Annotated in this window: 55 protein-coding genes (2 of these 55 cut by a window edge); 26 read left to right on the top strand and 29 right to left on the bottom strand. The window is 70.1% G+C overall.

Features of this window, described 5'->3' with window-relative positions; translation table 11 throughout:
- Window positions 1-786 carry the 5' portion of an alpha-ketoacid dehydrogenase subunit beta gene (locus tag ACIBX3_RS52360; RefSeq protein WP_397128266.1) on the bottom strand. The gene continues 195 nt to the left of window position 1, outside the view, so 786 of the gene's 981 nt are visible here — the first part of the coding sequence; the start codon lies at window positions 784-786; the stop codon falls past the left edge of the window.
- Between the two features lie 60 nt (window positions 787-846).
- Window positions 847-1,938 carry a pyruvate dehydrogenase (acetyl-transferring) E1 component subunit alpha gene (pdhA, locus tag ACIBX3_RS52355; RefSeq protein ID WP_397128265.1) on the bottom strand — a complete coding sequence of 364 codons (1,092 nt, stop codon included), beginning with the start codon at window positions 1,936-1,938 and terminating at the stop codon, window positions 847-849.
- A gap of 226 nt (window positions 1,939-2,164) precedes the next feature.
- On the opposite strand from pdhA, the gene purS reads away from it, so the two are divergent.
- The 4 genes from purS (at window position 2,165) to purL (ending at window position 6,163) form a co-directional block, all read left to right on the top strand.
- On the top strand, window positions 2,165-2,410 hold the full coding sequence (gene purS / locus ACIBX3_RS52350) for a phosphoribosylformylglycinamidine synthase subunit PurS (RefSeq protein ID WP_397128264.1): 246 nt from the start codon (window positions 2,165-2,167) through the stop codon (window positions 2,408-2,410).
- 170 nt (window positions 2,411-2,580) lie between these two features.
- Window positions 2,581-3,018 (top strand): ATP-binding protein, encoded by a 438-nt coding sequence (locus tag ACIBX3_RS52345; RefSeq protein ID WP_397128263.1) that lies wholly within the window; start codon window positions 2,581-2,583, stop codon window positions 3,016-3,018.
- A gap of 140 nt (window positions 3,019-3,158) precedes the next feature.
- Window positions 3,159-3,839, top strand: coding sequence for a phosphoribosylformylglycinamidine synthase subunit PurQ (purQ, locus tag ACIBX3_RS52340; protein ID WP_397128262.1), 681 nt, complete (start codon window positions 3,159-3,161; stop codon window positions 3,837-3,839).
- Window positions 3,836-6,163, top strand: coding sequence for a phosphoribosylformylglycinamidine synthase subunit PurL (gene purL, locus ACIBX3_RS52335; protein WP_397128261.1), 2,328 nt, complete (start codon window positions 3,836-3,838; stop codon window positions 6,161-6,163). The genes purQ and purL overlap by 4 nt, the downstream gene beginning before the upstream one ends.
- Before the next feature lie 49 nt (window positions 6,164-6,212).
- On the opposite strand, the gene ACIBX3_RS52330 is transcribed toward purL, so the two are convergent.
- On the bottom strand, window positions 6,213-7,148 hold the full coding sequence (locus tag ACIBX3_RS52330) for a hypothetical protein (protein WP_397128260.1): 936 nt from the start codon (window positions 7,146-7,148) through the stop codon (window positions 6,213-6,215).
- A 300-nt stretch (window positions 7,149-7,448) separates the two neighbouring features.
- Here ACIBX3_RS52330 and ACIBX3_RS52325 point away from each other — a divergent pair, with 300 nt between their 5' ends.
- From ACIBX3_RS52325 to ACIBX3_RS52315, 3 genes are read left to right on the top strand one after another with little or no spacing between them, the layout of a single operon-like run.
- Entirely contained in the window at window positions 7,449-9,473 is a 2,025-nt protein-coding gene (locus tag ACIBX3_RS52325; RefSeq protein ID WP_397128259.1) for an adenylate/guanylate cyclase domain-containing protein, read from the top strand.
- 34 nt (window positions 9,474-9,507) lie between these two features.
- Window positions 9,508-10,170 (top strand): Crp/Fnr family transcriptional regulator, encoded by a 663-nt coding sequence (locus tag ACIBX3_RS52320; RefSeq protein WP_397128258.1) that lies wholly within the window; start codon window positions 9,508-9,510, stop codon window positions 10,168-10,170.
- A 45-nt stretch (window positions 10,171-10,215) separates the two neighbouring features.
- Entirely contained in the window at window positions 10,216-11,664 is a 1,449-nt protein-coding gene (locus ACIBX3_RS52315) for an MFS transporter (protein WP_397128257.1), read from the top strand.
- Here the strand turns inward: ACIBX3_RS52315 and purM are convergent.
- The 4 genes from purM to ACIBX3_RS52295 all read right to left on the bottom strand — a co-directional run bounded on the left by purM (window position 11,655) and on the right by ACIBX3_RS52295 (window position 15,415).
- Window positions 11,655-12,680 (bottom strand): phosphoribosylformylglycinamidine cyclo-ligase, encoded by a 1,026-nt coding sequence (purM, locus tag ACIBX3_RS52310; RefSeq protein ID WP_397128256.1) that lies wholly within the window; start codon window positions 12,678-12,680, stop codon window positions 11,655-11,657. The two genes, ACIBX3_RS52315 and purM, sit on opposite strands and share 10 nt — an antisense overlap.
- Window positions 12,677-14,113 carry an amidophosphoribosyltransferase gene (gene purF, locus ACIBX3_RS52305; protein ID WP_397128255.1) on the bottom strand — a complete coding sequence of 479 codons (1,437 nt, stop codon included), beginning with the start codon at window positions 14,111-14,113 and terminating at the stop codon, window positions 12,677-12,679. The genes purM and purF overlap by 4 nt, the downstream gene beginning before the upstream one ends.
- A gap of 51 nt (window positions 14,114-14,164) precedes the next feature.
- Window positions 14,165-14,911, bottom strand: a complete 747-nt coding sequence (locus ACIBX3_RS52300; protein ID WP_397128254.1) for an SDR family NAD(P)-dependent oxidoreductase — start codon at window positions 14,909-14,911, stop codon at window positions 14,165-14,167.
- Window positions 14,912-15,013: 102 nt separating this feature from the next.
- Window positions 15,014-15,415 carry a MarR family winged helix-turn-helix transcriptional regulator gene (locus ACIBX3_RS52295; RefSeq protein ID WP_397128252.1) on the bottom strand — a complete coding sequence of 134 codons (402 nt, stop codon included), beginning with the start codon at window positions 15,413-15,415 and terminating at the stop codon, window positions 15,014-15,016.
- Between the two features lie 142 nt (window positions 15,416-15,557).
- On the opposite strand from ACIBX3_RS52295, the gene ACIBX3_RS52290 reads away from it, so the two are divergent.
- Window positions 15,558-16,619 (top strand): hypothetical protein, encoded by a 1,062-nt coding sequence (locus tag ACIBX3_RS52290; RefSeq protein WP_397128251.1) that lies wholly within the window; start codon window positions 15,558-15,560, stop codon window positions 16,617-16,619.
- On the opposite strand, the gene ACIBX3_RS52285 is transcribed toward ACIBX3_RS52290, so the two are convergent.
- Window positions 16,616-17,056, bottom strand: a complete 441-nt coding sequence (locus ACIBX3_RS52285; protein WP_397128250.1) for a sterol carrier family protein — start codon at window positions 17,054-17,056, stop codon at window positions 16,616-16,618. The genes ACIBX3_RS52290 and ACIBX3_RS52285 overlap by 4 nt on opposite strands.
- A gap of 114 nt (window positions 17,057-17,170) precedes the next feature.
- On the opposite strand from ACIBX3_RS52285, the gene ACIBX3_RS52280 reads away from it, so the two are divergent.
- Window positions 17,171-19,240, top strand: a complete 2,070-nt coding sequence (locus ACIBX3_RS52280) for a PhoX family protein (RefSeq protein ID WP_397128249.1) — start codon at window positions 17,171-17,173, stop codon at window positions 19,238-19,240.
- Window positions 19,241-19,275: 35 nt separating this feature from the next.
- On the top strand, window positions 19,276-21,156 hold the full coding sequence (locus tag ACIBX3_RS52275) for an ABC transporter ATP-binding protein (protein WP_397128248.1): 1,881 nt from the start codon (window positions 19,276-19,278) through the stop codon (window positions 21,154-21,156).
- Here ACIBX3_RS52275 and ACIBX3_RS52270 read toward each other — a convergent pair.
- On the bottom strand, window positions 21,117-22,529 hold the full coding sequence (locus ACIBX3_RS52270) for an MFS transporter (RefSeq protein WP_397128247.1): 1,413 nt from the start codon (window positions 22,527-22,529) through the stop codon (window positions 21,117-21,119). The genes ACIBX3_RS52275 and ACIBX3_RS52270 overlap by 40 nt on opposite strands.
- A 73-nt stretch (window positions 22,530-22,602) precedes the next feature.
- Between ACIBX3_RS52270 and ACIBX3_RS52265 the strand changes: the two genes are divergently transcribed.
- Together ACIBX3_RS52265 and ACIBX3_RS52260 are read left to right on the top strand one after the other, a co-directional pair.
- Window positions 22,603-23,253 (top strand): TetR/AcrR family transcriptional regulator, encoded by a 651-nt coding sequence (locus ACIBX3_RS52265; RefSeq protein WP_397128285.1) that lies wholly within the window; start codon window positions 22,603-22,605, stop codon window positions 23,251-23,253.
- 10 nt (window positions 23,254-23,263) lie between these two features.
- Window positions 23,264-24,010: a methylenetetrahydrofolate reductase gene (locus ACIBX3_RS52260; protein ID WP_397128246.1), complete on the top strand. Its 747-nt coding sequence runs from the start codon at window positions 23,264-23,266 to the stop codon at window positions 24,008-24,010.
- 72 nt (window positions 24,011-24,082) lie between these two features.
- On the opposite strand, the gene ACIBX3_RS52255 is transcribed toward ACIBX3_RS52260, so the two are convergent.
- The 3 genes from ACIBX3_RS52255 to ACIBX3_RS52245 all read right to left on the bottom strand — a co-directional run bounded on the left by ACIBX3_RS52255 (window position 24,083) and on the right by ACIBX3_RS52245 (window position 26,450).
- Window positions 24,083-24,628 carry a CGNR zinc finger domain-containing protein gene (locus tag ACIBX3_RS52255; protein ID WP_397128245.1) on the bottom strand — a complete coding sequence of 182 codons (546 nt, stop codon included), beginning with the start codon at window positions 24,626-24,628 and terminating at the stop codon, window positions 24,083-24,085.
- 354 nt (window positions 24,629-24,982) lie between these two features.
- On the bottom strand, window positions 24,983-25,219 hold the full coding sequence (locus tag ACIBX3_RS52250) for a DUF3073 domain-containing protein (RefSeq protein ID WP_397128244.1): 237 nt from the start codon (window positions 25,217-25,219) through the stop codon (window positions 24,983-24,985).
- Window positions 25,220-25,370: 151 nt separating this feature from the next.
- On the bottom strand, window positions 25,371-26,450 hold the full coding sequence (locus ACIBX3_RS52245; protein ID WP_397128243.1) for a Glu/Leu/Phe/Val dehydrogenase: 1,080 nt from the start codon (window positions 26,448-26,450) through the stop codon (window positions 25,371-25,373).
- A gap of 107 nt (window positions 26,451-26,557) precedes the next feature.
- On the opposite strand from ACIBX3_RS52245, the gene ACIBX3_RS52240 reads away from it, so the two are divergent.
- Window positions 26,558-27,424 carry a hypothetical protein gene (locus ACIBX3_RS52240; protein ID WP_397128242.1) on the top strand — a complete coding sequence of 289 codons (867 nt, stop codon included), beginning with the start codon at window positions 26,558-26,560 and terminating at the stop codon, window positions 27,422-27,424.
- Window positions 27,425-27,747: 323 nt separating this feature from the next.
- A complete protein-coding gene (gene bldC / locus ACIBX3_RS52235; protein WP_013133571.1) occupies window positions 27,748-27,951 on the top strand; it encodes a developmental transcriptional regulator BldC in 204 nt (67 codons plus the stop codon).
- A gap of 111 nt (window positions 27,952-28,062) precedes the next feature.
- Here bldC and ACIBX3_RS52230 read toward each other — a convergent pair whose 3' ends face one another.
- Window positions 28,063-28,713 carry a TetR/AcrR family transcriptional regulator gene (locus ACIBX3_RS52230; RefSeq protein WP_397128241.1) on the bottom strand — a complete coding sequence of 217 codons (651 nt, stop codon included), beginning with the start codon at window positions 28,711-28,713 and terminating at the stop codon, window positions 28,063-28,065.
- Window positions 28,714-28,869: 156 nt separating this feature from the next.
- On the opposite strand from ACIBX3_RS52230, the gene ACIBX3_RS52225 reads away from it, so the two are divergent.
- The 4 genes from ACIBX3_RS52225 (at window position 28,870) to ACIBX3_RS52210 (ending at window position 32,836) form a co-directional block, all read left to right on the top strand.
- A complete protein-coding gene (locus ACIBX3_RS52225; RefSeq protein WP_397128240.1) occupies window positions 28,870-29,928 on the top strand; it encodes a LacI family DNA-binding transcriptional regulator in 1,059 nt (352 codons plus the stop codon).
- A 206-nt stretch (window positions 29,929-30,134) separates the two neighbouring features.
- Window positions 30,135-30,386: a hypothetical protein gene (locus ACIBX3_RS52220; protein WP_397128239.1), complete on the top strand. Its 252-nt coding sequence runs from the start codon at window positions 30,135-30,137 to the stop codon at window positions 30,384-30,386.
- Between the two features lie 39 nt (window positions 30,387-30,425).
- Window positions 30,426-31,247 (top strand): N-acetylmuramoyl-L-alanine amidase, encoded by an 822-nt coding sequence (locus tag ACIBX3_RS52215; RefSeq protein ID WP_397128238.1) that lies wholly within the window; start codon window positions 30,426-30,428, stop codon window positions 31,245-31,247.
- A complete protein-coding gene (locus tag ACIBX3_RS52210) occupies window positions 31,244-32,836 on the top strand; it encodes a beta-N-acetylhexosaminidase (protein WP_397128237.1) in 1,593 nt (530 codons plus the stop codon). Before ACIBX3_RS52215 ends, ACIBX3_RS52210 begins: the two co-directional genes overlap by 4 nt.
- A 1-nt stretch (window position 32,837) precedes the next feature.
- On the opposite strand, the gene ACIBX3_RS52205 is transcribed toward ACIBX3_RS52210, so the two are convergent.
- The 3 genes from ACIBX3_RS52205 to ACIBX3_RS52195 are packed head-to-tail and all read right to left on the bottom strand — an operon-like array spanning window position 32,838 to window position 35,111.
- Window positions 32,838-33,392 carry a GNAT family N-acetyltransferase gene (locus ACIBX3_RS52205; protein ID WP_397128235.1) on the bottom strand — a complete coding sequence of 185 codons (555 nt, stop codon included), beginning with the start codon at window positions 33,390-33,392 and terminating at the stop codon, window positions 32,838-32,840.
- 9 nt (window positions 33,393-33,401) lie between these two features.
- Complete coding sequence (locus ACIBX3_RS52200) at window positions 33,402-34,454, bottom strand: quinone-dependent dihydroorotate dehydrogenase (protein WP_397128234.1); 1,053 nt, start codon at window positions 34,452-34,454, stop codon at window positions 33,402-33,404.
- 6 nt (window positions 34,455-34,460) lie between these two features.
- A complete protein-coding gene (locus ACIBX3_RS52195) occupies window positions 34,461-35,111 on the bottom strand; it encodes a response regulator (protein ID WP_397128233.1) in 651 nt (216 codons plus the stop codon).
- Window positions 35,112-35,129: 18 nt separating this feature from the next.
- On the opposite strand from ACIBX3_RS52195, the gene ACIBX3_RS52190 reads away from it, so the two are divergent.
- From ACIBX3_RS52190 to ACIBX3_RS52180, 3 genes are all read left to right on the top strand, one after another.
- Complete coding sequence (locus tag ACIBX3_RS52190) at window positions 35,130-35,504, top strand: tautomerase family protein (RefSeq protein ID WP_397128232.1); 375 nt, start codon at window positions 35,130-35,132, stop codon at window positions 35,502-35,504.
- Window positions 35,505-35,542: 38 nt separating this feature from the next.
- Window positions 35,543-36,922 carry a dihydrolipoyl dehydrogenase gene (gene lpdA / locus ACIBX3_RS52185; protein WP_397128231.1) on the top strand — a complete coding sequence of 460 codons (1,380 nt, stop codon included), beginning with the start codon at window positions 35,543-35,545 and terminating at the stop codon, window positions 36,920-36,922.
- A gap of 159 nt (window positions 36,923-37,081) precedes the next feature.
- A complete protein-coding gene (locus tag ACIBX3_RS52180) occupies window positions 37,082-38,521 on the top strand; it encodes a hypothetical protein (protein ID WP_397128230.1) in 1,440 nt (479 codons plus the stop codon).
- Window positions 38,522-38,531: 10 nt separating this feature from the next.
- On the opposite strand, the gene ACIBX3_RS52175 is transcribed toward ACIBX3_RS52180, so the two are convergent.
- A complete protein-coding gene (locus tag ACIBX3_RS52175) occupies window positions 38,532-39,320 on the bottom strand; it encodes a hypothetical protein (protein ID WP_397128229.1) in 789 nt (262 codons plus the stop codon).
- Window positions 39,321-39,433: 113 nt separating this feature from the next.
- Between ACIBX3_RS52175 and ACIBX3_RS52170 the strand changes: the two genes are divergently transcribed.
- The 3 genes from ACIBX3_RS52170 to ACIBX3_RS52160 all read left to right on the top strand — a co-directional run bounded on the left by ACIBX3_RS52170 (window position 39,434) and on the right by ACIBX3_RS52160 (window position 41,448).
- A complete protein-coding gene (locus ACIBX3_RS52170; protein ID WP_397128228.1) occupies window positions 39,434-39,991 on the top strand; it encodes an exonuclease in 558 nt (185 codons plus the stop codon).
- Window positions 39,992-40,059: 68 nt separating this feature from the next.
- Window positions 40,060-40,551, top strand: coding sequence for a hypothetical protein (locus ACIBX3_RS52165; RefSeq protein WP_397128227.1), 492 nt, complete (start codon window positions 40,060-40,062; stop codon window positions 40,549-40,551).
- Between the two features lie 138 nt (window positions 40,552-40,689).
- Window positions 40,690-41,448 carry a hypothetical protein gene (locus ACIBX3_RS52160; protein WP_397128226.1) on the top strand — a complete coding sequence of 253 codons (759 nt, stop codon included), beginning with the start codon at window positions 40,690-40,692 and terminating at the stop codon, window positions 41,446-41,448.
- Here the strand turns inward: ACIBX3_RS52160 and ACIBX3_RS52155 are convergent.
- Window positions 41,445-42,317, bottom strand: a complete 873-nt coding sequence (locus ACIBX3_RS52155) for a fructosamine kinase family protein (protein WP_397128225.1) — start codon at window positions 42,315-42,317, stop codon at window positions 41,445-41,447. The genes ACIBX3_RS52160 and ACIBX3_RS52155 overlap by 4 nt on opposite strands.
- Window positions 42,317-42,910, bottom strand: coding sequence for a class I SAM-dependent methyltransferase (locus tag ACIBX3_RS52150; RefSeq protein WP_397128224.1), 594 nt, complete (start codon window positions 42,908-42,910; stop codon window positions 42,317-42,319). The genes ACIBX3_RS52155 and ACIBX3_RS52150 overlap by 1 nt, the downstream gene beginning before the upstream one ends.
- A gap of 207 nt (window positions 42,911-43,117) precedes the next feature.
- Here ACIBX3_RS52150 and ACIBX3_RS52145 point away from each other — a divergent pair, with 207 nt between their 5' ends.
- A complete protein-coding gene (locus tag ACIBX3_RS52145; RefSeq protein WP_397128223.1) occupies window positions 43,118-45,145 on the top strand; it encodes a cellulose binding domain-containing protein in 2,028 nt (675 codons plus the stop codon).
- A gap of 70 nt (window positions 45,146-45,215) precedes the next feature.
- On the opposite strand, the gene ACIBX3_RS52140 is transcribed toward ACIBX3_RS52145, so the two are convergent.
- From ACIBX3_RS52140 to ACIBX3_RS52095, 10 genes are all read right to left on the bottom strand, one after another.
- Entirely contained in the window at window positions 45,216-46,424 is a 1,209-nt protein-coding gene (locus ACIBX3_RS52140) for a serine hydrolase domain-containing protein (RefSeq protein WP_397128222.1), read from the bottom strand.
- Window positions 46,425-46,600: 176 nt separating this feature from the next.
- Complete coding sequence (locus tag ACIBX3_RS52135) at window positions 46,601-47,377, bottom strand: hypothetical protein (RefSeq protein ID WP_397128221.1); 777 nt, start codon at window positions 47,375-47,377, stop codon at window positions 46,601-46,603.
- Window positions 47,374-47,874, bottom strand: a complete 501-nt coding sequence (locus ACIBX3_RS52130) for a SigE family RNA polymerase sigma factor (RefSeq protein WP_397128220.1) — start codon at window positions 47,872-47,874, stop codon at window positions 47,374-47,376. Before ACIBX3_RS52130 ends, ACIBX3_RS52135 begins: the two co-directional genes overlap by 4 nt.
- A gap of 88 nt (window positions 47,875-47,962) precedes the next feature.
- On the bottom strand, window positions 47,963-48,271 hold the full coding sequence (locus tag ACIBX3_RS52125; RefSeq protein ID WP_397128219.1) for a zeta toxin family protein: 309 nt from the start codon (window positions 48,269-48,271) through the stop codon (window positions 47,963-47,965).
- A 162-nt stretch (window positions 48,272-48,433) separates the two neighbouring features.
- On the bottom strand, window positions 48,434-49,171 hold the full coding sequence (locus ACIBX3_RS52120) for a hypothetical protein (protein ID WP_397128218.1): 738 nt from the start codon (window positions 49,169-49,171) through the stop codon (window positions 48,434-48,436).
- Between the two features lie 109 nt (window positions 49,172-49,280).
- Window positions 49,281-50,405 (bottom strand): sensor histidine kinase, encoded by a 1,125-nt coding sequence (locus ACIBX3_RS52115; RefSeq protein WP_397128217.1) that lies wholly within the window; start codon window positions 50,403-50,405, stop codon window positions 49,281-49,283.
- A 71-nt stretch (window positions 50,406-50,476) separates the two neighbouring features.
- Complete coding sequence (locus ACIBX3_RS52110; RefSeq protein WP_397128216.1) at window positions 50,477-51,133, bottom strand: response regulator; 657 nt, start codon at window positions 51,131-51,133, stop codon at window positions 50,477-50,479.
- A gap of 227 nt (window positions 51,134-51,360) precedes the next feature.
- Window positions 51,361-52,167 (bottom strand): DUF5937 family protein, encoded by an 807-nt coding sequence (locus ACIBX3_RS52105; protein WP_397128284.1) that lies wholly within the window; start codon window positions 52,165-52,167, stop codon window positions 51,361-51,363.
- A gap of 8 nt (window positions 52,168-52,175) precedes the next feature.
- Entirely contained in the window at window positions 52,176-53,384 is a 1,209-nt protein-coding gene (locus ACIBX3_RS52100) for a DUF6298 domain-containing protein (protein WP_397128215.1), read from the bottom strand.
- 56 nt (window positions 53,385-53,440) lie between these two features.
- Window positions 53,441-54,025, bottom strand: a complete 585-nt coding sequence (locus ACIBX3_RS52095) for a dihydrofolate reductase family protein (RefSeq protein WP_397128214.1) — start codon at window positions 54,023-54,025, stop codon at window positions 53,441-53,443.
- Between the two features lie 140 nt (window positions 54,026-54,165).
- On the opposite strand from ACIBX3_RS52095, the gene ACIBX3_RS52090 reads away from it, so the two are divergent.
- Window positions 54,166-55,718: the 5' portion of a LuxR C-terminal-related transcriptional regulator gene (locus ACIBX3_RS52090; protein ID WP_397128213.1), read on the top strand. 1,156 nt of this gene lie beyond the right edge of the window; 1,553 of the gene's 2,709 nt are visible here — the first part of the coding sequence; it begins with the start codon at window positions 54,166-54,168; its stop codon lies off the right edge, out of view.

Here is a 55,718-nt window from a genome sequence, read left to right as displayed (position 1 = left end):
GTGGACGACCACCACCCGCCCGGTCCGGCGTACGGAGTCCATGATCACCGGCTCGTCCAGCGGGTTGAGCGAGCGCAGGTCGATGACCTCCAGCGAGCGCCCGTCCTCCTCGGCGGCCGTGGCCGCCTCCAGGCAGGTCTTGACCATGGGACCGTACGCCAGCAGCGTGGTGTCAGACCCCTCCCGCACCACCGTGGCCGCGTGCAGCGGCGTCCACCAGTCGGTGGAGGTGGTGTCGATGTCGGCCTTCTCCCAGTAGCGGCGCTTGGGTTCGAAGAACAGGACCGGGTCGTCGCTGCGGATGGCCTGCTGGATCATGGTGTACGCGTCGGCGGGGTTGGAGCAGGCGACGACGCGCAGGCCGGCGGTGTGGGTGAAGTACGCCTCGGGGGACTCGCTGTGGTGCTCGACCGCGCCGATGCCGCCGCCGCACGGGATGCGGATGACGACCGGCAACTTGATCGCGCCCAGCGACCGCATCGGCATCTTGGCCAGCTGCGTGATGATCTGGTCGGCCGCGGGGAAGACGAAGCCGTCGAACTGGATCTCGCACACCGGCCGGTATCCGCGCAGCGCCAGTCCGATCGCGGTGCCGATGATGCCGGACTCGGCCAGCGGCGTGTCGATGACCCGGTCCTCGCCGAAGTCCTTCTGCAGCCCGTCGGTGACGCGGAAGACGCCGCCCAGCTTGCCGACGTCCTCCCCCATGATGAGGACCTTGGGGTCGTCCTCCATGGCCCGGCGCATGCCCTCGTTGAGCGCCTTCGAGAGGCTCAAAATCGTCATGACGCCTCCTTCGCCGGCGCCATGACAGTCGTGCTGCGTCCGATGGTGCCTTCGCTTCGCTCAGTCACGGAACCCCTCCAGGTAGGCGGCGAACTGGGCGCGTTCCTGGTCGATCAGGGCGTGGGGCTCGCTGTAGACGTGGTCGAAGATGTCGAGCGGCTCGGGGTCCGGCATGGCCAGGCAGCGCCGCCGCAGGTCGGCGCCAAGCTGGCCGGCCTCGCCGTCGACGGAGTCGAAGAACGCCTGGTCGGCCAGCTCGTTCCTGAACAGGTAGGCCTTCACCCGCTCGATCGGGTCCTTGAGCTTCCACGCCTCCAGCTCGCTGGCCACGCGGTAGCGCGTCGGGTCGTCGGTGGTGGTGTGGGCCCCCATCCGGTACGTGAACGCCTCGATGAGCGTCGGCCCCTGCCCGGTGCGCGCGGCCTCCAGCGCCTTCCGCGTCACCGCCAGGCAGGCGAACACGTCGTTGCCGTCCACCCGGATCCCCGGGAAGCCGAAGCCGGACGCGCGGCGGTAGAGGGGGATGCGCGTCTGCTTCTCCAGCGGCTCGGAGATGGCCCACTGGTTGTTCTGGCAGAAGAACACGATGGGCGCGTTGAACACGCTGGCCCAGATGAACGACTCGTTCACGTCGCCCTGTGAGGTGGCGCCGTCGCCGAAGTAGACGATCGTGGCGGCGTTGGCGTCGTCGCGCTGGATGCCCATCGCGTACCCGACCGCGTGCAGCGTCTGGCTGCCGATCACGATCGTGTAGAGGTGGAAGTTGTGCTCCTCCGGGTCCCACCCGCCGTGGTTGACCCCGCGGAACAGGCCCAGCAGCTTCACCGGGTCCACCGCACGGCACCACGCCACGCCGTGCTCGCGGTAGGTGGGAAAGGCCATGTCCGTGTCGGTGAGCGCGCGTCCTGAGCCGATCTGGGCCGCCTCCTGGCCCAGCAGCGAGGCCCAGATGCCGAGCTCGCCCTGGCGCTGCAGCGCCACGGCCTCCAGGTCGATGCGCCGGACGAGCACCAGGTCGCGGTAGAGGGACCGGACCTCGTCGGGGGTCAGGTCGATGTCGTAGTCGGGATGCTCGACCCGCTCTCCCTCGGGGGTGAGCAGCTGGACGAGCTCCGGGGGTGCGTCAGCACCGCGAGAGGCGTCGACTGTCACGTGCCACTCCTGTGCGGTCGGGGCCGGTCTCGATGGGGTTGCCACCCTAGGCCAGCCTTCCAAGCGATGAACCATGTGGTGGTGGTTCGTACGCGTTTGGGGACATCGTGGCAGACGTCACAGCCCTGCGCGCAAGCCCCATGTCCTCCCCGTTCCCGTTGTATAGGCAGCCACACGCCACCGGTAGGCTGGCTTTCCCAACCCCGCCTTACCCAGGAGGAACGCAGTGGCGCGCGTCATCGTGGACGTCATGCTGAAGCCCGAGATCCTCGACCCGCAGGGCCAGGCGATCGCGCGGGCGCTGCCCAGGCTGGGCTTCTCCGGCGTCTCCGCCGTACGTCAGGGCAAGCGTTTCGAGGTCGAACTGGAGGGCCCCGCCGACGAGGCGGCGCTCGCGGAAGTGCGCAAGATGGCCGAGACGCTGCTGGCCAACACGGTGATCGAGGACTACAGCGTCCGGGTTGAGGACTAGAAGGGAGATATGGCTCCCGGATTTCCCCTTGGGCGCTTAAAGCCGGGTTCGGACGTGCCACAATGCCACGGGCATGCCAACACTAAATAACAACAGCGTGATTTTGCGGTTAGCCCCGATTTCACAGGGAAACCTACTCCAGGTGACATTCTGGCGCCCGGAGGAGTCCGGTGGATATTGAGTTCTCGTTGGCACTGCCTCGGGATGCGATCGGCATACCGATGGTCAGGCGAGTGCTTGGTGATGCCATGCGTTCACTCAACGTGAGCGAGACCTGCATTGCCGACATGCTGCTCGCCGTGTCCGAGGCGTGCTCCAATGCGGTGCGGCACGGGGGACCCGCCAACCGCTACGAGGTGACGGCGTCGATCGGCTATGGCCAGTGCGACGTGCGGGTGGCCGACAACGGCAACGGTGTGCCGTCGATCCCGCCCCAGTTCCCCCCTCCCGACACCGAGAACGGCCGCGGCCTGCTGATCATGCGCTCCGTGGTCGACGAGATCTCCTTCGGCATCACGCCCGGCCGCGGCACGACGGTCCACCTGCGCAAGCAGCTCGACTGGGACGAGAGCGAAGACGCCCGTCACCGGGAGTTGGCAGTCGTTTGACCTGGGCGTCCACATGATGTGCGAGCCGATGCGGACCATGCGAGAGCACCCGATAACCTGAGTAGACCGCCGCAGACCACCGTCCGACCCCGAAGAGACGGTGGCGCGTGCGTGCGCATTCCTCGGAGGGGACGACTGTCATGAGCGCTGCCCGTGTGGGCGTAGTCACGTTTCCAGGAACTCTCGACGACCAGGACGCCGCCAGGGCCGTACGCCTCGTGGGCGCGGAGGCGGTCCCGCTGTGGCACGCCGACCATGACCTGAAGGGAGTGGACGCCGTGTTCCTGCCCGGCGGCTTCTCCTACGGCGACTACCTGCGCTGCGGCGCCATCTCGCGGTTCGCGCCGCTCATGGCCGAGCTCGTCCCCGCCGCTCAGGCGGGGCTGCCCGTGCTGGGCACGTGCAACGGGTTCCAGATCCTGTGCGAGGCGCACCTGCTGCCGGGCGCGCTGACCCGCAACGCCTCCCTCCACTACGTCTGCCGCGACCAGCGGCTCAGGATCGAGCAGACCGCGACCCCGTGGACCAACTCGTTCACGCCCGGCCAGGAGATCGTGCTGCCGATCAAGCACGGCGAGGGCCGCTACGTCGCCTCCGCGGACACGCTGGCCGAGCTGGAGGCCAACGGCCAGGTGGTCGTGCGCTACCTCGGCAACCCCAACGGCTCGCTCAGCGACATCGCCGGCATCCGCAACGCGGCGGGCAACGTGGTCGGCCTCATGCCGCATCCGGAGCACGCGGTCGAGGAGCTGGTCGGCGCGCCCAGCACCGACGGTCTCGGCTTCTTCACCTCCATTCTCAAGAACCTGGTGGACGCATGAGCACCGACAATGTGAAGCGGGCGGCGGAGACGCCCGACGAGCCGATGCCCTTCGCCGAGCTGGGGATGAAGCAGGACGAGTACGACCGGGTCAAGGTGATCCTGGGCCGCCGTCCGACCGGGTCCGAGCTGGCGATCTACAGCGTGATGTGGTCGGAGCACTGCTCGTACAAGTCATCCAAGGTGCATCTCAAGCAGTTCGCCACCAAGGCGCCCAAGTCCGACGCGCTGCTGGTGGGCATGGGCGAGAACGCCGGCGTGGTCGACATCGGTGACGGCTGGGCGGCCACGTTCAAGATCGAGTCGCACAACCACCCCTCGTACGTCGAGCCGCATCAGGGCGCCGCCACCGGCGTCGGCGGGATCGTCCGCGACATCATGTCGATGGGCGCGCGCCCGATCGCGGTCATGGACTCGCTGCGCTTCGGCGGCGCCGACGCCGTGGACACGCGCCGGGTGCTGCCCGGCGTGGTCGAGGGAATCAGCCACTACGGCAACTGCCTGGGCCTGCCCAACATCGGCGGCGAGGTCGTCTTCGACCCCTGCTATATCGGCAACCCGCTGGTCAACGCGCTGTGCGTGGGCCTGCTGCGCAAGGACCAGATCAAGCTCGCCACCGCGCCGGGGCCCGGCAACAAGGTCGTGCTGTTCGGCGCGTCCACGGGTCCGGACGGCATCGGCGGCGCCTCGGTGCTCGCGTCGGCGACGTTCGAGGACGAGTCGCACGCCAAGCGGCCCGCCGTGCAGGTGGGCGACCCGTTCATGGAGAAGCTGCTCATCGAGTGCTGCCTGGAGCTGTACGCGGCCGACGTGGTCGTCGGCATCCAGGACCTCGGCGCGGCCGGTGTCTCCTGCGCCACCACCGAACTGGCCGCCAAGGGCACCGGCGGCATGCACGTCGACCTCAACCTGGTCCCGCTCCGCGACCCCTCGCTCCGGCCCGAGGAGATCCTCATGAGCGAGTCGCAGGAGCGCATGATGGCCGTGGTGCGGCCGGACGACATCCCCGCGTTCATGGCCGTCTGCGAGAAGTGGGACGTGCCCGCCGCCGTCATCGGCGAGGTCACCGACACCGGGCGTCTGGTGATGACGTGGGACGGCGAGGTCATCGTCGACATCCCGCCGGGCACCGCCGCCGACGAGGGGCCCGTCTACGAGCGCCCCTACCACGAGCCGGCCGGGCAGGCCGCGCTCAACAACGACGCCCCGGACCGCCTGGAGCGGCCCGCGGACCTGCGGGCAACCCTGCTCCAGCTGCTCGCCTCCCCCAACCTGGCTTCCAAGGAGTGGGTGACCTCCCAGTACGACCGCTATGTCCGCTCCAACACCGTGCTGGCCCAGCCGGCGGACGCGGGCATGGTGCGGATCTCCGAAGTCGTGGTGCCGGAGCGCAGGAGCTCGGCAGGAGAGAGCGGGCCTGCGATGCCAACGAGTGCCGAAGCGGGCGCGACCATCGAACACGCGGAGCCGACGACTCGCGGCATCGCGCTGGCCACGGATGGCAACGGCCGCTACGCCAAGCTCGACCCGTACGCGGGCGCGCAGCTCGCGCTCGCCGAGGCGTACCGGAACGTGGCCGTCACCGGCGCCATGCCGCTGGCCGTCACCAACTGCCTCAACTTCGGCTCCCCCGAGGACCCGGAGGTCATGTGGCAGTTCGCCGAGGCCGTGCGCGGCCTGGCGGACGCGTGCCGGACGCTGGGCGTGCCGGTGACCGGCGGCAACGTCTCCTTCTACAACCAGACGGGCGCGACGGCCATCAACCCGACGCCGGTCGTGGGCGTGCTCGGGGTCATCGAGGACGTGGCCAAGCGGGTGCCGTCCGGGTTCGTCGCGGAGGGTCTGCGGGTGGTGCTGCTCGGCGACACGCGCGAGGAGTTCGGCGGCTCGGAGTGGGCGCACGTCGCCCACCGCCATCTGGGCGGCCTGCCGCCGCGGGCGAACCTGGAGGCGGAGCGGGCGCTGGCGACCGTGCTGGTGGAGGCCGCCCGCCGCGGGTTGCTCGAAGGGTCGCACGACCTGTCGGACGGCGGCCTGGCCGTGGCGCTGGCCGAGTCGTGCCTGGCGCGCGGCGTCGGGGCGACCGTGACGCTTTGCGGCGACCCCTTCGTCGACCTGTTCAGCGAGTCGGCCTCGCGGGCGCTGGTCGTGGTGCGGCCGGAGGCGTACGAGGAGTTCGCGTCGCTGTGCGGGCGAAACGATGTGCCGTGCTACGGGCTCGGGCGCACGGGGGGCTCGTCGCTGGTGGTGGAGGACATGTTCGAGGTGCCCGTGGAGGAACTGCGGGAAACGCACGAGGCGGCGCTTCCCGCGCTGTTCGGCTGAGGCGTTCCGAAAGTGGGCCGGCACGGGTGTCCGTGTCGGCCCTCTCGGGTTACTGCTTCTTCATGCAGATCACGTAGACGGTGCCGCTGACGGAGGCGCCGTGGTTGCCGCTGTTGGCGGTGCTCACGTCGCCGGGCTTGGGGGTCTCGGTGGCGGTGGCTCCGTAGGGGCCGCTGCCGTTGTCGTCCTTGACCACCTTCACCGTCCAGCCGTCGTCATCGTTCGGCATGCTGCTCATGACGACGGCGTTCTTGAGCGTGGCGAAGGAGAAGCCGCCGCCGGTCGCGTTGCCACCCTGGGAGCAGGAAGCCGTCGCGGAGCCGATCGAGTTCAGGGACGCGGTCTTGGTGTAAGTCGTGTACGTGGCGCCGGTGCCCGGGTCGCCCTTCGGGCCCTGCGGACCTGTGGGGCCGCGGTCACCCTTGGGGCCCTCGGGACCGGTCGCGCCCTTGGGACCCTGCGGGCCGGTCTCGCCCTGCTTGCCGGGAAGACCGTCCTTGCCGTCCTTACCGGGGAGGCCGTCCTTACCGTCCTTACCGGGGAGGCCGTCCTTACCGTCCTTACCGGGAAGGCCGTCCTTACCGTCCTTGCCGTCCTTGCCCGGCAGGCCCTGCTCCCCCTTGGGGCCCTGCGGACCGGTCTCGCCCTGCTTGCCCTGGAGGCCAGGCTTACCCTGAGGACCCGTCAAGCCCGTGTCGCCCTTGGGGCCCTGGGGCCCGGCCGGGCCGCGGTCGCCCTGCTGGCCGGTCTGGACGGTGGTCGTGGACTCGCCTCCGCCGCCGATCAGGATCCGTTCCTCCGTCTTCCGGCATTTGGTCGACGGGTTGACGATGCGGGCGTAGCGGGATTTCTTGTGCACGCAGGCGTGCACCTCATTGGCCGCCGACGAAGCGGTGGCGACCCCGCCGACGGCGAGGAGCGAGGCGGCGAGCGCGCCGGCGGTAGCGAGAGTGAGCGTACGCCCACCACGAACCTTGATGGCCACAGCTGTCCTTCCGGGGACCGAGTGTTACTCATGTTGTGCATGAGATTCACGTTTCAACCGTTCCAAGGGGTGACAGCAACCACATAACGCATTCATCACGAAACACAGAGTTACTGACTAGGTTGACCGATTGTCGCCGACCCAAGTGAGTAAGGCGACGGCTGCGAGGGCCGCCGCACAAGGCGACGCCTGCGAGGGCCGCCGCACTGAGGAACGCGGCATGGACACGAATCAGGAACACCGCGCGGGGTGAGTAAAAGGACGCGTTGGCGGCGGCGATCTCGGATGGATAATCGGTCTGTGCCAACCGCCGATCCTTCCCCCTACCTGCCACCGGCCACGCAGCCGGTCCGTGGCGTCGTCTGGGGGATCCACCTGGTCCTGCCGCTGCTGGGCCTGTGGCTGCTGCTCACCAACCCGAAAATCGACATCGAATGGCACCACAACCCCAGCCACTTCTGGATGATCATTGCGGTGGCCGGCGTCAACGTGGCGCTCGGCGCGATGATCAGCGAGGCGTCGCGGCGTCGCCAGGACGCCCGGCTGTTCCTGGTGTCCATGGTCTTCCTGAGCAGCGCCGGGTTCTTCCTCATGCACGGCCTGGCCACGCCTCAGATCATCCTGCCGCTCGGCTCGCTGGGCTTCGACATAGGCCAGCAGGTGGGGCTCTCGGTCGCGGCGGTGTTCGCGTTCACCTCGGCCCTGCCGCTGGGTGAGCAGAGCGCCAAGCGCGTGCTGGGCTCGCAACATTTCGTCCGGGCGGCGCTCGGCGGCTTCATGATTATTTGGGGCATCGCGTCGCTGGTCCCGGGGCTGACCCCGCTCAGCGACCCGCCCGCGCAGGCACCGGTCCCCTGGCTGGTGTGGGGGTCCATTCCCGGCGTCCTCCTGTACGGCGCGGCGAGCGTGATGATGTTCCTCCTGCACAAGCGGCGGCCGTCGGCCATGCTGATCAGCCTCATCACCGCGTACGCGCTGCTGGCCGAGTCGATGATCGCCGGGATGTCGCAGCGCAACTGGCATCTGTCCTGGTGGGAATGGCACCTGCTGCTCACCCTGGCCTTCGTCTTCGTGGCCTACAGCGCCTACCTGCAGTTCCGGCGCGAGGGGTCGAGCGGGGGCCTGTTCGACTCGGTGACGCTGTCGGCCACCGTGCGGCGCATCCAGCGAGACTACGACCAGGCGCTGGAGGAGATGGTCGAGCACGTACGGCGGGGGGAGCCGCTGGCCGCGACCCGCATGTCGGGCAAGTTCCGGCTCAGCGAGGGCCAGGCGGCGGTGCTCGACCGGGCCGGCGAGGCGCTGGCCAACGAGCGTGAGCTGTCCGAGCGCCTGGCCGCGCTGGTGGACGTGAGCGCCCAGACCAAGGTCGGCCTGCCGGAGAACGAACTGCTGGCCTCGTCGCTGGAGCGGGTGCGGCAGGCGTACGGGGACGTCAAGATCGCGCTCGTCGCGGACGGAAAGACGCAGATCGGCTCCCGCGTCTACGCGTTCGCCGACAGCGACCCGATCCAGCGCGACCAGCTCCTGGCCTTCCCCCTGACGGTCAAGGGCAAGCTGGCGGGCGTGCTGGAAGTGCCCGTCGGCCGGACGCGCCAGGACGGGGTACTGGCCGCCACCCTGGCCGGGCAGCTGTCCCTCTCCCTGGAGAACGCCCGCCTCTACCAGGAGCTGCACACGCTGTTCCACCAGTACATGTCGCCGGACGTGGCGCACGCGCTGCTGGCCGACCCCGCGCAGGCGGAGCTCGGCGGCCAGGTGAAGGAGCTGACCGCGCTCTTCGCCGACCTCAAGGGCTTCACGACGTTCTCGGAGAAGGTCACGCCCGGCGAGATCGTGGAGATGCTCAACCGCTACCACACGTCTGCCGTCCCCCGCATCCTCAACAACGGCGGCACGATCGTGCAGTTCGTCGGCGACGCGCTGCTGGCGCTCTTCAACGCCCCCGCCACGCAGGCCGATCACGCCAGGGCCGCCTGCAAGGCCGCGCTGGAGATGCAGCGGGCCGCGGCCGAGATCGCCGAGGAGATGTCCTGGAAGCGGGTGGACGACGTCCAGTGGCCCACGTGGCGGGTGGGCATCAACACCGGTCCCGCGCTGGTGGGCAACATCGGCAGTCCCGAGCTGCGCGGCTTCAACGCGATGGGTGACTGCGTGAACGTGGCCGCCCGGCTCGAGGGCATCGCCGAGCCCGGCACGGTGGTCATCGGGGAGACGACGCTCAAGCAGCTGGGCCAGGGTGCGGAGGTCACTCCTCTGGGGCAGCTCAGCCTCAAGGGCAAGGAGGAGCTCGTGACCGCGTACGTTCTGACAGAAATGGCATAGATGGCCGGACCTTTGTACCGACATAATCAGGCGCATGGATTCAGAGCACGGCGAGTTCCTGTCCATGCTCATTGACGAGGACGTGCAGGCCCTGCGCGCGGCCGGCCGGTTGCGGCGGTGGGACCGAGGCACGACCGTGATGACCGAGGGCGACACGTCCGACTGGGTGCTCGTGCTGCTCGAAGGCCGGGTGAAGGTGTCGTCGCACACGACCAGCGGGACCGAGGTGGTGCTCGCGGTACGCGGCCCGGGCGGGCTGCTCGGCGAGCTGTCGGCCATCGACGGGTCGCCGCGCTCGGCCACCGTGACCGCGCTGGAGCCGATCAGCGGCATCGTGGTCCGCGACTTCCCCACCTTCCTGAGCAACCACGGGCGGATCGCGGTGCTGCTCATGCAGCTCGTCAGCGGGCGACTGCGGGACGCTGACCGCAAACGCATCGAGTACGGCGCGTTCGACACCACGGGCCGGGTCGCGACGCGGCTGATCGAGCTGGCCGAACGGTACGGCGAGAAGACCAACAGCGGCGTCCGCGTGGCGCTGCCGCTGTCGCAGGACGAGCTGGCGGGGTGGACGGGCGCGTCCCGCGAGGCCGTCAGCAAGGCGCTGCGCACGCTGCGCGACCGCGGGCTGATCGAGACCGGCCGGCGACGCGTGGTGATCCACGATCTCGAAGGGCTGCGCAAGCGCGCGCGGTAACCCCCAGCACAAAACGGACGTACGTCGTACGTCATAGTGGAGGGCATGGTCGCGGTCATCCCCCAAGACGACAGCCGCCTCCGTTACGCCTGGCGGGTCTGCTCGGTCACCAGCCTCGGGCTGGTCCTCATCGGCATCGCCGGCAGCACGCTCAACGTCGCGCTGCCCACCGTGGTGCGGCACTTCCAGGCCAGCGCGCTGGAGTCGAGCTGGATCCTGCTGGCGTTCCTGCTGGTCAACACGGCGAGTCTGGTGTTCTTCGGCCGGGTGGCCGACCTGCTCGGCCGGCGGGAGGTGTACCTGACCGGGTTCGCGCTGTTCACCGTGGCCTCGCTGCTGGCCGGGTTGTCGCCTGACGTGTGGTTCCTCATCGCGATGCGGGTGGTGCAGGCGGTCGGGGCGGCGATGATCCTGGCGAACGGCACCGTGATCATCACCGACGCTTTCCCTCCGGAGCGGCTCAGCCAGGGCATGGGCGTCTACATCGGCACGCTGTCGGTGGCGCAGCTGGCCGGGCCTACCCTGGGCGCGCTGATCGCGGAGGCCGCGGGGTGGCAGTGGATCTTCTGGGTGAACGTGCCGGCCGGGCTGATCGCGCTGATCTGGGGTGCGGTGATCTTACGCCCGATGCCCCGCGGGGCGCGCGAGCCGGTGGACGCGCTGGGCAACGTGCTGCTGTTCGCGGCCTTGTCGGCGTTGTTGCTGACGCTGTCGGAGGCCGGCTCGCGGGGGCTGTCCAGTCCTGTGGTGGTGACGGGTGCGGCGGTGTTCGCGGTGCTGGTGCCGCTGATCGTGGTGGCCGAGCGGCGCTCCGCCAACCCCGTGCTCGACCTGCGGCTGTTCGGCGGGCGGCTGCTGGCGTACGCGAACGCGGCCTCGTTCTGCAACGCGCTGGCCCGCTCGGCGCTGATCCTCGTGGTCGCGCTGAACTTCCAGGCGGTCCGGGGGCTGGGCGCGTTCGAGGCGGGGTTGAGCGTGTTGCCGGTGCCGGCCGGGATCGGGCTGGCCTCGCCGCTCGTGGGCCTGCTCGGGCGCAAGGTGTCGCCGTACGCGCTGTCGATCGGCGGGGCGGTGCTGAGCGCCGCCGGGCTGGGCACGCTGATGCTGACCGCCGATCCGCGTACGCCGTACTGGGTGATCGGGATCGGGTTGTTCGTGGCCGGCTGCGGCAGCGGCACGTTCCTCACGGGCAACACCACGCAGGTCATGCGGGCGTTGCCGAGCGGGAGCCTCGGGGTGGTCAACGGCTTCCGCGTCATGATCATGAATATCGGGATCGTGATCAGCGTCGGGCTCTCGCTCAGCGTCCTGACCAGCAGCGTGGGGCCACGGCTACGCGCCCAGGTCTACGCGGGCACGCTGTCCGAACTGTCCCCGGTGGCGGTGGGGCAGCTCGTGGACGGGTTCCAGCGGGCGTACGCGGTGCTGTTCGCGGTGGCCGTCGCGGGCGCGCTCCTCGCGGCTCTGGCACGCCCGCAACGCCCTCACCGGTAGCGGGCCTGGCCCGTGCCCGGGACGACCTCGCCCAGCACCCAGGCCGTCAGACCCCGGCCCCCGAGCAGGCGGATGGCGGCGTCCACCGCGTCCGGCGCGACGATGGCGGCCATGCCCACACCCAGGTTGAACGTCCGGTCCATGTCCTGCTGCGCCACCCGTCCGTAACCGGCCAGGACTCCGAAGATCGGCTGAGGGGTCCAGGACGACCGGTCCAGCAGGGCGTCCAGGTGGCCGGGCATCGAGCGCGACAGGTTGCCCTCGACGCCACCGCCCGTGATGTGCGCGTAGGCGTGAACCTCGGCGGAGCGGGCCAGCTCCAGGCAGTCGAGCGAGTAGATGCGCGTGGGCTCCAGAAGTTCCTCGCCGAGCGGCCGCCCCAGCTCGGGCAGGACCGTGTCGAGGGACAGCGCGGCCTCGCGCAGGATGTGGCGGACCAGCGAGTAGCCGTTGGAGTGCACGCCGGAGGAGGCCAGCCCCAGCACGACGTCGCCCTCACGGACGCGCTCGGGCCCCAGCATGGCGGACGCCTCCACGACGCCCGTGCCGGCCCCCGCCAGATCGTACTCGTCCGGCCCCATCGCCCCCGGGTGCTCGGCCGTCTCGCCGCCCACCAGTGCGGCTCCGGCCAGGCGGCAACCTTCGGCCACGCCGCCGACGATCTCCGCGATGCGCTCGGGGACGACCTTGCCGCAGGCGATGTAGTCGGTCATGAACAGTGGCTCGGCCCCGCACACCACCAGGTCGTCCAGGACCATGCCGACCAGGTCGATCCCGATCGTGTCGTGCTTGCCGTACCGCTGGGCGATCATGACCTTGGTGCCCACGCCGTCGGTGGAGGTGGCCAACAACGGACGCTGGTAGCGCAGCAGGGCCGAGGCGTCGAAGAGGCCGGCGAAGCCGCTGGCGTCGTCGACCACCTCGGGCCGCCGCGAGGCCGCCACCTTGTCCTTCATCAGGTCGACGGCGCGCTCGCCGGCCTCGATGTCGACCCCGGCCGCCTCATACGTGCTCACGCTTTGGTCTCCAACACGAACTTGCCCACGTTGTCCTGATCGATGGGAATGGGGTAGGAGCCGTCGAAACAGGCCATGCAGAGGCGGTCGGCGGGGATGGTGGTGGCCTTGGTGAGGCCCTCCAGGGAGATGTAGCCGAGCGAGTCGGCGCCGAGCGAGGCCCGGATCTCCTCGACCGTCAGCGAGCCCGCGATCAGCTCGGCCCGGGTGGCGAAGTCGATGCCGTAGAAGCACGGCCAGGCCACCGGAGGCGAGGAGATGCGTACGTGAACCTCACGTGCCCCCGCCTCGCGCAGCATCTTGACGATGGCGCGCTGGGTGTTGCCGCGCACGATCGAGTCGTCCACGACGACGAGCCGCTTACCCTCGACGACCTCGCGCAGCGGGTTGAGCTTCAGCCGGATGCCGAGCTGCCGGATGGTCTGGGAGGGCTGGATGAAGGTGCGGCCCACGTAGGAATTCTTGACCAGACCTTGGCCGTATGGGATCCCGCTCTCCTGGGCGTAGCCGACGGCGGCCGGGGTGCCGGACTCGGGCGTGGGGATGACCAGGTCGGCCTCCACCGGGTGCTCGCGGGCCAGCTCGCGGCCGACCTCGACCCGGGTGACCTGCACGCCGCGACCGGCGATGGTGGTGTCGGGGCGAGCGAGATAGACGTACTCGAACAGGCAGCCCTTCGGCTCGGCCAGCGCGAAGCGGCGGGATCTGACGCCGCGCTCGTCGATGGTGAGCAGCTCGCCGGGCTCGATCTCGCGGACGAAGGTGGCGCCCACGATGTCGAGCGCGGCCGTCTCCGAGGCCACCGCCCAGCCCCGCTCCAGCCGGCCGAGCACCAGCGGGCGGATGCCCTGCGGGTCGCGGGCGGCGTAGAGCGTCTTCTCGTCCATGAAGACGAGTGAATAGGCGCCCTTGACCTGCGGGAGCAGCTCGGCGGCCGCGTCCTCGATGGAGCGGGTGCGGTCCTGGGCCAGCAGCGTGGTCAGGACCTCGGTGTCGGTGGTTGCCCTGGTGGACCCCGGGGCGAGGCGCTGGGCCAGCTCCGGGGTGTTGATCAGGTTGCCGTTGTGCGCGAGCGCGAGCCCGCCGACGTCCGTGGAGCTCAACGTCGGCTGCGCGTTCTCCCACACGCTCGATCCGGTCGTGGAGTAGCGGCAGTGGCCGATGGCCAGGTGTCCGCGCAGGGTGCCCAGCACAGACTCGTCGAAGACCTGGGCCACCAGGCCCATGTCCTTGTAGACGAGAATGCGGCTGCCCTCGCTGACCGCGATGCCCGCGGACTCCTGGCCGCGGTGCTGCAACGCGTACAGCCCGTAGTAGGTGAGTTTGGAAACTTCCTCGCCTGGCGCCCAGACGCCGAAGACGCCACAGGCGTCTTTAGGTGCACGGTCGTGGGGGTCCAGGTCATGGCCGAGCCGGCCGTCGCCCTTCAGCACATGCCTCAGTCTAGGTTGACCGCTTCCGTGCTCGCACACTCGGGTGAGATATCACACGGCGTGACTTGACCTGCCCGCATTCGAACCATCACGAACGATCTCCCCGGTGACGTTGCGGTTCGCGGCCGAGCCGAGGAAAACGATCAACGCGGCCATGTCGTCGGCCGTGGACAGCCGGCGGCTGGGCGTGCGGGAGGCGATCTCGTCCAGGAGGGCCTGCGGGATCGGACGGGCCGTGCCGGTGATCGTGAGGCCGGCGACGGCCACGTTCACCAGGATGCCGTCCTTGCCGGCCTCCCAGGCCAGGGCGCGGGCCATGCCGTGCAGCGCCATCTTCGCGGTGCCGTACGGGCCCGGCCCCGGCAGCCCCTCCTCGGCGGCCCCCGACGACACGAACACGATCCGCCCGAACCCCCGCCGCCGCATCCCGGGCAGCACGGCCTGGGCGAGCAGGGCGTTGCCGACGACGTTGGCGTGCAGGGCGGCGGTCCATTCCGCGGCCGGCACCTTCTCGAAGGCGACGCCGTTGGGCATGATCGTGCCCCAGCGGACGGCGTTGGCGACGAGCGCGTCCACCGGGCCGGCCTGGGCGACGGCGGGGTCGATCGTCGAGTGGTCCTCCAGGTCCAGGTGCACGGCCGCGGCTTGCCCGCCGTGCTCCTCGATCCGCTTGACGACCTCGGCCGCGCGCCCGGCGCCGGAGTTGTAGGTGATCGTGACGCGAGCGCCCGTCTTCGCGTACGCGAACGCGGTCGCGGCGCCGATGCCGGACGAACCACCAGTGATAAGGACATGCATGGAAAATTTCTCCCAATTCGAAGTTAGCCGACTAATTAGCCAGCTAACTCGATATCCGGGAGGCTGGCAAGGGTGTTTCGCCGCTAGTGAAAGCTCAAGGGGCTACCAGGTCCGCACGAGGCGGGCGAGCAGCTCGCGCTCCGCGTCGCCGAGCCCACGCTGGAGGTCCTCGTCCATCCTGCTCCAGATCTCCTCGACCGGCTCGCGCAGCGCCTTCCCGGCGTCGGTGAGATGCACGCGACCCACGCGCGGCCGGTCGGGATCCGGCGCCCGGTAGACGAAACCGGCGCGCTCCAGCCGCTGCAGGGTCTTGGTCACGGTCGGCGGCTCGACGCCCAGCCTGGCGATGAGCTCGCCCTGCGTCAGCCCGTCCTCCCGCCACAGCTGGTTGAGCAGGAGCTCCTGTCCCACGTGCAGCCCGAGCGGCAGCAGGGCCGCGGCCAACTGGTTGCGCTGCGTCTTCATGAGCTTGATCAGTGCGTACGACAGGGTCTCGTCCAGCATGCCCTCATCTTGCCCGCCGCCTGCTGTGTTGGCGCATGGTGACCCAAGGATGAGCGGCCTTTTACCGTGTCGCGTGGTTTAGCCGACGCCCTCCGCGAAAGGGTGAAGTATCCGGCATACAGACCCGTCGGGAGACGCAGACGTGACCACATCTGGGGATCCGCACGAGCCCCGTCCGGGGCAGGACGAACGCCCGCCCGAGCCTGGGCCCTACGAGAGCGGGCCGACGGGCGGCGACGAGACCCCGCCCGCGTGGTCGGCGGGCGGCCCGCCCGGCGCGGGCCCGACCGGCGGCACCATGCCCGAAGGGGAACGGCCGGTCAGCCCTGGAGGCAAGCCACCGTCGCGGGAAGACGAGCCACCGTCGCGGGAAGACGAGCCACCGTCACGGGAAGACGAGCCACCGTCACGGGAAGAGGAGCCACCGTCACGGGAAGAGGAGGAGCCCATCGCGCCGGCTCCGCCCGTCGTCCCGCCGCTGGACGTGCCGCCGACCCACGAGCCGAGGCCGGGCGTCGAGCCCAAGCACCCCGACCTGCCCACCTCGCCCGAGATCCCGCCGCCGGCGGAGGGCGACGCCGAGGCGACCCAGGCGTACCCGGTCCCGGGCGGCACCCCGCCGTACCCCGGCTGGGAGGGCGCGCCGCCGGAGGGCGAGCCGCCGGGCAGGCCGACGCCGTCCCGGTACGAGCAGGGTCAGGAGCCGTCCTTCACCCCGTCGGGCGCCCAAGGCCCGCCGCCCGGCGCGACCCCGCCCGTGACCCCGTACGGCACTTATGCGCAGGAGCCGCCCGTCGTCCCCGGCACCACCCCGTCCAGCCCGTACGGCGGCCCGCCCGGTTACGGGGCGCCGCCTCCGTATCCGTATCCCCCGTACCAGCAGCTCCAGGAGGACAAGACCGGCAGCGGCCTGGCCACGGCCTCGCTCGTCCTCGGCGTCGCCAGCCCGTTCCTGGTGTTCGTCTGCTTCACGGGCCTGATCACGGCGATCCTGTCGATCGTCTTCGGCTGCGTGGCGCTCGCCAAACGGGCGGGCAAGGGCCGCGCCATCGCCGGCATCGTGATCAGCGTCCTGTCCCTGGTCCTCTTCACGATCGTGGCCCTCTGGTTCTGGAACGTGGTCGAGGATTGCGCCCACCTGTCCGGCCCGGAGGCCGAGCGCTGCTTCCAGGAGCGGTTCCCCTGGATGAGCGGCGGCCGCTAGCGCAGCGGCAGGTGCGCTGACAGATCGGCGCGGGATCCGCTGGCGGAGATCGCGCCCTTCTTCATGGCCTCGTCCCAGGTGAGGCGGCCGAGCGCGAGCTCGATCCAGGTCCGCCCGTCGGTCTCGACCACGTTCGGCGGCGTGCCGCGGGTGTGGCGGGGCCCGGCGATCGCCTGGACGGCGGCGTACGGCGGTACGCGTACCTCGACGGTCCGGCCCGGTGCGGCGGCCGCCAGCTTGTCGAGCAGGTAGCGCACCGCCTGCCTGCCCGCGTCGCGCTCAGGCTGGAGCCCGCGGTCGTAGGCGGCCAGCACGGCCGCGACCAGCGCGTCGGGCAACGTGGAGTCGGGCCCGTCGTAGGGAGGCTCGTCAAGAGCGACAAGCTGCCCGTTCAGGGCCGATTTCAGCTTTTCCGGGTCCCTCTTGCGTGGCGGCACCCCACTATTGTCTCCCGGGAAGCGTTCATCAAGACGGAGGTCATCGTTCACCCACGGTTTCGACGGCAACCGTAGCCTCCGGGCGGTACAACCGCGCACATTTATGGAGGACCTGTGGCGAACCTCATCGGGGGCGGACGGCGGCTGCTGCCGCTGCTCTCCACCCCGCACAAAGGTGGCCGATCCGCGCTGACCTGTCAGTTCCGCTGCGGCGACGCGTGCGCGCATGACGATGGCAACACCTCCGACAACGCTTATTTCGGCGATGTGGTGAAGGAGGCGCTGTCGCGCCGCGGCATGCTGCGCGCCGGCGCGCTGGGCGCTCTCGTGGCCGGTGTGGGCGTGGCCGGGGCGGCTCCGGCACTGGCCGACGAGCCCGAGGCGGCCGCGGCCGGTACGGAGCGGCACGGCTGGGGCGGCGGCGATCTGCGGTTCACCCCTGTACCGCCGAACAAGGACGACGCGTTGCGGGTCCCCGACGGCTACAGCTCCTCCGTGGTCGTGCGCTGGGGTGACCCGGTGCTGCCCGACGCGCCGGAGTTCGACTTCGACAAGCAGACGGCCGACGCCCAGAGCAAGCAGTTCGGCTACAACTGTGACTTCGTGACGCTGTTCCCCCTGGGCCGCGACCGCGCGCTGCTGTGGGTGAACCACGAATACTCCGACGAGAAGCTGATGCTCCGTGGCTACACCACCGGCGCCGCCGCGACCGAGGAGCAGATCAAGATCGGTCTGGCCGCGCACGGCGGCTCCGTCGTGGAGATCGAGCGTGCGGGCGCCGGCGAGTGGAAGCTGGTCACCAAGGGCCGCCGCCGCTACAACCGGCGCATCACCGCCCAGACGCCCATGAAATTCAGCGGCCCCGCCGCGGGCGGCGACCTGCTCAAGACAGCCGCCGACCCCAAGGGCCTGGCCCCGGTCGGCATGCTGAACAACTGCGCGGGCGGCACCACCCCCTGGGGCACGGTGCTGACCGCCGAGGAGAACTTCGACCAGTACTTCGTCAACGCCGACAAGGTGCCGGCGGAGCAGAAGCAGTACGCGACCCGCTACACGCTCACGACCGGCACGCCGTCGATCAGCCGCCGGTTCGACCGCGTCGAGGAGCGCTTCGACCTGGCCAAGCACCCCAACGAGGCCAACAGGTTCGGCTGGATCGTGGAGATCGACCCGTTCGACCCCGACTCCACGCCGATCAAGCGCACCGCGCTGGGCCGCTTCAAGCACGAGGCCGCCACCACGACGATCTCCCGCGACGGCCGTCTGGTCGCCTACATGGGCGACGACGCGCGCTTCGAGTACGTCTACAAGTTCGTCTCCAAGAAGCGCTACATCCCCGGATTCGACCGGCACAACCGGACGCTGCTGGACGAGGGCACCCTGTATGTGGCCAAGTTCACTGGCGACAGCCCGAAGACCGAGATCGACGGGTCCGGCAAGCTGCCCTCCGACGGCCTGTTCGACGGCTCGGGCGAGTGGATCCCGCTGGTCTCGGGCGACAAGTCCTACGTGGACGGCATGACCGCTCAGGAGGTGCTGGTCTACACCCGCGTGGCCGCCGACAAGGTGGGCGCGACCAAGATGGATCGCCCCGAGGACGTCGAGCGCAACCCGGTCACCGGCGCGGTCTATGTGGCGCTGACCAACAACGGCAACCGCACCGCGGCCCAGGTGGACGAGGTCAACCCGCGTCCCTCCAACAAGCACGGCCACGTCCTGGAGATCGTCGAGCAGCGCAACGACGCCGCCGCGGCGAAGTTCGCCTGGTCGCTGCCGCTGGTCTGCGGCGACCCGAACGACGCCACGACGTACTTCGCGGGCTTCGACAAGTCCAAGGTCTCGCCGATCTCGTGCCCGGACAACCTCGCGTTCGACCGCGACGGCAACCTGTGGATCTCCACGGACGGCAACCAGCTCGGCAGCAACGACGGCCTGTTCGTGATGCCCGTGCGCGGCAAGGAGCGCGGCTACCTTCGCCAGTTCCTCACGGTCCCCATCGGCGCCGAGACCTGCGGCCCGATGGTCACCAAGGACCAGCTGAGCGTGTTCGTGGCGGTGCAGCACCCGGGCGAGACCGACGGCGCCACCCCGGAGAACCCGAGCAGCCACTGGCCCGACGGCGACCAGCCGCGTCCGTCGGTCGCGGTGGTCTGGCACAGCAAGGGCGAGAAGATCGGCGCTTGACCTCAACTTAACTTGAGGAACTAGCGTTCCATGCCATGAGCATGGAAGTGACCGCCTGGCAGCAGCTGTACTCGATGAACAACCGGCCGGAGCGCCGCCCACTGTCCAGGGTGACGCTCCGGCGCATCGGCGCCTTCGCCCGGCCGCACCGCCGCAGATTGACGCTGTTCATGCTGCTCAGCGTGGTGCTGGCGGGCCTGGCGGTGGCCTCGCCGCTGCTCGCGGGCCGGGTGGTGGACGCGATCTTCAACGCCGAGCCGCTGGACGTGGTGGTCGTCGTGGCGCTGACGATCGCCGGCCTGGCGATCGTGGAGGCCGGGATCGGACTGGTCAACAGGTGGCTGTCCGCGGGTCTCGGCGAGAGCCTGATCCTCGACCTGCGTACGGCCGTCTTCGACCACGTGCAGCGGATGCCGATCGCGTTCTTCACCAGGACCCGCACCGGCGCGCTGGTCAGCCGGCTGAACAACGACGTGATCGGGGCGCAGCGGGCGTTCACCGACACCCTGTCAGGCGTGGTCGGCAACCTCGTCACGCTCGCGCTGACACTCACCGCGATGATCGGCATCTCCTGGCAGATCACGCTGCTCGCGCTGCTGCTCCTGCCGATCTTCGTGTTCCCCGCCCGGCGGATGGGCACCAGGATCGCCCGGCTGCGCCGCGAGGCGGCCGACCACAACGCGGCCATGGGCACGCAGATGACCGAGCGCTTCTCGGCGCCGGGCGCGACGCTGGTGAAGCTGTTCGGCCGGCCCGCGCACGAGTCGGCCGAGTTCGCGAGCAGGGCCAGGCGGGTGCGGGACATCGGGGTGCGCTCCGCCATGACCCAGTCGGCCTTCGTCACCGCGCTGACCCTGGTCTCGGCCCTGGCCCTGGCCCTGGTGTACGGCCTCGGCGGCTTCTACGCGTTGCGCGCCGAGCTGGCGCCCGGCGCGCTGGTGTCGATGGCCATGCTGCTCACCCGCCTGTACGCCCCGCTGACCGCGCTCGCCAGCGCCCGCGTGGACGTGATGAGCGCGGTCGTGAGCTTCGAGCGCGTCTTCGAGGTGCTCGACCTCAAGCCGCTCATCCAGGAGCGGCCGGACGCCGGGAAGGTGCCGGACGGACCGATCGCGGTCGAGTTCGACGACGTGCGTTTCGCGTACCCGTCGGCCGACAAGGTCTCGCTCGCCTCCCTGGAGGAGGTGGCCGCGCTCGACTCGCGCGGCGGCGTCGAGGTGCTGCACGGGGTGTCGTTCCGGGCCGAGCCGGGCCAGATGGTGGCGCTGGTCGGCTCCTCGGGCGCGGGCAAGTCCACGATCGCCCAGCTCCTGCCCCGGCTGTACGACGTCGACTCGGGCGCGGTCCGGCTCGGCGGCGTGGACGTGCGCGACCTGACCTTCGACTCCATCCGCGACACGCTCGGCATGGTCACCCAGGACGGCCACCTGTTCCACGAGACGATCAGGGCCAACCTGCTGCTGGCCCGGCCGGAGGCCACCGAGGCCGAGCTCTGGGACGCCCTCACCAGAGCCAGGCTGGCCACTCTCATCGAGTCGTTGCCCGACGGGCTCGACACGGTCGTGGGCGAGCGCGGCTACCGCCTGTCGGGCGGCGAGCGCCAGCGGCTCACCATCGCCCGGCTGCTGCTGGCCCGGCCCAGGGTCGTGATCCTGGACGAGGCCACGGCGGCGCTGGACTCCACCTCGGAGGCGGCCGTGCAGGCGGCGCTCGGCGAGGCGCTCGCGGGCCGGACCGCCGTGGTGATCGCGCACCGGCTCTCCACGATCCGGGCCGCCGACCTCATCCTGGTGATCGAGGACGGGCGCGTGGTCGAGCGCGGCACCCATGCCGAGCTGCTCGCCGCCGGCGGCCGCTACGAGGAGCTGTACCGCACTCAGTTCGAGGATCCCACGGTGACGGAGGCGGCCGCCTGAGGCCGCTCCGCGGTCCGCTGGACTCGCAGGGAGTAGAGCGCGACCGGGATCCCGGCCAGCACCACGATCGCCGCGATGACCAGGGTGAACTGGTAGGCGTCGAGGAAGGCGACCAGCGGGGGCCGGTCGCTGCCACTCTGGGCCGAGGTCAGGATCGCGCCCAGCACGGTGATGCCGAGCAGCCCGAACACCTCGCGTGAGACGTTCAGCATGCCCGAGGCCACACCGGACCGGTCCTTGGGCATGCCGCTCAGGACGGCGGCGGTCAGCGGCACCAGCAGGCCGCCGCCGAGCCCGTACAGGATGAACCAAGGGGCCACGTCCCCATAGTCGGCGTCGGCGCCCACCCCGGAGAGCAGGTAGATCGCCACGCCCATCAGCGCCAGCCCCAGGGCGACCGTCCGGCCCATGCCGAGCCGCGCGGCGATCCGCTGCGACAGGATCGCGACCACGGCCATGACCAGGGCCATCGGCACGAACGAGCCGCCCGCCTCGGTCGGGGAGAAGCCGAGCACGTTCTGCAGCCAGAGCGCGCTGAAGAAGTAGATCCCGAACACGCCGAACGACCAGATGCCGCTGGTGAGCAGCCCGCCGGTGAACGCCCTGGACCTGAACAGCGACATCACGATCATCGGCTCCGCGGCCCGCGCCTCGACCAGCACGAACGCCACGACCGCCGCCGCGAACACCCCGAACGCGGCCAGGATCTCGGGCGAGGTCCAGCCGGCCCCCTCGCCCTCGATGAGCGCGTACGTCAGCGCGGACAACGCCAGCGCCGACGTGACGAGGCCGGGCAGGTCGAGACTGTGCCGCACTCGCGTGAACGCGGGCCTGACCGCCCACAGCGCGAGCCCGAACGTCACCAGCCCGATCGGCACGTTGATCAGGTAGATCCAGCCCCAGTGCAGGTTCTCGCTGATGAAGCCGCCTGTCACCGGGCCGAGCGCCATGGACAGCGCCCCCGACGCGCTCCAGATGCCCACGGCCCTGCCGCGCTCGCCGGGGTCGGGGAAGATCTGCCCGATCAGCGCCAGGGCGGTGGGCGTGAGCAGCGCCGCCCCGACCCCCTGCACGGCCCGCGCCGCGATCAGCATGCCCCCGCTCGTGGCCAGCCCGGCGGCCAGCGACGACACCGTGAAGACCGCCAGCCCGCCGAGGAACACCCTGCGGGCCCCGTACACGTCCGCGAGCCGCCCGCCGACCAGCATGAGCCCGGCGAAGACCAGGATGTACGAGCTCACGATCCACTCCAGCCCGGAGATCGTCAGCCCCAGCTCCCGCTGGATCGTCGGCAACGCGACATTCCCGACATTGTTATCCAGATAGGTCATAAACGTGCCCAAGGTCACCGCGACCAGAGCCCACCACCGCATGGCCACTCCTTCCTGTACGCCGTACTTGTACGTCGTATAGTTGAACTTGTACGGCGTATAGTTGTCAACCGTGATGGGAAAACTGACCGCGCAGGCGATCGCGGAGCGGGCCCTGGAGATCGGCGACACCGAGGGGCTCGACGCCGTGACGATCAGGCGCCTGGCCACGGACCTGGGCGTGACCCCGATGGCCCTCTACTGGCACTACAAGAACAAGGAGCAGTTGCTGGGCGGCATGGCCGACCACCTGATCGCGGGCTTCACCCCCAAGCCCGCGGACGACAGGCCCTGGCAGGAGCGGCTGCGCGACCTGGTCGAGGGATTGGTCCGCACGCTGCGCACCCACCCGTGCGCCAGGAACGTGCTGGAGCAGGTGGACCAGACGACGGTCCCCAACTTCCTCGCGGTCTGGGACCATGCGCTCGGCCTGTGCCGCGAGGCCGGGTTCAGCGTGCCGGAGAGCTGCCTGATCACCAAGTACGTGCTGCAGAGCGCCATCGCCATCGCCGACCAGCCCGTGCATTTCACCAGCGGCCGCACTCCCGAGGAGGTCGCCGAGATCCAACGCCAGAAGCGCCTCGGCCTCCAGTCGCTACCCGTCGAGAAATATCCGCATCTGGTGGAGATGGCCGGCCCGCTGGTGGAGGGAGACTGGAGGCTCTACGACACGTTCGGCGTCGACCTCGTGTTCGCCGGCATCGAGGCGCTGGCGACCGGCCGCTAGAGTCCTGACCATGACCTTCGAACTGATCTGCGAGATCGAACCCCCGACCAAGCCCGATCTGAAGCACGTCAGGCACCAGATCGGCACGCTCGGCAAGATCGCCCACTCGTTCCTCATCCCCGACAACCACATCGGCCGGGCGACCGTGTCGAGCGTGGCCGTGGCGCACGAGGTCGAGGCCATGGGGGGGCGCGGCATCGCCTGCCTCAACTCGCGCGACCGCAACCTGCTCGGCTTCCAACGCGACCTGCTGACGGCGGCGGCGTACGGAGTGGACCAGTTTCTCTTCGTCTACGGGGACAAGCCGACGAGCGGAAACCGCACCAGCGACCTGACGGTGCGGTCGATGATCGAGGAGGCGAGGGAGTTCTCGCCGGGCTTCCGCCTCGGGGCGGCCGCGGCGCTGCGTCCGCTGCCCGCGTGGAAGCGTGCGGCCGACTTCCTGTTCCTCCAGGTCGGCTTCTCGCTGGAGGCCCAGCTGCGCTGGCGCGAGGAGCACCCGGTGGACGTGCCCGTCTACGCGGGCGTCATGGTCCTGGCCAGCGAGCGCCACGCCCGCACCCTGGCCGCCTCGATCCCGGACATCGCCATCCCCGACGACCTGATCCAGCGGGTGGCCGCGGACCGGATGGCGGGGGTGGAGGCGGCCTGCGAGCAGGTCCTCGCCCTGCGCGACACCGGCGCCTTCGCCGGCGTCCACCTGATCCCGGTCTCCCGCTACCGAGACGTGGAGTCCAGGCTGGCCGCCGCCCTCTAGACAAGGTCGCCGAGCCCGGAGGGGCGCCGGCCGCTTTCTTGAGGATGGCCGAGAGGCGTGGGCAGGAGTCCTCTAGGCGGGCTTGTGACGCTGGTAGTAGCGGGCCACGCGGACCCGGTTGCCGCACAGGTCGGGCGAGCACCAGCGGCGGCGGGGGTGGGCGGGCAGGAAGAGCATGCGGCACTGCGGGCCCTCGCAGCCGCGGATCCGGCCGGCGGCCGGGTCAGTGAGCAGGTCCGCGGCCGCCTCGGCGAGCTGGGCGAGCAGGCGGGCCAGGTCGCCGCCGTCGCGTTGTGCGGCCGTGCGGAAGGCGCCGTCGCGCCACTCCAGCACACGGTAGGGCGGGGCGGCGCGGGCCGCCTCGTTGATCGCGGCCACCGCCGCCTCGGGGGGCGGCACGGCCTCGCGTACCGCGTTGATCGCCGATTCCACGTGGCCGCGCAGCCGGCGGACGGCGGCCAGGCCGGAGGCCTTGAGTGGGGCGGCCGGCACGGTGAGCCGGCCGGCCTGCCGGGCGAGCCACTCCTGGAAGTCCCCGGGCGCGTCGAGGGCGTCGAAGTCGCGGGCACGCGTGTTGACCAGGTCCAGCGCGAGCGGCTCGCCAATCAGGAGCTCCATGAGACCTAATGGTATATCCGGACACGGACACATTAGGCGGCGTATGACGACAACCGATGCGCCATCCGGCGGGCGTCGGAGTTCAGGGTGGCGCGCGGCATCCCTGGTGGATCGCCGGGCCGATCACCCAGAACACGGGCATGGCTGCGCGAGCACCGCCCGCCCACACCGATCGTCAGGGGACGCGACGACGCGTTCTTCCCCGAGCCCGGCGCGCACGAGTGCCTGCGGGACGGGCCCGAGGTGCCTCAGTGGGCAAACGTGACGAAAGCCCCACGGTTGCCCGTGGGGCCCGACGAGCGTGAGCGAGGATCCGGAGCACCGGGCCCTCGGCCACGTCAACCAGAATTACGGCTATCGACGGCCGGACGCCCGGCCAGTGCCGTCGTCGTCGTCCTCCGCGCCATAGTCATCGGCGTAATCGGCATAGCGATCCGCCAGCTCATCGTTGAGGTCGTCGGCGTCGTCATTGCGGCTGGAGTCTCCGACCCCGAGTTCGTCGCGAAGACGGTCAAGATCCGTGCCACCGCTGTTGTACTTCAGCTGGCGAGCAACCTTGACCTGCTTGGCCTTTGCTCGGCCGCGCCCCATTGGCTCGACCCCCTCGTGTGGGGTCGTCCCCGACCCCTCGTCGCTAACGCACCACACACTGACGCCGCCTGACTTTGGGCGTCAGCCTATCGTTCGCCTATTACCGTACCTGTTTTGCGCCCAGCTCGGTACGCCGTATGGGCGCGGGGCGTCAGCGCCCTAGCCAAATGCCCCTAATACGCCCGACTTCCGACATTCTGCGCTCAGCTAGCCTATCCGCTGCGACCGCTGGAGGAACGCCTTCATCAGCCGCGATTCCGAAGATCTTCAGAGTCGTGTCGTAGATCTGGGCGGCCTTGGACCTGGCACGATCCATGTCGAACCCGCCGATCTCATCGGCGACCTGGATCACACCTCCCGAATTGACCACGTAGTCGGGCGCGTACAAGATCCCGCGCTCGGCGAGTTGCTTCTCCACGCCGGCGTGGGCCAGCTGGTTGTTGGCGCCGCCGCACACGATCTTCACTTTCAGCCGAGCCACGGTGTCGTCGTCGAGAGCGCCTCCCAGCGCGCAGGGCGCGAACACGTCGATGTCGGCGGACGTCAGAGCCTCGGCGTCGGCCACCACGTGCACCTCCGGATGGCGAAGGCGCACCCGCTCGACGGCCCTGGGGGCGACGTCGCAGATCACGACCTCCGCGCCGTCCTCGCGCAGGAGGTCGACCAGGCGGTGGCCCACCTTGCCCACCCCTTCGACGCCGACCCGCCTGCCGCGCAGCGACGGCGTGCCGTACACGACCTCGGCGGAGGCGCGCATGCCCTGGAACACGCCGAACGCCGTGAGGATGGAGGAGTCTCCCGCGCCGCCGTTCGCCGGCGTGCGGCCGGTCACGAAGCGCGACTCGCGGGCGACGATGTCCATGTCCTCGCTGTAGGTGCCCACGTCGCAGGCCGTGATGTAGCGGCCGCCGAGCGACTCGACGAACCTGCCGTACGCGCGCAGCAGCGCCTCGTTCTTGTCCTTGGCCGGGTCACCGATGATCACGGCCTTGCCGCCGCCCATGTCGAGCCCGGCCAGCGCGTTCTTGTAGGACATGCCCTTGGCCAGGTTGAGCACGTCGGCGAGGGCCGCCTGCTCGCTCTCGTACGGGTAGAACCTGGTGCCCCCGAGCCCGGGGCCGAGTGCGGTGTTGTGGATGGCGATGATGGCACGCAGGCCGCTCTGCTCGTCGGCGCAGAACACGACCTGCTCATGGACGTCCTTGTGGGACGAGCCGAAGACGTCGGTCACGGTAGTGACTCCCTGTCCGGTCCGCCGCACCGTCGCGGCGGAGATCACCTCACAGAGTAGTAAGCCACAACGGTGCACGCGGGTTCGCTTCATGACACGATGCCTCCGTGCTGCCCTATGCCGCCTACCTCCGCGTCTATGAGCCACTGACCGCGTTCGCCGAGTCCGAGCGCAAGGCGTGGGCCGACTACGCCGACTCACGTGACCGCCCGCGCCGCGCGAACGCGCTCAATGCGGAGCACGGCGAGTCGGTCATGCGCCTGCTCGGCATGCCCCCTCAACCCGTTCCCGCCCAGGAGAGCCCCAACGCCTATCTACGGCGCGTCGAAGACCGCTTGTATGTGTGCCCCTGGCAGACCCGCTTGCGCTCGTGGCTGGCGTTCTCACGGCTGCGGGGGGCCACTCCCGCGAAACTGATGAATCACCTCGTGCCCACGGGCGTCGCCGAGCAGATCGCCGACGACTTCGACCGGTTCAAGCGGAAGGCCGGCTCGTCGGCGTTGCGGACGCACATTCGTACTACGGCGTGGCATGTGCCGCCATCGTGGTTCGTGCCGTTTGATGGGAACGAGCGCTGGCTCGTGCTCGGCTCCTCCACCCCTGGACAGGATGTGAAGACCACCGCCACCGGACGCAACCTCATCTACGTCACCTCCATGGCTCAGGCCAGGAGGCGGGCGGCGCGGGCGCTCAACGTGCTGCGCAGGCACCTGGGCGACGCGGCGGCCAACTTCGACGTGGAGGACATCGCCAGGTGGCTGGAGGAGTTCCATCCCCACTCGCTGGTCGAGCTGGACTACGGCGGGCTCGTCCACCTCATGGACGACGACGCGCTGCAGGCCGACCAGTCGGTGGCGGAGCTCGCGGCGGCTCTGACGGGCCTGGACACGGGTCAAGAAGAACTTGCCTACGCCATGTACCAGAGGGTCATCCTGCGGTGGAAGTCAATGCAACAACTGGAATCTGCCAACTGAGCCCCAATACGGCCGTCTGACCTGCATGAGTAGGTCACGTCTCACGGCTGCTCTCTTCTGCGAACTGAGTAGTTTGCCGTTTTCACTGCGATACCACGAAACGTGTCGCTAGAATCACCGAGCGTGACATGGCCACGGGGGCGGGCAGTTGGGTCGAAGAAGGGCTCGCCAATCGCTCTGCGTGGCGGTATGGTCACATCGGGTGATGCCGCATATGGTTCAGAAAAGCCGCACGCTCTGCGCCATAGGTGGACATCCGTGACACGCGCAAAAGGCAGTCACAGGATCGCGAAGCCGGTCCACACGGAGGAGAGGCCGCACAAATGTCAGCTCGTACACCCGAGGCCGAGCCACTGCTTACGCCCGCTGAGGTCGCCACCATGTTCAGAGTCGACCCCAAGACCGTCACGCGGTGGGCCAAGGCGGGCAAGTTGACGTCGATTCGCACCCTCGGCGGTCATCGGCGTTACCGGGAGACCGAGGTCCGCGCGCTGCTCGCGGGGATCCCGCAGCAGCGCTCCGAGTAACCAGAGGATCGTGACTCACGAACCTCAGGGGGGTTGATGGGTGGACCTGGCTAGCACTGGAGCCCGGTCCACCATGAAGAGTTGGCGCCGCCCGCCCGGCGCCATCCTTCTCTAACTCAACCTCTCGAGCAGGCCGGTCACGTCGCGGTCGTAGGTGGCGGCAACCCCGAGCAGCGCCACCATGTGATCGATGAGCATGCGCTCGAGCGTCGGACGCTCGATGTCGCGGTGCTCCAGCCAGTCGAGGCCGGCCGTCTCCACGGAGGCGATCCATGACCGCAGCGTCGTGCGCAGCACCGGGCTGGGCTCCTCGACGCCCATCTGCTTCTGGATCAGGCGGAACAACCGCCGCCGCACGCCGTCGACGATCTCGCCGACCTCGCCCGTCCTGTTGGCAGGGCCGCCGCGCAGCAGCGCCGCGAATCCGGCCGCGTGCTCCTCGACGAAGTCGAAATAGCGCCTGAGCCCGGAGGCCAGCTCGTCGAGCGGCCTGCCGCCCTCCTGCGGGCGCAGCCGGGACTCCAGCTGCTCCGCCGCGCTCTTCAGCGCGGCCACGTAGAGCTCCTGCTTGCCACCGAAGTAGTGGTAGACCAAGGCCCGCGAGGCGCCCGCCGCCGACGCCACGTCGTCGATCGAGACATCCTCCGCGTCGCGCGTGCTGAACAGCTCGAGCGCGGCGGCCATCAGCTCCTCGCGACGGCGGTCCACGCTGAGCCTGCGCCGTGCCGGCCGTGCGGTCTCGGCTGACTTCCCGGGTGTCACACCTGCACAGTATCCGACCCCTCGCCCGATGGCTGACGTGTACTTATCCCGTCAAGACGGGGATCATTGAACCAATCCGTGAGTGAGGCCGTACCCTGCGGCGTACTCGATCGTTTGGTCAGACAGGTGCCCATATCCGCATCGCGGGGGAGACACATGTCAGGACCGCCCGTCAACACTTCAACCATCGCTGAGCTGAGGGAGGTAGACACCCTGCCTCGGCCCAGACCGACCATCCGCAATGTCGCCGAGCGTGCCGGCGTCTCAAAATCGCTGGTTTCTCTCGTGCTGCGCGGATCCCCGCACGTGAGCGAGCACCGGCGCCAGGCGGTGCTGCAGGCCGCCCGCGAGCTCGGCTACCGGCCGAACGCGGTCGCGCGCAGCCTGGTCGAAGGTCGTACCCACCTCGTCGGCGCGCTCGTCGCCGACCTGCACAATCCGTTCTACGCCGAGTTCCTCGACGGTCTGCAGGAGAGCCTGCACGGCGACGGCCTGCGCATGCTGATCGGGAACAGCCAGTGGGACCCCGCGTTCGAGGACGAGGCCGTGGAAGCCTTCCTCGAGCTCAGGGTCGACGGGCTGGTCCTGCTGGGCATCGCGCCGACCAGCGAGACGCTGATCGAGGCCACCGCCTACACGCCGACCGTCGTCGTCGGGGAACGTGACATCGAGCTCGACGGCGTCGACATCGTGGTCGACGACGACCAGCTCGGCGCCCGCCAGGCCATCGACCACCTGGTCGGCCACGGACACAAACGCATCGCGCACATCGAGGGGCCGCGCTCGTCGCGCTGCGAGGGGTACCTCGTCGCGATGCGCAGGCACTCGCTGGCGCCGTACATCATGGTCGAGGCCGCCGACTCCTCGGAGGACGGCGGCAGGGCGGCGGCGACGGCGCTGCTGACCCGCGACCCCAGGCCCACGGCGATCTTCGCCGCCAATGACGTGGTGGCGCTCGGCGTGCTCGCCGCCGCCGCCGAACTGGGCCTGCGGGTGCCGGAGGACCTCTCGGTGGTCGGGTACGACAACACGCACCTGTCCGCCTCCCGCCACATCTCGCTGACCTCGGTCGACCAGCCCCGCAGGACCATGGGAAGGTCGGCGGCCGCGCTGCTGAGCGACCGGATCGGGGACCCCGGCAAGGCCGCGCGCCTGCGCGAGATCCAGCCGGAGCTGATCGTGCGACGGAGCACGGGTCCCGTTCGGAGTGAATGAGAAATCCGCAGAGCCGACTGCCGCCATGGCCTGAAGCACCCACGAGGCAGTGGGGCGGCAGTCCGCTGGAGCAGGTTTCTCGTCCGCAGAGCCCCAAACCTGGGTCAAGCCGCGTGGCGGCCTGGCCGCACGGCGGTTTACTCGGCAGGGTCATGCTATTTGTGGCCGGATCCGATCCGGCCACGATCTGATCCGGGGGAACAGTCATGCGTGATCCGGAACTGGTGTCCTGCGCCCAGCGTGCGGCGGCCGAACTCGAGCGCGCCTGGGGGCACTGGCGCGCGGGCAGGGGGCGGGGCACCGAGGCCAGCGCGGAATCCGTCGCCAGCTACGTCGCCCACTCCCTCGACCATCCGTGGGGCCGCCCCCGCGTCGTCCTCGGCCTCGACGCCGAGGACGCGCGGGAGCTGGCCGCTCTGCTGGAGGGGCAGGAGGTCGGCGCACCGCGCTTCTCATAAGCGGGGTTCGAGCACCGGGTTTGACGTAAGTTGGAGCCCATGCGTGCTCTACCAGCCTCACTCCTCGCCGTCTGCGGCCTGATCGCCTCCGCGTGCGGCGGCACCGGCTCCGGTGGCGCCGCGGCAGGTCAGGCCGCTCCCGCGACTCCGGCGCAGCAGCAACAGCAAGGGCCCGCGAGGGACGCCCCGCCGGAGGCAGAGCCGCTCGACGGCAAGGTCATCGTCATCGACCCCGGCCACAACGGCGCCAACTACCGCAACCCGGCGGCCATCAACCGCCAGGTCGACGTGCTGACCCACAAGAAGGCCTGCGACACCACGGGCACGATCACCGCGAGCGGTTACCGCGAGGCCGCCTTCGCCTGGGACGTCTCCAACCGCCTCGCCAAGATCCTCAAAGGCCGCGGCGCCACGGTCAAGCTCACACGGAACAACAATGACGGCGTCGGCCCGTGCATCACCGAGCGGGCCGCGATCGGCAACAAGGCCAAGGCCGACGCCGCGATCTCCGTACACGCCGACGGCGCGCCCACGAGCGCTCGCGGCTTCCACGTCATCATCCCGAAGAAGATCAACGGGCCTGTGGACAGGGTCGTGGGCGCGTCCAACAAGCTGGGACTGGCCGTACGCGCCGCGTTCGCGAAGGGCACGGGCCTGCCGTACTCCACCTACGTCGGCCGCCAGGCCCTCAGCTACCGCAACGACCTGGGCGGGCTCAACCTCTCGACGGTGCCGAAGGTCTTCATCGAGTGCGGCAACATGAAGAACCCGGCCGAGGCCGCCAAGTTCCAGGATCCGAAGTTCCGGCAGAAAATCGCGCTGGCGCTGGCGAACGGATTGCAGCACTATCTCGAAGCATGATTCCTCGCCCTGAGCTGCTCACTCGTCTTTCTTCCTCTTACGAGCTGACCACGGGCGCGACCGTGTCCGGCGATCTGGTCGACGCCGTACGCCTCGCGCTTCCCGTGCTCGACCTGCGTCCCGGCGACTCCGGTGAGATCGACGTGCGCCGGGACCCGGAGCTGGGCGAGGAGGCGTACCGGCTGACGGTGGGCTCGCGGGGCGTCGAGATCGTGGCCGGCGGACGGGCGGGAGCGTTCTACGCGGGGCAGTCGCTGCACCAGTTGCTGCCCGCCGCCTCCTATCGGTTCTCGGAGCAGATGTCGTGGCCGGTGCCGGGGGTGCGGATCGAGGACGCGCCGCGGTTCCCCTGGCGGGGGCTGCACCTGGACGTGGCGCGGCACTTCTTTCCCAAGCGGGAGATCCTGCGTCTGATCGACCTGATGGCGGCGCACAAGCTCAACCGGCTCCACCTGCACCTGGTGGACGACCAGGGGTGGCGGGTGGAGAGCCGGGCGTACCCGCTGCTGCATGAGGTCGCCTCGCACCGGCCGCGGACGGCGGTCAACTACTACGGGGAGGCGGCGGCCTACGACGACGTCCCGCACGGCGGCTACTACACGCTGGACGAGCTGGCCGAGATCGGCGCCTACGCGCGGACGCGCTGCGTGACGGTCGTGCCGGAGATCGACGTGCCGGGGCACGCGTCGGCGATCCTGGCGGCGTACCCGGCGTTCGGGGCCACCGGGGAGCGGCACGAGGTGCTGGAGCGGTGGGGCATCTCCCCCGCGATCCTGTCGCCGCTGCCACCGACCGTGGAGTTCCTGACCACGGTCTTCGACGAGGTGATGGGGGCGCTGGGCGAGACGCCCTACGTGCACATCGGCGGCGACGAGGTGGTGCTCGACCACTGGTCCGATTCGGCGGAGATCACCGCGTACCGCGAGTCGCTCGGGCTGGCCACCACCAATGACCTGCAGGCGTGGTTCCTGAGGCGGCTGGCGGACGCGCTGGCCGAGCGGGGGGCGCGGGCCGTGGTGTGGGACGAGGCGTTCGTGAGCGGCGGGCTGCGGCAGGACACGGTCGTCATGCCGTGGCGCGGCGCGGGCGTGGGCCGGCGTGCCGCGGCCGCCGGGCACGACGTGGTGGCGACGCCGGTGTTCCCGCTGTACCTCGACTACGCCGAGGCGGCCTCCCCCGAGGAGCCGCGGTCCATCGGGGACACGATCACCGTCGCGGACGTGGCCGCGTTCCGGCCGGCGCCCGAGGACTGGGCGGAGGAGGAGCGGGCGCGGATCGTGGGGGCGCAGGCGCAACTGTGGACCGAGTGGGTGCCGGACGCGCGGACGATGGACTACCACCTGTGGCCGCGGGCCTGCGCGCTCGCCGAGGTGAGCTGGTCGGGCACCGGCCAGGAGGGGTTCGCCGAGCGGCTGGAGGAGCACCTGGGACGGCTGGACGCGATCGGCGTCGACTACCGTCCGGCGGCCGGGCCGCGCCCGTGGCAGCGGCGGCGCCCGCACCGTCCGGGCAAGGTGCGGGTCGTGGACGTGATGGCCCACCTCGACGGCATGACGCACGACCCGGAGTCCACCCGGCCGAGCATGTAGGTCAGAAGGCCGGGCGGTCGTTGAGTATGCGCTGGAACAGCCGGTTGTCCTGCCATCTCCCGTCGATCTCGAGGTAACGCGGAGCCAGGCCGATCGGCTCGAAGCCGCACTTGCCCAGGACGCTCTGCGAGGCGACGTTGCCGAGCAGGGTGGCGGCCGCGATCCGGTGCAGGCCCAGTTCCTGGTCGGCCATCCGGCACACCTCCAGCACGGCTCTGGTGGTCAGGCCCCGGCCGGCGTGGCCTGCGTCGATCCAGTAGCCGAGGTCGGCGCTGAGGAACGGGCCGCGGACGATGGTGTTGAGCGTCACGCGGCCGGCGATCTCGTCACCGTCGGCCAGCACCCACGGCATCGCCCGGCCGGCCGCCTGCTGCGCCAGCAGGTCCTTCAGCCGGTGGTTCTGGCCGGCCAGGGTGAAGAACTCCTCGGGCCGGCGGGGCTCCCAGGGCCGCAGATGGTCGCGGTTGCGGGTGTAGGCGCGGAGCAGGGCCTCGCCGTCCTGCTCCGTCAAGGGCCGCAGGATGACGTCGTCCGTGAGTGACACCGCTTCGATCATGGGTTCACCCTAGGCGGTGCGGCCGATGGCCTCGGTGATGGACTTCAGGCCGTGGCGGCGTACGCGCCTGGCGAGCCGGCGGTGGATGCGGGAGGCCCACAGGGGGCCGCCGTAGATCCAGCCCGTGTAGCCCTGGACCAGGGTCGCGCCGGCCAGGAGGCGTTCCCACACGTCGTCCTCGTCCTCCACCCCGCCCACCGACACCAGCGTGAGGCGGTCGCCGACCCGGGCGCGCAGGCGGCGGAGCACCTCCAGCGAGCGGCCCTTGAGCGGCCGGCCGGACAGGCCGCCGGTCTCACCACCGTGCTTGATCGTGGTGTTGGTGGCGATGATCCCGTCGAGCCCCAGCTCCAGCGCCAGGTCCGCGACGGCGTCCACGTCCTCGTCGGCCAGGTCGGGGGCGATCTTGACCAGCAGCGGGGTGCGGCGGGGCGTGGCGTCGGCGACCTCCTTGACCGCGGCGAGCAGGGGGCGCAGCAGCGAGACCGCCTGGAGGTTGCGCAACCCGGGGGTGTTGGGCGAGCTGACGTTGACCACCAGGTAGTCGGCCAGCGGCGCCAGCACCTTGGCGCTGGTCACGTAGTCGGCGACGGCCTCCGACTCGGGCACCACCTTGGTCTTTCCGATGTTCACCCCGACCACGACGGGCACGCCTCTGACGCGGCGCAGCCGGCGGGCGGCGGCCGCTGCGCCGGCGTTGTTGAAGCCCATCCTGTTGATCACCGCCCGCTCCGGCACCAGCCGGAACAGGCGTGGGCGCGGGTTGCCCGGCTGGGCGTGGGCGGTGATGGTGCCGACCTCGACATGGCCGAAGCCGAGCGCCGCGACGGCCTCGGCGCAGGCGGCGTCCTTGTCGAACCCGGCGGCCAGGCCGAGCGGGCCGGGGAAGTGCACGCCGAACGCGGTGATCCGCAGGGCCGGGTCGTGCGGCGCGAGCGCCCGGTGCAGCAGCCGCCTGATCAGCGGCAGCCGCGTGAGGAGCGCGAGGGCGCTCACGGTCAGATGGTGCACGGCCTCGGCGTCGAAACGCCGCAAGACCTGCGTGAACACGTGGCGATACATCACGGGTCAGGCTACCAAGCCGGCCTCGTGGGCGATGATCGCGGCCTGTACGCGGTTGCGTACGTCGAGCCGGGTGAGGATGGCGCTCACGTACGCCTTCACCGTGCCCTCCACGATGTGCAGCCTGGCCGCGATCTCCGCGTTGGACAGCCCGGCCCCGACCAGCGCCAGGACCTCGCGTTCGCGCTCGGTGAGCGCCTGGATCCGGTCGCGGGCCTGCGCGCCCTTGACCATCCTGCCGCCGGAGAGCTGGGCGATGACCCGCTGCGCGACCTTGGGCGACAGGTACGCCGCCCCCTCTGCCACCGCGTGGATCCCGGCGATCAGCTCGCGCGGGTCGCCCGACTTCAGCAGGAACCCGGCGGCGCCGACGTCGAGCGCCTTGGCGATGTAGTCGTCCTCCCCGAATGTGGTGAGCATCACCACCGCCGTCTCCGGTGCGACCCTGCGGATCTCTGCCGCGGCGCCGAGCCCGTCGAGTTTGGGCATGCGGATGTCGAGCAGCGCCACGTCGGGGTGGTGGCTGATGGCCAGGTCGACGGCCTGCCTGCCGTCGCCCGCCTCGGCCACCACGTCCAGGGACGGGTCGGAGGCGATGATCGCACGCACTCCGGCGCGGATCATGGTTTCGTCGTCGGCGAGGAGGATTCGGATCACCGTTCTATAGTGGCCGACATGGCACAGGTGAAGGTGTACGGCCGCAGGGACGTGTGGGCGGGCCGGCAGCGGGAGGTCTCGGATCTGCTGCAGTCGTGCCTGGTGAGCGCGTGGGGCCTGCCGGAGGACAAGCGGTTTCATCGGTTCCTGCTGCTGGACGCCGACGACTTCGTGTGTCCGCAGCGGAGCGAGCGCTATCTGATCGTCGAGGTGGTCTGCTTCACCGGGCGCAGCGACGACGCCAAGCGGGCGCTGATCCGGGAGATCTACGCCAAGTGGCCGCACGACCAGGAGGACGTGGAGATCACCATCATCGAGATGCCCAAGATCAACTGGGGGATCCGCGGCGTCCCCGCGGACGAGCTGAGCCTGCCGTACAAGGTGGAGGTCTAGCGCAAGGGTGCTCACGGTCGGACGGTATGGTCCGACTCATGAGCACTCACTATGACGTCGTCGTTCTCGGCGCGGGTCCAGGAGGATACACGGCCGCGGTCCGCGCCGCCCAGCTCGGACTGCGCACCGCGGTCGTCGAGGAGAAGTACTGGGGAGGCGTCTGCCTGAACGTGGGCTGCATCCCGTCCAAGGCGCTGCTGCGCAACGCCGAGCTGGCCCACATCTTCCACAACGAGGCCAAGACCTTCGGCATCAGCGGCGAGGTCACCTTCGACTACGGCGCGGCCTTCCAGCGCAGCCGCAAGGTGGCCGACGGGCGGGTCAAGGGCGTTCACTACCTGATGAAGAAGAACGCCATCACGGAGTACGACGGCCGCGGCACGTTCCTGGACGCGAACACGCTCCAGGTGAACGGCGAGACGATCACGTTCTCCCACTGCATCATCGCCGCCGGCGCCACCACGCGCCTGATCCCCGGCACGCAGCTGTCCGAGCGGGTGGTGACGTACGAGGAGCAGATCCTCACCGAGGAGCTGCCGCGCAGCATCGTCATCGCGGGCGCCGGCGCCATCGGGGTGGAGTTCGCGTACGTGCTGCACAACTACGGCGTCAAGGTGACGATCGTGGAGTTCCTCGACCGGGTCGTGCCGCTGGAGGACGAGGAGGTGTCGGCCGAGCTGGCCAAGCGCTACAAGCGGCTCGGCATCGAGGTCATGACCTCGACCCGCGTGGACGGCATCGAGGACACCGGCGCCTCCGTCAAGGTCACCGTCACCCGCGACGGCCGGCAGCAGGTGCTGGAGGCGGACAAGGTCCTGCAGGCCATCGGGTTCCAGCCGCGCGTGGACGGCTACGGCCTGGAGAAGACCGGCGTGGCGCTGACCGACCGGGGCGCGATCGCGGTGGACGGGCGGTGCCGGACGAACGTGCCGCACATCTTCGCCATCGGCGACGTGACCGCCAAGTTGATGCTGGCGCACGCCGCGGAGTCCATGGGCGTCATCGCCGCCGAGACGATCGCGAACGCGGAGACCATGGAGCTGGACTACGTGATGATCCCGCGGGCCACGTACTGCCAGCCGCAGGTGGCCTCCTTCGGCTACACCGAGGCGCAGGCCAGGGATCTGGGCTACGACGTGAAGGTGGCGAAGTTCCCGTTCACGGCCAACGGCAAGGCGCACGGCCTGGGCGACTCGGCCGGGTTCGTCAAGATCATCAGCGACGACACGCACGGCGAGCTGCTCGGCGCCCACCTGATCGGGCCCGAGGTCACCGAGCTGCTGCCGGAGCTCACCCTGGCCCAGCAGTGGGACCTGACCGTGCACGAGGTGGCGCGCAACGTGCACGCCCACCCCACGCTCGGCGAGGCGGTCAAGGAGGCCATCCACGGCCTCGCCGGACACATGATCAACATGTAGCTCCGCGGGTGACCGGCACGGCCGGGGGCGGCGTGCCGGTCACTCTCAGGCGGAATCACCCTACGTCGCAACCCGATCGTCCGAGAAATTGGACACAGTTCCACCGGTGACCACAGGCTCGCATGGCGAGCGCCGGCGACAGTCCCTACCCTGCTGCGCATGCTGGATATGGGCGACGTCGTGGCCGTGCCGCTGCCGCTGGGCGGCTACGGCGCGTGCCAGGTGACCGCGGCGGGCGAATACCTGACGGTCTGCACGCTGGATTGGCGCTCCGACGCGGTCCCCGCGCTCGACGAGCTGCGGGCCGCTGGGCCGCTGATCCTTGACCACCACTCGTGGACGGGTGCTCCGGAGGTCACGAACGTGGCGGCGGCCGATCCCCTTCCCGCCGGTTTCGTGCGGCTCGGACGGCTGCCGCCGCATCCGGAGCTGCCACGCCAGTGCAACTCATACGGCTTCTGGACCGGCCTGGGGGCGCAGGTCGTCCTCCAGCGGCGCTGGGACGTGGACATCCCGGCCGCGGTCAAAGCCGCTTACAAGGCCGCCGGTCGCGGGAAGGTCGCGGTCGATCTCGGAGGTCCGCCGCTGGTCAGGTCGACCGCGCTGTCCGCGCTCGACCTGCGCGAACACCAGGGGGACATCCGCTGGGCGGGGCTGGACGCGCTGCCGCGCCTGACGACGCTGAGCTGGGCCGGGCCCGATCGCGGCCTCGCCGAGGCGCTGCGGGACCGGCCGCTCGTCTCGACGCTGCGCTGGACGGACCCGCCGGACGAGGTCGACCTGAGCCGGACGCACCTGACCGGGCTGGCCCTCCACGGCTCCCGGCCGTCCCGTCTCGTCCTGCCCGCCGGGCTCATGGAGCTCTCCCTGCTGGGCGGGCCGCCTGAGATGGTCGTGGCGGGCGCGGACGGGCGGTGGATCCGGCTGACGTCGCGCTGCGGCGTTCCGAGCGGGTTGGGCGGCGTGCGGGAACTGGTGCTGGAGGTGGCGGGCGACCTGCCGGGGACGGCGCTGGACGGGCTGGACGAGCTGGAGTCGTTGCAAGTGCGCTGGACGGGGCCCTACGGCGGGTTGCCCGGCGTGGTCACGCTGCCCCGGTTGCACAGCCTGGAGCTGGTCGACGCCTACGGGGTGGAGGTGCCGGCACTGCCCGCTCCCGGCGGGTCACTCCGGCACCTCAGCGTGAACGGCCTGCGGAGCAGCCGGTCGAAGGCGATCAAGCAGCGTTACAAGGACTCCGACGTGGTGGTCGAGGTGCGGGGCGCCAAGTCGGACAGGTGGCTGGCGGCCAACATCGACAACCCGCTGCGCGACTGGGTGGACGATCATCAGCGCGGCGGCGCGGCCGCCTGCAAGGCGTACGCCGAGGCGGCGCGGGCCATCGCGGAGCTGAGCGCGGACGATCCGGGGGCGGTGGCGGACGCGCGGGGCGTACTCAAGCGGTTCGTCGAGGCGCTCAACGGGATCGACGAGCGCTACGAGATGATCGACACGTTGCGGAGGGAGGAGGCGGGAGAGGTCTTCTTCGAGCTGGCGAAGCGGGCCGGCGTACCGCCTGCGGAGACCCGGGCGTGGTTCGACGATTGGCGCGAGTTCTGACGCGTGCCCCCTATCCGAGGGTCCGGCGCAGGGTCCTGTTCAGGGCGTCGGCCTGGTCGATCAGGTGGGTCAGGCCCTCCGTGTCGGCGGTCCGCGCCAGCAGGTCGCGATAGCGGTCGTCGCTCTGGCGCAGCTCGTGGGCGCGCAGCGCCGCGTCCGCCGCGCGTACGCGGAGGGCGTACTCCTCCAGCTCCCGCACCCACTCCGCGACGGCCGCCACCGAACGGCCGAGCGCCTGCCTCTGGGACCCCAGCACGGCCGCGAGCTCGGGCGTCATCACCTCGAGCATGGCCTCCGCCTGTTCGGCCCGCAGCTCGGTGTGGGTACGCAGGAGGCGGGCGATCTCCCACAGCCGGTCGGGCAGCACGATGTCGTCGGCGATGGCGTCGAGGAGGCCGAGCTGGTGGACCCGGGAGGCCGTCACCTCCCTGACGGCCTGCCGCGCCCTGCCCAGCAGGTCGAGCGCGGCGTCGTCGAGTTCGGACGGCACGACGTAGCGGCCGGTGTACCGCCGGGGACGCCGATGTCCCATGCCGGGCCGGGAGAGACCGACGAGGACCAGCATGATCACCAGGACCATCAGGGCCGACAGCCCCGCCGACTCGCCGTCGGTCCGGGCGGCCGCGATCGTGAACAGGGTCCCGCCCACACAGGTGACGACCGCGGCCACGCCGAATTGCCATCGCACGTATCGCGGCAGGTCGCGGTCGGCCAACGGCGACGACCTGCTGATCAGGCGTAACCGCTCCCGCCTGGGAACGGTGGGATCGACGATCGGCTCATCCATCCAGTCGCCCATGGGCGGCACCTCCGTCGTCAGGACCCCTTCGAGCACACCCCGCCCGGCCCTGCCGATCCACCAGGCCGGTGTGTGGATGTCGTGAAGATGTCGTGCAGCTATCCTTTCGACCCATGTCCCGACTTCCGGAGCTGTACGTCGCCGCGGACGTGGAGGCCGACGGGCCCATTCCCGGCCCATACAGCATGATCTCCCTGGGCATGGCCGTCGCCGGGCGGGCGGATCTGACGTTCTACACGGAGCTGCGGCCGATCTCGGACGACTTCGTGCCCGCCGCGCTGGCCGTCTCCGGGCTCGACCGCGACCGGCTGCTGCGTGAGGCGCCGCCTCCCGAGGAGGCGATGGCGGCGGCCGCCCGGTGGGTCAACGGGCTGCGGACGATCGGGCGGCCGGTTTTCCTGGCAGGGCCCGCGGTCTGGGACGGCATGTTCGTGCACTGGTACTTCATGCGGTTCACCGGCAAGAGCCCGTTCGGGGCGACCGGGTCCGGGATCGATCTGCGCAGCTACTGGATGGGGCTGAACGGCTGCGAGTGGAGCGAGACCCGCTCGGGGACCATCAAGCAGGAGGTGGGGCTGGCAGGGGTGCCGCACACTCATCACGCCGGTGAGGACGCGGCCGAGCTGGCGCAGCTGTTCGAGGCGGTCCTGCGGCGGCGTACGGCCACCTGAGCGTTTCTCACCAGATCTTCAGAATTCGCACAGGATCCTCTGAGCCGGCGCGAGCAGGGTTCCGGGATATGACCTCAACCTCGGAGAGGGCGGCGCACCGGCGCGCCCATGCAGGCCGCCTCTCGCTGCGTCTCGGGCTCCTGGCGCTGGTCGCGATCGGCATCGCGGGCGCCACCCTCGAGCTCGCCTTCGAACGCCACTGGCAGTCCCCGGTCCAGCTCATCCCTTGGGCGACGCTGGCGCTCCTCACGGTCGCACTGGTGCTGCTGGCCGTGAGCGACTCCCCGCGCACGCTCACCGTGGTCCGCGTGCTGGCGCTGGTCGTACTGCTCGCGGCCGCGTACGGCGTGTTCGTGCACGTGTCGGTCAACTACGGCGCGGGCGCCTCCGACTCCGAGTGGAGCACCCTCTCGCCGCTCACCCAGTGGTGGTACGCGCTCACCAAGACGGTGGGCTTCGCGCCGCCGCTCGCGCCCGGCATGCTCGCCCAGAGCGCGCTGATGCTCTTGCTGGCCTCCCTGACCTCGAAGAAGCGGGAACCGGCCGGGCTCGGGACCTGACCGTCAGGGCGCCACGCTGGTCAGCACGGTGGCACGCGTGAACGCCGCATGAACTTATCTCGTGTTACCAGCGTCACATTCAGAACAACTGGTGTGACTTGTGAGGCTGGGTGAGGTTCTGTGGCGTTAGGTCGTAGTTTGATCGCGGCGGTCGTGATGTCCGCCGTGGTGTTCGGCACCGATGGGGCAGCGGCGACGGTCGAGCCGCGCACGGTCGTACAGGCGCCTGAGGTCGCGGCCACCACCGCGCCTGTCTCCGCCGTCCTCGACGAGGACGAGGAGCCCGAGTGCGTCCGGCTCAAGGGCGCGGAGGCGTGCGTCGGGCCCGACGGGAGCGAGCGGCCGGGGATCACGATCATGGACACGGAGCGCGACAGGCTTCACCCCGCGGTCGAGTACTACCTCAACGGCTACCTCGGCACCATGTACGTCATCCACAACCTGGCCCGCGACGGCGAAGTACGCGGCAACCGCGAGATCGGGAAGGTCGTGACGTTCCGGGCGGCGGTGTACAACGGGGACCGCCGGGTGAAGTTCGGCCGGTGGAAGACCGTGCGGAATATCGCCAAATATCCGGTAAAGCGGGAGACCCGCGTCAGCCCGGCCACCGCCCGCGCCCGCGCCAAGGTGTGCACCTCGACGAAGGGCGCCTCCCTGACCTGCTTCGACGAGCGCAACACGTACGTCTTCGCATGCGACACGCGCGCCGACAAGTACCAGGCCCGCGCCGAGTACTTCGTGGGCGGCGACCCCACCGCCCGTTTCGAGATCCACCAGCTGGCAGGGTCCAACACCTGCGGCAAGGCCGAGCACGGCGACCTGGCCGTCAGCATGTACCGCGCCTCGCTGTTCAACGAGAATCGCCGGATCGAGACTCAGCCGTACAAGTACAACTAGGGTGACCGCCGTAGGGCGAAGGGCGCGATGATCTCGCGTACGGCCTGCGCGGCGTCCCGGCCGCCGTCGTCGTGGGCGATGCAGCTCAGCAGCTCGCGCAGGTGGAACACCCGCATGCGCTCCTGCCAGCCACCTGGCAGGTGCGCGGCCTCGGCGTACGCGGCGAAGAAGCGGTCGGAGGCCGGCGGCCGCGGCGAGCCCCACAACATGCTGAGGTCGGCCTCGGCCCAGCTGTAGGAGACGGCGGGATCGATCAACGCCGGCCCGCCCGCCGGGTCGGCGAGGATGTTCTCGCGCCACAGGTCGCCGTGCGTCAGCACCGGCCGCTGGGGCGGCAGCAGCTCGGGCAGGGCCGCGCAGAGCCGTTCGAGCGACCGGCGCTCGTCGCCGTCGAAGGCCGCCTCCACCAGCGGCTCCGGCAGCCAGCGCAGGATCCGGCGCTGGGCGAAGAAGGTGTGACCGTCCTCGTCCCAGGTGTTGTCCTGGCGCAGGCGTCCGAGCCAGCCGTCCCGGTGCCACCCGAACCGCTCGCCGGCGACGGCGTGCACGGCGGCGACCGTACGGGCCAGGTCCTCCCAGAACCGCTCGGAGTCATCCACGCGCGGGCACAACGGCTCCAGCACGAGCAGATCGGGCGTCACCGCCAGCACCTCGGGAGTGGTGGCCCCGCCGCGCTCACGCAGCACCCGCAACCCCTCCGCCTCCACCTCGAAGAGGTCCTCCCCCGCGCCGCGCAACGTCTTGGCGAACACGCGGGAGCCGTCGCGCAGGGTCGCCATGGCCGCCATGGCGACCACGCCGCCGGGGGCCGGATCGGCGGACACGGCGTCGAACCCGGCTTCGCGCAGGCGTTCCAGGATGAGATCCATCAGGCCTTCCGGTAGACGAGCAGGTATCTCCAGAAGAGCAGCCGCCGGACGGTGGCCCCGGGCAGCAGGACGTCCGCCTCGCGCCGGATCTCCTCGAGAGACATCTCGGGAGGTTTGACCGGCGCCTGCGTGCTCTCCGGCCGCTGCCGGGATTCCCTGGCGGCGACGGCGACCCGCGCCGCCGCGTTCACCGGGACGGCGGCCAGGCTCCAGGCGTAGTCCACGGCCGACCGCTCCGGATAGCAGCCCAGAATGGCCAGCACGCCTCCGGGCGCGAGCGCGTCCCGCAGCGCCGCGACGGTCCCGAACGGCACGTGGTGGATGCTCGCCAGGCACGAGACGTAGTCGTAGCGACCCTCGGGCAACTCCATCCGCGTGATGTCCGCATGATGGAACCTCGGCCCGCCACCCTCCGCGACGGCGGCCTCGATCGCCTCCGCCGCCGGATCCACGGCGTCGACCTCGATCCCGAGGGCCGCGAGCCGCCGCGCGAACCGCCCGGTCCCGCAGCCGACGTCGAGTGCGGTACGGCAACCGTCCGGCAGCAGGCGCAGGAGCGTCCGATGGTAGTGATCGTTGTGGTTGAAAGGCATGCGACCCTTTCGTCCGAATCGGGCGACTCCAACCGGGATCATAACCAGCGCACCCCGGCCTGGCCGTCGTGCCGCGGACCCGCGAGGCCGCGCGCCTGAAAGTTTCACCGTTGTTTGACGGGAACGGCGGCAAACCTCATGATCATGATGCCTCCTGGTCAGGAGGGGGCGTCGAGTGATTACCGCGATCCATGGCGAGGTGCGCCGATGCCGAGAACCCTGCTACGAGCCGCGTCCGCAGTCCTGCTGACGCTGACCGCCCTGAACGTCCCCGCGGCGTACGCCGACGAGCCCAGTCCGGTCGCGGTGACCGTCAACGCCCGCGCCGCGCTCGCCACCGTCCCCGAGACCGGCATCGGCACCAACCATGCCATCTGGGACACCAACCTGGGCACCGACGAGACCGCCGACAAGCTGAAGGACGCGGGCGTGAAGCTGCTGCGTTACCCCGGCGGCTCCTACTCCGACATTTACCACTGGGCCGACCACACCGCCCCCGGCGGATATGTCGCCCCCAATACGGATTTCGACACGTTCATGCGTGGCGTGCGACGTACCGGGGCCCAGGCGATGGTGACCGCCAACTACGGCACCGGCACCACCGAGGAGGCGGCGGCCTGGGTGCGGCACGCCAACGTCACCAAGGGCTACGGCATCAAGTACTGGGAGATCGGCAACGAGAACTACGGCAACGGCCACTACGGCACCGCGTGGGAGGCGGACGACCACGCGGACAAGAGCCCGGCCGAGTACGCCCGCCACGTCGTGGCCTACGCCGACGCGATGAAGGCCGTCGACCCGACCATCAAGATCGGCGCCGTGCTGACCACCTCGGCCAACTGGCCGGACGGGGTGACCGCCGCAGGGGACTCCGGAACGTGGAACAAGGTCGTCCTGTCGACGGCCGGCTCGAAGATCGACTTCGTGATCCTGCACTGGTATCCAGGGGCTCTGGACAAGGCCGGACACGTACCCGACATGATCCACCTCACCCGCGAGCAGATCGCGAAGTACGCCGGGCCCGGTTCCGAGCGGATCGGCATCGCGATGACCGAGTTCAACACCGGCTCCAGCAGCGCCGGAACGACGACCCAGCCCGGTGCCCTGGCCGCCGCCGACGCGTACGCGACACTGCTGGCCAACGGGGTGTTCACGGTCGACTGGTGGAACGTCCACAACGGCATCGGCCCCGTCACGCAGGTCGAAGGGCACACCGACTACGGCGACTTCGGCCTGCTCTCGAGCGCGACCTGCACCTCCGACGGCACCGTCTGCGAGCCGTCGTTGAACACCCCCTTCGCGCCGTACTACGCGCTGCAGCTGATGAGCAGGTTCGCCCGCGAAGGTGACCAGTTCGTCCGCGCCGCGACCGACCAGCCGAAGGTCACCGCGCACGCCGTACGCCGCCCCAACGGCGACCTGGCGGTCCTGCTGATCAACACCTCGTCCGACACGTCCTACCCCGCCGCGATCGACTACGCGGGCTTCACCCCGGCGTCCGGCGCCCCCACCGTCCTGACCCACACGAACGGCGCCACGACCATCACCACCTCGGCCACCGGCACCGCGACGAGCCAGACCCTGCCCCCGCTCTCCATGACCGCGCTCGTCCTGCGCCCCGCCGCGCCCCCGACCGGTCTCCCGGACGCTCCCGGCCAGCCCACCGCCTCGAACATCACGGACACATCCGCCAAGATCTCCTGGCCCGCCGCCTCCGCCGGCGTGAAGTACGAGGTCCACCGCCAGAACGGCGCCATCAGCGAACAACTCGGCGAGACCACCGGCACCTCGTTCACCGTGAACAACCTGAAGCCGGGCACCCGCTACACACTCAACGTGATCGCCCGCGCCGGCGGCGGGGCACTCTCGTGGTCCTCCCCACCGCTGACCTTCACGACCGGCACCCCCGCCGCCAGTTCCTGCTCCATACGCCTGACCAACCAGAACGACTGGGCCAGCGGCTACGTCGGCGCCATCGAGATCACCAACCACGGCGCACCGATCAACGGCTGGACCCTGAACTTCACCTGGCCCAGGCCATGGCAGAGCCTCGGGAGCGGCTGGAGCGCCACCTGGACGGCAACGGGCTCGGACGTCAAGGTCGTCAACGAACCCGGCAACGGCTCGCTCGCCACGGACGCGTCCACCACGATCGGCTTCGTCGGCAACTACGCGGGCCCGAACGTCCTGCCTTCCGTCTTCACCCTCAACGGGACCGTCTGCACAACCCGTTGACGCGCTCCCCCGGGCCGCGGCCCGGGGTTCCGCCTGTGCCGCATGATGTCATGCGGCACAGGCGTAGAGATCAGAAGTACCGCGGGCTGAGGTCCGTCGTCGGCCATGTCTTCACGGTGCCGATCGCCTCGCCGAGGATGGGGTCGATCACGTCGAAGTCGGGCGTCCCCTCCTCCTCCCTGCGGTTGAAGATCGCGCAGTAGCTGACGCCGTTCTGGACCCGCGCGAGGAAGCTGAACGTTCCGGGCATCGAGCCGTTGTGCCAGGTGTTCAGGCCGCCGACGTTGTTGTTGCGTACGCTCCAGCCGAGGCCGTACCAGGAGCCGTTGGCGTTCACGCCGATCTCCGGCTTGGCGAACACCCGCGAGATCGACGTCGAGTTGAGCACCGGTCCTGCCGCGTCGAAGGCGAACCCCCACTTGACCATGTCGACGGCCGAGGCGAGCCAGCCGCCGTTGGCGTCCTGGTTGGGCATGTTGAACCCGCCGTACTGGTACGGCACGTCCGCACCCGACTCGTCCACGACGCTCTTGCGGGTGTGCTTCGACGCGTAGGTCACTTCGGTGGAGAACGCCTCGCCGCGGAGACTGCGGCCGAGTCGCATCCGGGTGATCCCGGCGGGGGCGAGGAGCTTCTGCCTGACATACGACTCGTAGCTCATGCCGGAGATCTTCTCGATGATCCGGCCGGCCAGCATGTAGCCGTAGTTGCTGTAGACGTACTTGGTGCCCGGATCGAAGTCGAGTCTGCGGGCGGTGACGTACTTGACGATGTCAGCATGATCGATCGGCAGCGGCGCGTCCAGCGACGCGGAGATCGTGTGGTCGTTCCAGAGCGGGTCCGCGGACACGCCGCGGTCCCAGCCGCCGGTGTGCTGGAGCAGCCGCCACAGGGTGACGTTCGCCAGCCGGGGGTCGGCCGTGGTCGGCAGCCCGAGCAGGGACGCGACCTTGGCGCCCATGGTCAGCTTGCCGTCCTGGGCCAGCCTGGCGATCGCGGCTCCGGTGAGGCTCTTGCTGAGACTCGCGACCCGGAACAACGACGTCGGCTGCACCCGCACGATCGAGGCGCTCGGCTTGGAGTAGAAGCCGTAGCCGCGGGCGAGCAGGATCTTGCCGTTCCTGGCGACCGCGAGCTGGGCGCAGGAGATGTCCCGCTCGGTGACGAACGCCTTCATCGCCTTGTCGAACCCGGCCAGCGCGCTCGGCACCACACCTGTGGTCAAGAGGTCGGCCGAGCCGGCCTGCGCGGGCCGCGTCCCGAGCGCGATCGCCGGCACGGCACCCGCACCCACCTGAAGAAGCCGTCGCCGGCTGAGCGTCGTCACAGTGCCCCCGATTGCCACAAATGTACCTACAGCGCTCTTTACTACCACAGTCAGTACATCCGTGATCACTCCCGGCCCCGCTGGTGCGGGCGTCAGGTCAGGGGCTTGACCGCTCGGGCGGTGGCCTGTTACTTGGCTGTGGCGGGCCGGTCGTAGATCCCCACGGCCCACCTGCCTGGCTGCTCGCCGACCATGGCCGACAGCCGGCGGCGGACCTCGGGGTCCCCCAACGCCCTGGACTGAGCGTTCTCGTCGCACCCTTTGGACTTCATCCTCGGCCGGCAGCCCGTGACGGCTTCAGCCACCTCCCGGACCGGGGCGTCCGCCGGGAAAACCCAGACCAGCAGGGATTGCGGACGCTTCTTCAGCCAGTCGGACGGCGCCGACAGCCGGTCGTGATGCCCGCCCACGGACCCCCCGCATCGGCCGGCCGTACCGCCCGGTTCGCCGCTCTTGAGCCGCAGCTCCGTGACAACCCAAGCCCGGGGATCGTCGCAGACCACTTTGTATCCGGTGAAGAAACTGGTCGGAGTGAAGGTCACCGTCTGCGCGGTGCCCACCGTCGCGAACCGCTGGGAGTGGAGGAGGTTGAGGTCGAATTTCTCAGCTCCCAACACCACGGGAAACCTGTCGGGAAGTTTCGGTCCGGGCTTGATCTCGGCCGAGTGCACAGGAAGCTGAGCGACCGTTGCCTGGGGTTGGCCGCCGATCAGCAGGCCGTTCATCAGTCCGACAGCGGTGACGGCGAAGGCCACTGCGGCCGCGGCCGTCAATGCCTGCCGAGTACGGCGTATGCGACGGCCCCGCCGGACGATCGCGCCGAGATGGGCGGACGGCTCGCGGCCGGCCGGCTCCTGGCCATGCTCGGTCAGGAACTTGCGCAAGTCGCTCTCGGTGTGCCTCATCGCTGGGTCCTCTCCAAAGTGATGGTCTGGATGTCCGGATCGACGCGAAGACGGGTGAGGGCACGGCCGAGCTGGGTCTTCACCGTTCCCAGTGAGCAACCGACGATGTCGGCGACCTGGGTGAGCGTCCGTCCCTCGAAGTAGTGCAGAACGATCACCGCCCGCTGACGCGGGGACAGTGCGCCGATCGCGCTCCACAGCGCAGCCTGCTCGTCCACCTCGGCGGCCGCGTCGCGTGGATCGGCCGTCTCAGGAAGGCTCTCGGCCGGGATCTCCCCGCGCCAGCGCCTGCGCCACCACGATGCGTGGGTGTTCACGATGATCCGGTAGACGTACGGGTCGGGGTTGCCCTCGATCCGTCGCCAGGCGATCCATGCCTTCGCCAATGCGGTCTGCACCAGGTCCTCGGCCGCGCCCCAGTCCCGGGCGAGGAGATACGCCATCCGGCACAGCCGTAAGTGCCGGTGTGCCACGTACTCGGCGAACCCGTCGTCCATCGATCATCTCCATCTCGTTGTCTCCAGAGATGACTACTGCCTGGGCGGCGCATTCGGATGACAGGCAGAATCGCGGGGGACCCCTCGGTCACACGCTCGATGCGGGCGGCGCCGGCGAGGATGTCGATCGGCGCCCTTCCCCTTCGTATAGGTGACGAGGCCCCGACCGGGCGGACACTCGGCGGAAGAGCACGCCTCCGTGGTCCTGTCGCCAGTATCGGCGTGGGTAGCCACCGCGTAGCTCGTCCAACGACAGGTGAAAGAACGGCTCGGCCAGTTCCTCTTGCAGGGCCTTCGCGACGGTCGTCTTCCCGGCGCTCGGGGTCCCGTTGAGAAAGACCAGCCGCCCGGCTCGTTCAGGAGCGGGACCGAAGAGTGTGTCCGGGTGAAGTTCCATGGCTCACGGTAGGACGGGAGCGCACTCATGATCCACGGATTTCGTGCGGACCGTTGTTGTCACAGACCCGAATCCGCGGCTGGAGTCGCCGTCAGGATTGCCGTCGACAGTCAGGCACAAGCCATGGGACAGGTGATGGAGGAGGGCAGGCGCAGATCGTGGTCAGCGCAGGTGGACATCACGCCCGGCCGGTTGCTTGCCATCGGCGCCGGGGGCGTCGAGCGCCGGATCGGGCCCGGCGCCACCTGCGCCGGGATGGGCCCACTCGCTGTCGGTCATCCGGATCATGCGTATTCCGATGGCGCCCGACCCAGCCAGGTACAGCAGCCCGCCGATCACCGTGCCGGCCCAGAAAATGGGCGCGGTGACCATGCCCGCCAGCATGGCGAAGGGGGCCCACCACGGCGCATGACGGCCGTAGGCCAAGATCAGGCCGAGCAGGAACACCCCGGCCACCCCGGCGAAGCCCGGGATCTGGAAGCCGAACACGGCCCCAGGATCGGCCAAGGCGCGATCGCCCAGCGCCGCGCCGGTGGCGGGGCCCAGCTCACGCTCCAGCCGGGCGTAGAAGAAGTCGCCCAGCATGAGGGCGGAGAAGTTCACCACGCCCAGCAGCGCGAGAGCGCCCGCGATGTGCCCGAGCAGCACCGCGCGGCGCCGTACGAGGTGGATCATGCCGATCACTCCCGGCACGAGCAGCACCCAGCTCCAGTGCAGGATCGCCGCGCTCAGCGAAACCTGCTCCAGGTTCCGCCCATAGGCGCCGACCGCATCGGCGTCACCGCCCAGCCGCAGCGCGGGATCGGCGAGAATGCCCGCGACGTACGTGACCGGCGCGGCGATGAGACACATTCCGGCGGCCAGGCGACGGAAACGGATCGAATCTGACAGGGGTGACACAGGTGTCCTCCTTCATCGGTGACAAGCCGTCAGTGAAGGACGCTAGGGGCGGCTGCTCGCAGTGGTCGTCCACCTGCCGGGCGACCTCGTCTCCGCAATGGTGCGGGGCTCAGCCCAGCGGGAACGTCGCCTGTACACGGTAGCCACGCCTGCCCGACGCGGGCCCTGCGGCCAGTTCGCCGCTGAACATCGCCACCCGCTCGCGCATCCCGATGAGGCCATGCCCGCCACTCTGGCCGCCGCCGTCGCCCGTGCCATCATCGACGACCTCGAGAATCAGCACGCCGGGCGAGTAGGTGACGGTGATGTCGATGCGGCTCGCGCGGGCGTGCTTGAGCGCGTTGGTCAGCGCCTCCTGGACCACCCGGTACGCCGACAGGTCGAGCCCCGGTGGCAGTGGCCGCGGCTGGCCTTCCACGCCTACGCCGACCGCCATTCCTGTGTCCTTGACCTGCGCGATCAGCGTGTCAAGTTGGTCCAGCCCCGCGGATGGCGGCTGGACGCCCGTCCCGCCGGGGTCGCGCAGCATGCCGAGCATGAGCCGCAGTTCCTCCACGGCCTCGCGGCCCGCCCGTTCGACGCCGAGCAGCAGATCCCGCTCGCGCTGCGCCTCCTTGCCCAGCATCGTCCGCACTCCGCCCGCCTGCAGAGTCATCAGGCTGACGTTGTGCGAGACGATGTCGTGCAACTCGCGGGCGATCCTGGCTCGCTCCCCGGCCACAGCGCGCCTGGCCCGCTCCTCGCGCTCGGCCTCCAGCCGGGCGGCCTGCCTCGCCACACGCAGCGTCTCGTCGATCTGGCGGCGAAGCAGAATGCCGCTGACGTACGCGACGCCGATGAAGACGGCGCTGATCAGGACTTCGGCCAGGTCGTTGTCCTGGAAGGTCTGCAGGAAGAGGTAGGCGATCAGCACGCAGGCGAGGCCGGCCGCCCCGCGCCGGCTCCGCAGCTCCGCCGCGCTGGCTACGGTGTGCACGAGGATGAGGGTGGAGTAGAAGTGCCAGGCGGGGTAGTACTGGCCGTCGGTGACCGCCCGTACGCCTACGCCGACGGCCACCAGCACCAGCAGCGCGCCCGCCGGGAATCTGCGGCGCACGACCAGTAGCGCCCCGGCGACGACGGCGCCCGCAGCGAGCGGCACGGGGTGGCGGATCTGGCCCGGCTCCAGCCCCTGCCGCCCGAACGACTCGACCTGCCCGGCCACCACCACGGCGAGAGCGAGCAGAAGGTCCATCCGGCTCGGCCGCCATCCGCCGGGTAGGCGGAACCCAGCCAGAAGCCACCGACCGCCTCGGGCGAAGGACATCATGCCTCACCAGGGCGTACGATGCCGGACTCGTACGCCAGAACCACCGCCTGCACACGATCACGCAGGCCCAGCTTGTGCAGGATCTGGGCGACATGGCTACGGACCGTGGCCTCCCCGACACCGGCCTCGCCGGCGATCTCCCGGTTGGACAGCCCACGCGCAAGCAGGAGCAGCACGTCGTGCTCGCGCCCGGTGAGCGTGTCCAGCTCCGGCGGCGGCACCAGCACCGGCCGCGCGGCGAAGGAAGCGATCATCCGCATGGTCACCGCGGGATCGATGAGGCCGTCGCCGGCCGCCGCCACCCGTATCGCCTCAACGAGATGTTCCGGCGGCGAGCTCTTCAGCAGGAACCCGTTGACGCCAGTACGCAGCGCCTGGTGCAGATTCTCGTCGCTGCCGAACGTCGTCAGCATCACGATCCTGGGCGGCGCAGGGTCGGCCAGCAATGTGCGGGCGGCCTCCAGGCCGTCGACGACCGGCATCGCAAGGTCCAGCAGCAGCACGTCGGGACGCTCGCGCCGGACGACGGCGATGGCCTCGCTCCCGTCAGCCGCCTCGCCGACCACCTCAATGCCGTCCGCGTTCTCCGCGACCAGCCGCAAGCCCGCTCTGATCATGGCGTGGTCGTCGGCAATGACCAAGCTGATCGTCATTGGGGGTTCCGGGTGTTTGCGAGCACGGCCCGACCCTATCCGCCCAGGAACGTGACCACTACGGCCGTAACGCTGAGCCGCCCGCACCCGGTCCCCGCCGCTCGGCGGAGCCCTCCTCCGCTTCACGGCTGGCGCCGCCTCCTCTAGTCTCGCCACACCTGGATTGGGCGGCCTGACCATCCCTGGCGCGTTCCGTTTTCAAGCTGGCATGCAGGCCGCGCACAGGATCAGCGTCGCTTCGAGCGGGCTTTCACGTCTGTGCGGAGCAGGGCATCGGCGACGCCGGTGCGGGCGTAGAGCACCGAGCGGCCCGCTCGGTGGGTGCTGGTCAGGCCGGCGGCCCGCAGTGCGGTGAGGTGTTGGGACACGCCCGCCGCGGAAAGGCCCGATCGTTGGGCGAGCTCGGTGGTCGAGGCGGGTGAGTCCAGTTCGGCAAGGATCAGCGCGCGGGATCGGCCGATCACGGCGGCGAGAGCTTCTATGCGCTCATGTGTCCGACGCTCCCACAACGTGCCGATCCCGCGTGCCGGGTAGGCCAGCTGAGGTGGTTCCGGCACAACGGACCGGGTCAGCACTCGCGGCCAGGCGAAGACCGACGGCACCAAGAGCAGCCCGGCACCGGTCTCGATCCTGGTGATGGCGCAGTGCCGCTGAACCAGGTGGAGGCCGCCGCTGACCCAACGCACCGTGTGGTGCAGCTCGTCGAGTGCCTGGGCCGTACCCTGTTCGGCCACCTGGCGGCCTCGGTGGAAGACGTCCGCCTCCAGCACCGAGCGGATCCTGCCCCAGTAAGGCGCTATCGCAAGCCGCCAGTAGACCTCGATCTCCGCGACGATCCGAGGCAGGTAGGTACGAGGGGTCCGGTGAAGGCTCCGCAGCCGGGAGGACAACCGGCCGTCGCGCTCGGCGGCCAGGAGGTCGAGATCCCGCCGTACCTGTTCGGGGTCGGTGGCCTCGATGGCGGCCAACTCGTCGGAAAGGTGGGGGCATGCGGTCGCCGGCGCCGGGTTGAGAAAGTCGGGGAGGTTGACGATGCCGACGTTCAGCCGCTGGCGCGTTTCAGGTGCAGCACCGCCGGGCCGTTGATCGTCGGCGGCGGAGCGAAGTTCACCGGCTCGTCGCCCGGCACGGTCAGCTCGCCGCCGCTCCGGGATGCCCGGTCGTTGACGCCGTACCAGTGGGCTGTGTACGTGCCGGCCGCCGGCGCGGCGGTGAACGCCTCGCCGGCCTCGCTCGGCTGCAGGATGAGGTACTCCCTGCCGGGGTGGGCCAGCGCGTAGCCGGTGGAGCTGAGCTCGCCGTGGGGAGGCATGCCAATGAGGTCGATCCTCTCGGCGTAGCGCCGGGTGTCGCCCATCGCGTGGCGGGCCGGCTCGAACGCGGCGAAAGACGGGGTGTCCGGTGCCGGCTGGATGCCGTCGATGAGGCCGAAGTCCATCAAGATGACGAAGTCGATCACCCAGTACTGCCAGCCGGTCGAGTCACCCCACTCGGTGTCCAGCGGGACGCCGAGCAGGGCGGCCATCTCCTGATCGACGGCACCGCCCCCGGATGACTCGTTGGCGACCTCGTAGAGGACGTTGGGTAGATCGTGCACAGTGTCGACGACCTGCCGGATGTACGCCTCCTGCAGCGCCCGCACGTCGGGGTCGAGCGGCAGTACGTGGTAGTCGACGATCGAGGTGATCCCGACGCCGTTGACGTTGTTGGCGGGGTGGCAGGGGTGGCCCTCGACGTTGTCCGGCGCCGGGCTGAGGTGCAGCGCCCAGCCCTCGAACAGCATCACGGCCACGTACATGCCGCGCTCACCGGCCCTGGTGACCCGCTCGCGCAGCCGCTGGAAATAGGCCGGGTCGAGCCGGGACAGGTCGAACTTGGGGCCGCCGTCCTTGGCGGTTCCCGGCCCGGTGCGCGGCCATGGCTGCGGGGTCATGTTCAAGTGGAACGCGCCGCCCGCGGCCTGGGACCGGAACTGCTCCCAGCGCCACAGCCGGATGAAGTTGTGCCCGTGCGCGGCGAGGAAATCCAGGTAGGCGTCGTAGTCCAGCCGCTCCGGCTCAGCCGGTGGGGTCGCGCCGGGTCCCATACCGTCGTGGAAGTTGTTCCAGATGTGCGAGCCCGTGAGGTACACGGCCCGCCGCCGCGCCGGGTTGTCCGTACGTACCGTGAAATAGCGCGGGTTGTCCCCCGATATCTCCAGCGGCCCCGGCAGCCGCCCTGAGTGCTGATCTCTTCGTTGTTCCTCAGCCATCGTTACGCCCCTTCCGCATCGACATGACGGTTCGCCTTTGCCACGTCGTGACCGTGTCAGCGGCGGACCGCGTAGCGCAGGTGCGTCACGCCCTCGGCCTCGATGATCGTCGGCGTGCCCAACGTGATCGGCGCCTTCCCCAGTCCGGCGAAGAACGGGATGCCTTCTCCCAGCAGCACCGGCACCAGGTCCACCGCGATCACGTCGACGAGGTCGAGTTCGAGGCACTGCTGGGTGATGGTGGGGGTGGCGAGGGCGACGTCCCGGTCACCGGCAAGGTCCTTGGCCTGCCGCACCGCGCTCGCCACGCCGTCGGTGACGAAGGTGAACGGTGCGTCCTCGCGCGGCCAGCCGTCCGGCACCCTGTGGGTCACGACGAACACGTGCGCGCCCATCGGGTGTTTGCCGCCCCACGCGTTGGTCAGGTCGAACAACCTGCGCCCAGTGATCAGCGCGCCCGGCGCGCCCGGCCGGAACACCTCGGCGCTCTCCGGCGTGAGGTTGACGGTGAAGTCCGGATTCTCCGTCTCGACCCTGACCGGTCCGGCGTTGTACCAGGCGAACACGTGGTCCACCTCATCGTTCGGACCGGCGACGAAGCCGTCGAGTGACATGGACATGTTGGCGACGACGGATCCCATGGTGTTGCTCCCGTTGTTGTCGAGTTGTGGTGTCGCATGAAGCCTGCCGTCGGGGGCGGGGCGGAACATCGGCCAGGTGGCCGACACCGAGAGCCTCTGGTGGCCAGTTCGCACAGTTCGGTGGCAGACTGGGCCGCGCCATGACGTCCGGACCGCCTGCCAACCTGCCCGTCCAGCTCACCGGCTTCGTCGGCAGGCAGGCCGAGCTGGCCGCGGTGCGGGCTCTGCTGGACGGCGAGCGTCTGGTGACGCTGACCGGCACCGGCGGCGTCGGCAAGACCCGGCTCGCCGCGCAGGTCGCCGCCATCGAGGTCGCGCGCAGGCCGGGCGGGGTCTGGTGGGTCGAACTGGCGGCCGTCAGCGATCAGGCACAGGTCGCCGAGCTGGTCGCGGCGGCGCTCAGCGTCCTCGTCGAACCCGGGCAAGGCCCGGTACGGTCGCTGACGGCCCAGTTACGCGACCGCCACACGCTGATCTGCCTGGACAACTGCGAGCACGTCATCGACGGCGCCGCCGAACTCGTCGGCGCGCTGCTGCGTTCGTGCCCCGGGGTGACGGTGCTCACCACCAGCCGCGAACCGCTGGCGGTGCCGGGCGAGGCGGTCTGGCGGGTTCCGCCGCTGGTAGCGGACGAGGCGTTGCGGCTGTTCGTCGAGCGGGGCCGCCAGGTCCGGCAACGGTTCGCCTTGGACCAGGCCGGCGCGGCCGCCGCGCAGGTGATGTGCTCCCGCCTCGACGGCATCCCGCTCGCCATCGAACTCGCGGCCGCGTGGCTGCGTACCCTCACCCCGCAGCAGATCGAGAACGGCCTGGACGACCGGTTCGGTCTGCTCGTCCGCAGCCCACGCGGCGTCGCCGCGCGCCAGCAGACGCTGGCGGCGTCCATTTCCTGGAGCCATGACCTGCTCGACGAGCCGGACCGGACGGTGTTCCGCCGCCTCGCAGTGTTTCCTTCCTGGTTCGACCTGGACGCCGCACGGACGATCTGTTCCGGCGGCGTGGTCGCCGCCGCCGACGTGCTCGGCAGCATCGGACGGCTGGTGGACAAATCCCTGGTCGTCGCGGATACCCGCGGCGGCGCATCCCGGTACCTGCTGCTGGAGACCATTCGCGCGTACGCCGCCGGCCGATTGCAGGATGCCGGCGAGACCGGCCCCACCCGCGACCGCCACCTCGACCACTTCCTCGCCTTCGCCGCCGGCGGGCCGGAGCAGGCCGCCGACCTGGACACCTGGCGCACCCGGATCGAGGGTGAGTACGACAACCTGCGCGCCGCCCTCGAATGGGGACTCGCTGCCGCCGATCCCGACCGGGGACGTCGACTCGCCGCCGAGCTGGCGTGGCTGTGGCACCTGCACCGGCACGGGCACGAGGGCATCACCTTCATCCGGCGTGCCATCGACCGGGCGCCCGCGGACCGCACGCGGCTCCAGGCACGGCTGCTCACCGGGTTGGCGCTGGTCGCGGACACCACGAGCCCACTCGACCTGGAGTACGACGTGGCACAGCAGGCGCTTGAGCTGGCCACCGCGCACGGCGACGAGAACCTGCGCCGCCAGTGCCTTTCGCTGTCCGCGGTCGGCCGGTTCTACACCGACTTCGGCGCCGCCTGGGAGCTCGCCGACGAGGCGATCCGGTCCGCCGAGATCGCGGGCGACCAACTGTTCAGGCACGCTTCACTGGCGCTGCAGGG

The organism is Nonomuraea sp. NPDC049480, assembly GCF_044465905.1.
Taxonomy (GTDB): Bacteria; Actinomycetota; Actinomycetes; order Streptosporangiales; family Streptosporangiaceae; genus Nonomuraea.
The sequence above is the reverse complement of the archived record's forward strand: the minus strand, read 5'-3'. Positions and strand labels throughout refer to the sequence as shown.

Excerpts from the sequence above, each read along its gene's own strand:
- purQ (WP_397128262.1), top strand. The coding sequence starts at position 3,159 with ATGAGCGCTGCCCGTGTGGGCGTAGTCACGTTTCCAGGAACTCTCGAC.
- purL (WP_397128261.1), top strand. The coding sequence starts at position 3,836 with ATGAGCACCGACAATGTGAAGCGGGCGGCGGAGACGCCCGACGAGCCG.
- ACIBX3_RS52320 (WP_397128258.1), top strand. The coding sequence starts at position 9,508 with ATGGATTCAGAGCACGGCGAGTTCCTGTCCATGCTCATTGACGAGGAC.
- ACIBX3_RS52315 (WP_397128257.1), top strand. The coding sequence starts at position 10,216 with ATGGTCGCGGTCATCCCCCAAGACGACAGCCGCCTCCGTTACGCCTGG.
- ACIBX3_RS52300 (WP_397128254.1), bottom strand. The coding sequence starts at position 14,911 with ATGCATGTCCTTATCACTGGTGGTTCGTCCGGCATCGGCGCCGCGACC.
- ACIBX3_RS52295 (WP_397128252.1), bottom strand. The coding sequence starts at position 15,415 with ATGCTGGACGAGACCCTGTCGTACGCACTGATCAAGCTCATGAAGACG.
- ACIBX3_RS52275 (WP_397128248.1), top strand. The coding sequence starts at position 19,276 with ATGAGCATGGAAGTGACCGCCTGGCAGCAGCTGTACTCGATGAACAAC.
- ACIBX3_RS52270 (WP_397128247.1), bottom strand. The coding sequence starts at position 22,529 with ATGCGGTGGTGGGCTCTGGTCGCGGTGACCTTGGGCACGTTTATGACC.
- ACIBX3_RS52265 (WP_397128285.1), top strand. The coding sequence starts at position 22,603 with ATGGGAAAACTGACCGCGCAGGCGATCGCGGAGCGGGCCCTGGAGATC.
- ACIBX3_RS52260 (WP_397128246.1), top strand. The coding sequence starts at position 23,264 with ATGACCTTCGAACTGATCTGCGAGATCGAACCCCCGACCAAGCCCGAT.
- ACIBX3_RS52255 (WP_397128245.1), bottom strand. The coding sequence starts at position 24,628 with ATGGAGCTCCTGATTGGCGAGCCGCTCGCGCTGGACCTGGTCAACACG.
- ACIBX3_RS52250 (WP_397128244.1), bottom strand. The coding sequence starts at position 25,219 with ATGGGGCGCGGCCGAGCAAAGGCCAAGCAGGTCAAGGTTGCTCGCCAG.
- bldC (WP_013133571.1), top strand. The coding sequence starts at position 27,748 with ATGTCAGCTCGTACACCCGAGGCCGAGCCACTGCTTACGCCCGCTGAG.
- ACIBX3_RS52225 (WP_397128240.1), top strand. The coding sequence starts at position 28,870 with ATGTCAGGACCGCCCGTCAACACTTCAACCATCGCTGAGCTGAGGGAG.
- ACIBX3_RS52220 (WP_397128239.1), top strand. The coding sequence starts at position 30,135 with ATGCGTGATCCGGAACTGGTGTCCTGCGCCCAGCGTGCGGCGGCCGAA.
- ACIBX3_RS52215 (WP_397128238.1), top strand. The coding sequence starts at position 30,426 with ATGCGTGCTCTACCAGCCTCACTCCTCGCCGTCTGCGGCCTGATCGCC.
- ACIBX3_RS52210 (WP_397128237.1), top strand. The coding sequence starts at position 31,244 with ATGATTCCTCGCCCTGAGCTGCTCACTCGTCTTTCTTCCTCTTACGAG.
- ACIBX3_RS52205 (WP_397128235.1), bottom strand. The coding sequence starts at position 33,392 with ATGATCGAAGCGGTGTCACTCACGGACGACGTCATCCTGCGGCCCTTG.
- ACIBX3_RS52200 (WP_397128234.1), bottom strand. The coding sequence starts at position 34,454 with ATGTATCGCCACGTGTTCACGCAGGTCTTGCGGCGTTTCGACGCCGAG.
- ACIBX3_RS52190 (WP_397128232.1), top strand. The coding sequence starts at position 35,130 with ATGGCACAGGTGAAGGTGTACGGCCGCAGGGACGTGTGGGCGGGCCGG.
- lpdA (WP_397128231.1), top strand. The coding sequence starts at position 35,543 with ATGAGCACTCACTATGACGTCGTCGTTCTCGGCGCGGGTCCAGGAGGA.
- ACIBX3_RS52180 (WP_397128230.1), top strand. The coding sequence starts at position 37,082 with ATGCTGGATATGGGCGACGTCGTGGCCGTGCCGCTGCCGCTGGGCGGC.
- ACIBX3_RS52175 (WP_397128229.1), bottom strand. The coding sequence starts at position 39,320 with ATGGGCGACTGGATGGATGAGCCGATCGTCGATCCCACCGTTCCCAGG.
- ACIBX3_RS52170 (WP_397128228.1), top strand. The coding sequence starts at position 39,434 with ATGTCCCGACTTCCGGAGCTGTACGTCGCCGCGGACGTGGAGGCCGAC.
- ACIBX3_RS52165 (WP_397128227.1), top strand. The coding sequence starts at position 40,060 with ATGACCTCAACCTCGGAGAGGGCGGCGCACCGGCGCGCCCATGCAGGC.
- ACIBX3_RS52155 (WP_397128225.1), bottom strand. The coding sequence starts at position 42,317 with ATGGATCTCATCCTGGAACGCCTGCGCGAAGCCGGGTTCGACGCCGTG.
- ACIBX3_RS52150 (WP_397128224.1), bottom strand. The coding sequence starts at position 42,910 with ATGCCTTTCAACCACAACGATCACTACCATCGGACGCTCCTGCGCCTG.
- ACIBX3_RS52145 (WP_397128223.1), top strand. The coding sequence starts at position 43,118 with ATGCCGAGAACCCTGCTACGAGCCGCGTCCGCAGTCCTGCTGACGCTG.
- ACIBX3_RS52135 (WP_397128221.1), bottom strand. The coding sequence starts at position 47,377 with ATGAGGCACACCGAGAGCGACTTGCGCAAGTTCCTGACCGAGCATGGC.
- ACIBX3_RS52130 (WP_397128220.1), bottom strand. The coding sequence starts at position 47,874 with ATGGACGACGGGTTCGCCGAGTACGTGGCACACCGGCACTTACGGCTG.
- ACIBX3_RS52125 (WP_397128219.1), bottom strand. The coding sequence starts at position 48,271 with ATGGAACTTCACCCGGACACACTCTTCGGTCCCGCTCCTGAACGAGCC.
- ACIBX3_RS52115 (WP_397128217.1), bottom strand. The coding sequence starts at position 50,405 with ATGGACCTTCTGCTCGCTCTCGCCGTGGTGGTGGCCGGGCAGGTCGAG.
- ACIBX3_RS52110 (WP_397128216.1), bottom strand. The coding sequence starts at position 51,133 with ATGACGATCAGCTTGGTCATTGCCGACGACCACGCCATGATCAGAGCG.
- ACIBX3_RS52100 (WP_397128215.1), bottom strand. The coding sequence starts at position 53,384 with ATGGCTGAGGAACAACGAAGAGATCAGCACTCAGGGCGGCTGCCGGGG.
- ACIBX3_RS52095 (WP_397128214.1), bottom strand. The coding sequence starts at position 54,025 with ATGGGATCCGTCGTCGCCAACATGTCCATGTCACTCGACGGCTTCGTC.